Raw genomic sequence first — 41,761 nt, forward strand, 5'->3', positions numbered from 1 at the left:
CCTGTCGAGTCCGTTCGTTGTCGTTGTCGTTGTCGTAATCGACGATCGATCCGACAACGACAACGACAACGACAACGACAACGAACTCGAAGGGTCTCGATATCGTTCCTGTCCTGCGTGAGCAAGGCGTCAATCGCCGTCACGCTCCAGGGTGATGACCAGGTCGTCTTCCAGGTCCGGATCCATGGCAACTTGGACTACGATTGGTGCGCAGCAGACCTGGCAGTCTTCGATATAGGTCTGGGGAAGGACGCTGACGTCGATCGTCAGCTCGATCGGCGCGTCGCACCAGGGACAATGCGTGTCGCGGGTCTCAAGTGGATTCATCGGGAGTCGTAATCCGTCGCCAAAGGCGTCCGTCGTTCTTGAGCAGATCCCCCGCCGCGGCCGGGCCCCAGGTCCCGGCGGCATAGTTGGGAAAGTCGCGGGCGGGTAGGGCTGACCAGACGTCTTGGACCGATTGGACGATTTCCCAACCCTTCTCGACCGTGTCGGCGTGCTTAAAGAGTGTCGCGTCGCCGTTCATGCAGTCGTAGATGAGTGTCTCGTAACCCGTTGCCGGGGCATTGCCGAAGTAGTCGGCATAGCAGAAGTCCATGTTGACGGTGCCCACACGCATTCGCGGCCCGGGGATCTTCGCCCCGAAGCTGATTTGGATCCCTTCGTTCGGCTGGATGCGCAGCACCAGCATGTCCGGGTGCATCTGGGCGGTGTCGGCGTCCTTGAACATGATCTTGGGCGCCCGTTTGAACTGGATGACGACCTCCGTGTATTGCGCCGTCAGTCGCTTGCCGGTGCGCAGATAAAAGGGCACGCCGGCCCAACGCCAGTTGTCCATCGTCAGCTTGAGCGCGGCGAAGGTCTCGGTGCGCGAATTCGCATCGACCCCCGGCGATGACCGGTAGGCGGGCACCTTCTCGCCGTTCGGCATCACGCCCTCGCCGTATTGCCCCCGCACGGCGTTGGTGAGGACCTGCTCGGGCGTCAGGGGATGGACGGCGTCCAACACCTTGTTGATCTCGTCGCGGACGGCTTGAGAGTCGAACGAGTTGGGCGGCTCCATCCCGAGAAACCCGAGCAGAACCAAGAGGTGATTCGGGATCATGTCGCGCAAGGCACCGGCCGTGTCGTAGTAGGGTCCGCGATGCTCCACCCCGACCGATTCGGCCACCGTGATCTGGACATGATCGATGTGTTGACGATTCCAAAGCGGCTCGATGAAGCCGTTGGAAAACCGAAAGACCATGATGTTCTGGACGGTCTCTTTGCCCAGGTAATGGTCGATACGGTAGATCTGGTCCTCGTCCAGGGTCTCGTGGAGCATCCGGTTGAGCGCCTTGGCGCTGTCCAAATCGATGCCGAAGGGCTTTTCGATGATGACGCGCCGCCAGTCGTTCTCGCACTCGGCGGTCAGCCCGACGGCACCGAGCAGGCGTGTGATGTCGCCGAAGAGAGAAGGCGGAACAGCGAGATAGAAAAGATAGTTCCCGTCCGTTCCGCGCTCGGCGTCGATGCCGGACAGGCGCTCGCAGAGCTCGATATAGGTCGCCTGCTCAGTGATGTTGCCCGGCATGTAGTGAAGACGCTCGCACAAGCGCGCCCAAGTCTCCGCATCCCAAGCGCTTCCGACGTTGCGCTTCACTTCCTCGGCCATCATCGACTGAAAGGTGGCGTCGTCCATCTGCAGACGGTCCAGCCCGACGACCGCGAAGGTGTCCGGAAGCAGGTTGCCGTGGCACAGATGAAAGAGCGCCGGGATCAGCTTGCGCTTGGTCAGATCGCCCGCCGCGCCGAAGATGATCATGGCGTTCGGCGGGGCGGGCGGTGTGGTTTCGGCGCTCAAGCGCTGCGTGGGCAAGGGATCTCTCCTTTTGTGCTTCAAGTTGAACCGCGCCCGCTCCGGCGCTCGTCAAGTCTGCCGGGGCCGACCCTATCCAAAAACATCGCATACCCCGCCGGGCGCGGTTTAACCTTCGGGCTTCTCGTGATGGCCGCCGAATTGGTAGCGCATCGCCGAAAGGATCTGGTTGGCGAAATCCGCCTCGCCGCGCGAGCTGAAACGCTCGAAGAGTGCGGTGGTGAGCAAGGGCGCAGGGGTTCCGGTCTCGATCGCCGCGAGGCAGGTCCAGCGCCCCTCGCCCGAGTCCGAGACCCGGCCGCCGAAACCCTCGAGCTGTGGATCCGCGCGCAGCGCGGTGGCCGTCAGATCCAGGAGCCAGGAGGCGACCACGCTGCCGCGACGCCAGACCTCGGCAACCTCGCCGACGTCGATGCGGTATTGATAATGCTCCGGATTGGCCAGCGGCGCCGTCTCGGCATCCACGGCGTGCTCATTCAGCCCGACCCCCGCGTGCTTGAGGATGTTGAAGCCCTCGGCGTAGGCGGCCATCAGCGCATATTCGATGCCGTTGTGGACCATCTTGACGAAATGGCCCGCACCGTTGGGGCCGCAGTGCAGATAGCCTTGTTCGGAGCGACTGAAGTCGCCGTCGCGTCCGGCCGTGCGCTCGATCTCGCCGGGTCCGGGCGCGAGGGCGGCGAAGACGGGATCGAGCCGCTCGACCGCTTCGTCCTCCCCGCCGATCATCAGGCAGTAGCCCCGTTCCAGACCCCAGACGCCGCCGCTGGTCCCGCAGTCGACGAAGTGGATCCCCTTCGGTGCGAGGCGCTTCGCGTGGGCGATATCGTCGCGGTAGTTCGAGTTGCCGCCGTCGATGATGGTGTCGCCGGCAGCGAGATGGGGGATCAGGTCGTCGATGACGCGGTCCACGACGGCTGCCGGGACCATGATCCAGACGTTGCGAGGCGCTTCGAGCTTGGCGCAGAGATCGGCCATGTCCTGTGCACCGACGGCGCCTTCGGCGACCAGCGCCGCGACGGCGGCGGGATCTCGATCATAGACGACACACCGATGGCCGGCGCGCATGAGTCGGAGCACCATGTTGGCGCCCATTCGGCCGAGCCCGATCATTGCAAGTTGCATGAGGCGTTTCCCCTGTTGGCGGCTGAAGGGTCGGTGATTAAACCGCGCTCGGCGCGGTATGCGATGTTTTTGGATGGCATCGGCCCCGGCAAACTTGACGGCCGTTGGAGTCGGCGCGGTTTAAGAGGCGCGCCCTTCGAGCACCATCAGACTGCGCTGTGCGACCCGGACACGCGATCCGGGCGACAGGCTTGGATCGGGATGATCCATGATCGAGGGTTCGCGGTCGGTGTCGATCGCGACAGACCAGGACCATCCCGGGATCTGCGGAACCGCGAACTCCAACGCAGCCTTGCCCATGTTGAGCATGACGTGCAGGGGAGGCTGGTCGGCCGTGATCCCGGCGAGTGTGAAGGCCAAGGACTGGGCTGCGGGGTCGTCCCACTCCGGGGCATCGAGGCCCACTCCGTGCCATGCAATATCCGGCAACGTCTGGCCGTTCGCGGGCTTGCCGGTCAAAAAACGGCTGCGATGCAGGGTCGGGTGACGTTGACGAAAGGCGATCAGGCCCCGGACGAAGTCGTGCATCCCGCAGTTGTGGTCGAGCAGGGTCCAGTCGAACCAGGAGATGGCGTTGTTCTGGCAGTAGCTGTTGTTGTTGCCCTGTTTGCTCTGCAGCACCTCGTCGCCGCACCGCAACATGGGCACGCCTTGGCTCAGCATGAGAATGGCGATGAAGTTGCGGGCCTGGCGTCGACGCAGCGCGAGGATCGCCGGATCGTCCGTCGGGCCTTCGACACCGCAGTTCCAGCTCAGATTCTCGTTGTGGCCGTCGCGGTTGTCCTCGCCGTTGGCCTCGTTGTGCTTGAGGTTGTAGCTCACCAGATCCCAGAGGGTAAAGCCGTCGTGACAGGTGATGAAGTTGATGGAGTTGCTGGGGAGTCGACCACGGCTCTGATACAAGTCGCTCGACCCGGTCATCCGGGTCGCGACTTCGGCGACCATGCCGGAATCGCCTTTGACGAAGCTGCGCATCAGATCGCGATAGCGTCCGTTCCACTCCGCCCAACGAAAGCCGGGGAAGTCGCCGACCTGATACAGCCCGGCCGCGTCCCACGCCTCGGCGATGATGTGTGATCGACCCAGCGCGGGTGAAAGCTCGGTCGCCCAGAGGATGGGCGCGTGATACTGGGGATTGCCGTCTTCGCCGCGGGCCAAGGCGCTCGCCAGATCGAAGCGGAAGCCGTCCACATGCATCTGCCGGACCCAGTAGAGCAGGGCATCGACGAGAAAACGCGTGACGATCGGGTGGTTGCAGTTGACCGTATTGCCGCAGCCGGTGTAATCGCGGTAGAGGCGCCGATCGGAGAAATCCAGATGATAGAAGATCTCGTTGCCGATCCCTTTGAAACTGATCGTCGGTCCGTCGGCGCCGCCCTCGGCCGTGTGGTTGAAGACGACATCCAGGATCACGCCGATGCCGGCACGGTGCAGGGCCTTGACCAGATCGCGAAACTCGTCGCGCGCACGCGCCGGATCGAGCGCGAACCCGGGATGCGGCGCGAAAAAACTGTGGGTGCTGTAGCCCCAGTAGTTCTCCAGGCCCATGGCCGCGGTCTTCGGCGGGACGTCCTGGGGATCGAAGGCCATGATCGGCATCAGCTCGACATGGGTGACCCCCAGGTCCTTCAAATAGGGAATCTTCTCGATCACGGCCCCGAAGGTGCCGGGGTGCGCGACGCCGGACGAGGGATGGCGCGTAAAGCCGCCGGCGTGCATCTCGTAGATGATCGCGGCGTTGAGCGGGACATGCAGGGGCGTATCGCCCTCCCAGTCGTAGCGATCGCGCACAACCTGAGCGCGAATCGCGGTGGCGACGTTGTCGCCCGGACGCGCGGCGATCTCCCGATTCCACAGCCGATCGTCGATCGTGACGGCCCAGGGGTCGAGGAGTGCCTTCTCGCCGTCGATCCGACACCCGATCTCGCGGGTGTCGCAGGCCCCGTGGATGCGCCAGTTGTAGAAGACGCCCTCGCCCGGACCCTCGACGAAGATGTGCCAGAAGAAGAAGGTTCGATTGACCTGACGATCCAGCGCGATGATCTCGTAGGGCTCGGGGCTGGCCGCCGTTTCGAAGAGCAGCAGCTCGATCTGCTCGGCATAGCGCGAGAAGATGCAGAAGTTCACCCCCTCGTCCGTTGCCCTGGAACCGGAGTTGTCCCAGTTTCCCGGCTGAACCGAGTATCTCGCCTTCGCCATCGTCGTTCTCCTGACGTGGGGCTATCCGGATGTCGCCCGAAGGGGCGCCGATCGGTATGTAAACCGCGGCCTGAGCGAGATGCTCAAAATTCGAGTGAGCTCGACGTTTGGTGCATACATGACCCTTAGCAGGGATGCGGTTTAAAATGATATGTTTTTTAATCTCTTAAACCGCGCCGACTCCAACGTTCGTGAAGTCTGCCGGGGCCGATCCCATCCAAAGCCATCGCATAGCGTGCTGGGCGCGGTTTAACGCCGGTCGCCGCCGGGGATCATCTGCTGAATCACGCCCATCGGGTTGACCGCCGGGATCTGATCCCCGCCGCCGACGATGCCCGAGAGGCGCTCCATACCGACGCGCATCCGACCCATGTCCTCGGCGATCGCGGGCAGGGTGGCGACCTGTCCGCTCATGGCGGAGACGTCTCGGGCGAGCGAGCTCATGTCCTGACGCATCAGGCCCATGTCGGCCGACATGGTTGCCATCTCGCCCGCCATCAGGGCGACGTTTGCGGACATGTCGTGCATCAACTTCACCATGTACAGGAACGCGACACCAGCAACAAGTGCTGCGGCGAGGACCGCGAGGTGCGGTGTAGCGGGGCTCGAATCGCGTGTCATGGCATGCTCCGGTGACTCATCGACAGGCCTCGATGATGCCATGCTCGGGGACCTGTTTGCACGGATTGCACGAGATTGCACGGGAGGACGAGAGCGCCGCTCGCCCGCGCCGAGGGTGTATGCTCGGGCGTCGCAGTTGTAAACGTGAATTGACGGCCGGACTGTGGGATATTTCGAACAACGGTTGGCCGCTGTCAGGCTCGACCCGAGTCGACGTCGCGTACAAGAATAACCGACGGGTCGCGTCCGAGCCCTCCGTCATGCTCGGTGCGTCGGCTCCAGGCGCCAGCAACGGGCCGCCGAAACAAGCATCGAAGGGTGCTCCGACAGCACCGAAGGACCAGCACCGAGGAGTCTTGACGCATCCCTATGGATTTCAGACATCATCCGGCCGATTCGACCGATGTCCACGCGGCGTCCGACGAGGCGCGCGACTGGACGGTCGCCGATCTGATCGACTTCGAGTACTACCTGGATGCCGACGAGCGCGAGCTGCGCGAGCATCCGTCGGCACGCAAGACCCTCGCCGAGCGCGACCGCTCGCTCTACCTGGACGCGATCGCGCCCGAGATCGGCGATCAGCCGCCGCATACGCCGGCGCATCGGCGCTTCAGCTTGCGCCGCTGGCTCGCGGCTCGCCGCAATGCGGAGCGCCCGGAGATGCGCGGGGTTCTGCCGGGAGCGGCGTTCGCAAGCGCCGAGCGTTGGGTCACCATCCTGCTTGCGCTCGTCGGATTCATCGCCGGGATCGGGGTGGCCTCCGCGCTGCTCAGCTACGACGGAACCCGCCCGGTCAGCGTCTCCTGGTATCTGTTTCTCCTGGTCATCGTGCAGTTTCTACTCGTGGCTTCGATCGCGACGGCTTGGGCGCTGCGCAAGGCGCGCGGGCGCGGCGACGGAGCGGCGCCCGGCCTTTTGATGCATGTCGTGCGTCCGCTCGTGACCAAGGCCGCGAGCTGGCTTCAGCGCCAACGGATCGGTCACGCCGCAGCCGAGATCCAGGATCAGGCGCGTGCTCGGCAGGGGCTTTTCAAGTCGCAATACGTGGTCTACGGCCCGGTCTCCTATCTGCCGCTCATCATTCCGGCCCAGATTTTCGGGGTCGCCTTCAATGTCGGCGTCATCCTGACGACGCTGATGCTGGAATGGTTCACCGACCTCGCTTTCGGTTGGGGCTCGACGTTGAACGTCCATCCGCAGACGATCTTCGACATGACCCGATTGATCGCGCTGCCTTGGAGCTGGTTGCTCGGCGAGGGCATCGGCTACCCGAGTCTGGAGCAGGTGGCCGGCTCGCGCATCTTCCTCGAGCACTGGGCGAGCGTCACGCCGACCCTGAAGCCGGATCCGGCGCATCTGCGATCCTGGGGCTCGTTCCTGGTTCTCTCCGTCACGACCTACGGCCTCCTGCCCAGGTTGCTGTTGTGGGGCGGGTCCGTGGTGGCCCGCCGCCTGATTCTGGCGCGCCTGCCCTTTACCCACAGCCGCACCCAGGCGCTCTATGCCCGCATGCTCTCCCCGCGCCTGGAGACGACACCGAGCGGGGGGCGTCCGGGCGGCGAGAGGGGCACCGAGATGCCGATCCCGGCCGCATCGACCTCGCGCAAGCCGCGTTCCGAGGGGGCGGATAGTCCGGCCGAGTCGGCATCGACGACCTCGGCACGTCCATGGCGCAACGCCCTGGTTCGGCGTGTCGAGCCCGGCGACGAGGCACCGACCTCGGCTCCCCCGCCCCCGCCGGTGATCCCGCCTGTCGTCGCGCCGCCTGTCGATGCCCCGCAAGCGCCTCCTGCTCCGGAGCCCGTGCAACGGCCGGTGCTGCCGCGCGAGGTCGAGGCGCCTTCGACGGTTGTCGAGCAAGAACGACCGGAAGTCGCCGAGCGTGCAATCGAGACGCCCGAGTCGAGCAAAGCCGACCGCTCGGCGGCACCTTCGGTGCGTCAATTCGAAACCGAGCGTGTGCCGGAACCCGAGCCCGAGCCCGAGTCCGAGCCCGAGCCGCCATCGGCGCCGGAGCCCGCGCCTTCGGCAAGGGCCATCTCCGAGCCTGAACCAAGGCCCGAGCCAAAGCCCGAGCCAAAACCAGAGGAGGCCGCGCAAAGGCCTTCCGAGACGCAAGCCCGTCCCATCGAGCGGCCTGCGGCCGTCACGACGCCGGCAGGCGAGCCGAAGAAGGCGAAGGCAAAGCCGGCGGCGTCGACGGACTCGGGATTAAAGGTGCCGGAGAAACCGCCCGCGCAACCCTCGCCCCAGCCGCAGATCGCAGAGACACCGACGTCGCCCCCGGAGCCGGCTCCGGCTCCGAAACCGGCCGCCGCGGTTCCGACACCCCCCAAGTCGATCCCCGCGCAAGGCACCCGCTTTGCCCCCGACGCCTGCTTGCTTCTCCTGCACGTGGACATCGACGACATCCTCGAGGACGAGGATCGCCCGCGGCTCGAGCAGATGCTGATGCATCTGAGCGGATGGCGGGTTGCGGCGACGGCGACCGTCGGCGCCGGCAGCGCGATGACCGAGGAGGCGCTCGGCATCCTCGAGCGCGGCGACTGGCAGGCACCGCCGCCTCGGGTGGTCCTGATCGAGGACGGCTCGCAGCCGCCGATCACCGAGAGCCTGCGCTTCCTGCGCGAGCTGCGCGCTGCGGCCGGGACGCGTGCCCAGATCATGCTCGCCCTGGTGGGCGATCCGACCGACGATGACCGTCTGCCGCCGATGCGCCCGTTCGACTACACGGACTGGCAACGCAAGATCGATCAGATGGCCGACCCCTATCTGCGCTTGGAAATGCTTGCGCCGCCTCACGAGGATGGAGACGACTGATGTCCGGGAAGATTCCAAGACTGGCGATCATGGGGCACCCGAATGCCGGTAAGTCCTCGGTGGTCGCGACCCTGACCGAAAACGACCTGATTCAGATCGATAAACGCGCGGGTACCACGACCGAATCGAACGTCTACCCGGTCATCATCGACGGGCGGCCGGTGATCGAATTCATCGATACCCCGGGCTTTCAGAATCCCAACGCGATCCTGGAATGGTTTCAGGCCCAGAGCGGCAAGCGCGAGCTGGCGCGGGCGTTCGTGGCCGCGCATCGGACGGACCCGCTCTTTACGCACGACTGCGAGCTCCTCGAGCCGGTGGCCGAGGGTGCGGCCATCATCCTGGTGGTCGACGGCTCCAAGCGCATCAAGGAGAAGGATCGGGTCGAGATCGAGCTGTTGCGCCTGACCGCCCGCCCGCGCATGGCGATCCTCAACAACCTCACCAACAACACACGCTACATGACCCAGTGGCGGGATGCACTTTGCAAGGCGTTCAACTCGGTGCGCGACTTCAACGCCCATCGCGCCACCTACGGCGAGCGCGTGCGCTTGCTGCAGGCGCTCAAGAGCATCGATCAGCGCTGGGAGCCGCTCGTGGAGGAGGCCATCCATGCCTTCGAGCACGACTGGAATCGGCGCACCGATCAGGCCGTCACCACCATCCTGGACCTGCTCAAGGAGGCGCTGACCTACAAGGCGTCCAAGACCGTGAAGGAGAGCAAGCTGGTCTTCGAGAGCGGCCGCGAGCGTGTCAAGGAGGAGGTGATGAGGGCGTTCGAAGACGGGCTGCGCCAGCTCGAGACGAAGGCACAGGAGCAGATTCGCGCGAATTTTCGCCACCATGTCTGGCACATGCCCCCGGATTCGATCCTCGGCAAGGATCTGCTCTCGGAGGAGGTCAATCAGGCGCTCGGTCTGTCCAAACGCCAGCTTGCCCTGGTCGGAATGGCGGCGGGCGCGGCCTCGGGTGCGACCATCGACCTCTCCACCGCCGGGCACACCTTCGGAGCGGGCGCGTTGATCGGTGCGGCGACCGGCGGCGTCCTGGGGTTCATGGGGAGCAAGGCACTGGCCAAGCTGAACATCGAGCGCGCCTCGGGGACGCAGCGTTTCACGGTCGGACCAGTGCACAATCCGCGCTTCCCCTTCGTCCTACTGGATCGCATCATGCTCTACAGTGCGCGGGCCATGAACTGGTCCCACGGTCGCCAAGCCGCGGAGGAGGACGCACCCGACAAGGTCCCCGAGAAGGAGATCCGCCGGGCCGGATTCACGGAGGAGCTGCCCGCCGCGCAGCAGCGCGATCTGGCGCGGTTCTTCAACGCGGCCAGGAAGGGCAAGTCCGAGCGCGAGGAGGAGTGTCGCGCCATCATCAGAGATATCCTGCATGGACTGGCGGTGAGCGAGATCGACAGTCGTGCGGATCTGTAACCGCTTAAACCGCGCCCGGTGCGGTATGCGATGTTTTTGGATGAGATCGGCCCCGGCAGACGTGGCGACCGCTGGAGCTGGCGCGGTTTAAGACATTAAAAAATATATTATTTTAAACCGCGTCCCCGCTAAGGGCCGTGGATGCAGCAAGCGTCGAGCTTACTCGAAAACTTAGCATCTCGCTCTGGACGCGGTTTAAACAAACAATGAAAACGACACATGTCGCTCTGGACGCGGTTTAGGATGAAAGAAGACGAGCTGCTCGGGATCGACCGGGCCCACGCCTGGCATCCCTACACCTCCACGATCGATCGCGATCCGGTTTATGCCGTGCGCTCGGCGTCGGGTTGTCGGATCCGGCTCATGGACGGCCGCGAGCTGATCGACGGCATGTCCTCCTGGTGGTGCGCCATCCACGGCTACAACCATCCGGTCCTGAATCAGGCGGCGCGCGACCAGCTCGACGCCATGTCGCACATCATGTTCGGCGGGCTGACCCACGAGCCGGCGGTACGCCTGGTCGACACCTTGGTGAAGCTGACCCCGGAGCCGCTGCAGCAGGTCTTTCTCTGCGACTCGGGATCGGTGTCGGTCGAGGTTGGCATCAAGATGGCCATTCAGTACCAGCAGGCCGCCGGACGACCCGAACGGCACCGGCTGATGACGATTCGCTCGGGCTATCACGGGGACACCCAAGGAGCCATGTCGGTCTGCGATCCCGTGACCGGGATGCACCATCTGTTCAGTCGCGTGTTGCCCGAGCAGGTCTTTGCACCGGCGCCCGCGTGCCGATTCGGCGAGCCCTGCCGGCCCGAGCAGATTGCCGAGTTTGCGGCCTTGATCGAGCAGCATCACGCCGAGCTTGCCGCGGTCATCCTCGAGCCGATCGTGCAGGGCGCCGGGGGCATGCGCTTCTACAGTGCGGACTATCTCGCGCAAGTCCGGCGGCTCTGCGACCGCTTCGAAGTGCTCCTCATCGCCGACGAGATCGCGACCGGCTTCGGGCGTACCGGCGCGCTCTTCGCCTGCGAGCATGCCGGTATCTCACCGGACATCATGACGCTCGGCAAGGCCCTGACGGGCGGCTATCTGACGCTGGCGGCGACCCTCGCGACCGAGCGGGTCGCCCGGACCATCTCATCGGGCGACCCGGGCGTCTTCATGCACGGCCCGACCTTCATGGGCAACCCGCTGGCCTGCGCGATCGCCAATGCCAGTATCGGTCTTCTGCTGGCATCCGACTGGCAAGCCAACATCGCACGGATCGAACGCGGTCTGACCGCCGGACTGGCGGGCTGTCGGGACCTTCCGGGTGTAGCCGATGTGCGCGTACTCGGTGCGATCGGCGTGGTCGAGTTGCGCGTGCCGGTTTCCATGCGCGAGATCCAGCGCCGTTTCGTCGCGCGCGGGGTCTGGGTACGCCCGTTCGGCCGACTGCTGTATCTGATGCCGCCCTACATCATTGGCGACGAGGAGCTTGCGACACTCTGCGCATCGGTCGTCTCCGTCCTCGGCGAGATGGCGGTGGAGTCATCGGGATAGTGCAGCACCGCAGATGTGTCGAGACTATTCGTTGTCGTAATCGACCATCGATCCGATTACGACAACGACAACGACAACGAAAATGATCTCGAGCGGTCTCGGAATCTCTGCACCGCTCCAATAGACGCCCGGAGAATGGACGGCGTCTTGGTGCTTCGGCCTGCGTTGACGCACAAACGTCCCCACATGCAGGGCAGGGCGATGAAACCGTGCCCGATTCGACATGCTTCAGGAGCCGTGCCATGCAAGACCGCCCCGTCATCAAGACCGCCATCCCGAAACGCCGCTATCAGGTCGGCACCCACAGCGCCTCGCTGCTCGGCGAGATCGAGAGCGGGGATGGCCGTACCTATCGGTTCATCCTCGCCTTCGTGCCTTCCGGGCAACGCGAGCCCGTCTTCTATGTCTGTGTCGAGCCAAGCCCGCCTGCGGAGCGCGCGGACGGGGCCTACCGGCTCGGCATCGTCGGCGAGGTCATGTCGGAGGTGGTGGATACGGATGATCGCTGGGGCGATCTTGACACCTTCGCCGAGCAGGCACTCAAGCTGGGCCAGCAGGCGCTCGGGCTGCAACAGGCCTCCATCGCCCGGTTGATGTGATCCGCGCGCCCTGCGGACGGCGATTTACAGCGTTTCGACCTCGAAGCCGACCAAGGCGCGGCGCTCGCGACTGAATTCGATCCCGATCTGGTGGATCGGCTGACCCAGGGCGCGGTATTTGTCGGCGTAGCCGCGGTCCTTGATCTGTTGGAGCGCTCGCCCTTCCGGGGTCAGCTCGACGACCTTGAATTCAAACAGCCAGATGCAGTCGTTGAACTTCAGAGTCAGGTCGATACGGCCTTGGTTGCTCGTCTCCTCGGGGGTCAGGTCCAAGCCCAGTGCGGCCAGATGGCTGTAGAAGACGTTTGCATAGTAGCCCTCGAAGCGGGCAATCGAGTTGCCGGTGTGCCAGTGGTAGGGGATGGCCGAGAAGAGGCCTTCGACATGGGCGCGCAAGGCCGCGAAGTCGCCGGCGACGAGCACGTCGTAGAGCCGGCTGACGGCTCGATCGGCTTGCATGGGGTCGCCCATCAAGCCTTTCAGAAGGGCGTCGTTGAGCGCAATCTCGACTTCGAGGTTGGGATAGCCCAGTGCATATTCGAGCCGCGCGCCGAGGCGCCGGGAGCCGGTGAAGGTCAGATAGCCGCTTTGCCAGAGCAACGCCTCCGAGGACATGCTGTCCACGTCGAAGGTCGAGATCAATGCCTCCGAGGCATGCAGTCCGGCCAGATCGGGCGTAAAAAAGCCGCGCGCGGTGAGCAGATTCACCAGAAAGGTCGGCGTCCCTGTCTCGAACCACCAGGTGCGGAACTCGCGTGCATCGAACAACAAGAGGAGATCGAAGGGGTTGTAGACCGCTTCGCCGGTCCAGTTGTAGCCGTTGTACCAGAGCCGAATTTGCTCGCGTTCCAGGCCATCAAGCTCAGGGGCGAAGACGCCGTCCACATCGGCCTCGGTATAACCGCAGAGCGCCGAATAACGGGCGTCGACCGTAATGTCCTTCAGACTATTGAGTCCGGAAAAGATGCTGACCTTGCTGAACTTGCTCACGCCGACAAGAAAAGCAAAGCGGATGTGGGCGTCGTTGTCCTTGATGACCGAATAGAGATTCCGCAGTCCGTCGCGGAGCTCACGCGCGGTCTTCGCGTCGCTCAGGTTGTCGAGGATGGGCTTGTCGTATTCATCCACCAGCACCACGACGCGTTGGCCGGTTGCGGCATGAGCCAGTGCGAGCAACTCGGCAAAACAACCGACAACGTCCGTGGTGTCCCTACAGGCCACACCAAGGGCACGTTGGTTGCGGGACAAAAGATCCAGAATCCGCTGATCGAGCTCGATACGATCACGCACGACACCCCCGCCGAAGCTGATCCGAATCACCGGGTAAGGGGTCGTCCAGTCCCAATGCGGATGGATCGCGAGCCCTCGAAACAGGGGCTCGTTGCAGGCAAAGAGCTCCGCGAGGGTATCGATCAGCAGCGACTTGCCGAACCGACGCGGGCGCGACAGGAAGTACTGACTGCCCTCGTCGACCAACTGGCGGATTAAGCCGGTCTTGTCGACATAGTAAAAATCATCCTCCCGAATCTTGGCGAAGGTCTGGATCCCGATCGGCAGTTTACGGCGGTGCATGGCAGACCTCGACGGCGCGAAAGTGACTGGATTCTTGCCCGAACCCTTCGTCGACTAAGGTGATCTCCGAAACAGGAACGACCAGCCTGTAGGTGCGAATTTATTCGCACAGACCGGGCTGTAGCGTCGCCGAGCGCCTCGCGGATCAAACCGGCGTGTGTGCGAATAAATTCGCACCTACAGCCCTAAGAACCCGCTTCGGCCTCGGACTCCAGACCGAGGATGAACTCCCATTGTTCGGGCGTGACCGGCATGACGGAGAGCCGATTGCCGTTGCGCACGAGCGGGAAGCCGGCGAGGGCGCCGTCCGCGTGTGCCTTGAGCTCGGCAAGCGAGATGGTCCGGCTCAGATGTCGCACGTAGCGCACCTCGACGAGATACCACCGGGGTTTCTCCGGATCGCTCTTGGGATCGAAATATTTCGCTTCGGGATCGAAGGCGGTGCTGTCCGGATAGGCCTCGCTCGCCACCTCGGCGATCCCGACCACACCCGGCACGGCGCAATTGGAATGATAGAAGAGGATCTGGTCGCCCGGACGCATGTCGTCGCGCATCATGTTGCGGGCCTGGTAGTTGCGGACCCCGTCCCAGGGCTCGGTCCCGTCCGGTCGGGCGGCCAGGTCGTCGAGACCGAAGGCGTCCGGCTCGGATTTCATCAGCCAGTAGTTCATCCTGTCGTGTCCTGATTCGGCATCGCGTGACGGGGTTCAGATGCGTGACTGCTCCGCCTCCGCCAGCAGATGTTTGAAGTTGGCAAGCCGCTGCGCGGCGATCAGGCCCTCTGCGACGGCGCCGCGAATGGCGCAGTCGGGTTCTTGATCATGTCGGCAGTCGGCGAACCGGCAGTGTCCGATGTAGGGTCGCAGCTCGCGAAACCCTTGCTGCAGGGCATCGCGGTCGAGTGGGCCGGTGCGGAAGCTGCGCACGCCGGGCGAGTCGATCAAGGCGCCGTCCTCGGCCAACCGATAGCAGGTTGCCGCCGAGGTGGTATGGCGCCCCAGTCCGGTTGCCTTGGAGAGTCGACCGATCTGGATCTCGCGGTCCGGCAGCAGCGCTTTGACCAAGGATGATTTTCCGACGCCGGATTGGCCCACCAGGATGCTCGTTTGCCCGCCGAGATGACGGATCAGATCGACCAGGGTCTCCGGCTCGCGCAGACTGGTCCAGAGGAGTGAATAGCCGATGTCCGCGTAATAGGCGAAGCGGTCCTGAAACGCGGCACGCCCCGGCGCGTCGAGCAGGTCCATTTTGTTGGCCACGATGATGGCCTCGACTCCCATGATCTCGGCCGCAACCAGATACTGATCGATCAGATAGTCGCTCGGCTCGGGCCGCGGCGCGATCAGGATCACCAGGCGCGTCAGGTTGGCCGCCAAGGGCTTGTCGCGACCGCCGAAGTCGGGGCGACTCAGCAGCGTTTGCCGCGGCAGGATGGCCGTGACGACACCCTGATTGTCCGCGGTTCGTTGCCAGACCACACGATCCCCGCAGACCGGATGACCGATGTTCTGGCGCGACAGACAATGGGTGATTTCGCCCTCGGCATCCTCGACCGCCAGATTGGCGCCGTGACGGACGACGACTCGCCCCTCTAAGGGCAACGGCTCGCCTTCGATCTCCGAGAGGGCATTGTCGACGCGCGAGGCGAGGCGCTGGCGGCGGCGGTCCTGGATGGTTTGGATCCGCTCGATCTGGCGTCCGGACAGCCGCCGTTTCGTCACAGGCTCAGCGCTCGAAACTGTAGAAGTGATGATTCAGATAGCTGGCGACGTCTTTGATGTCTTCATCGAACCAACGCAGCCCGAGCGCGGTCTCGCAGCGTTGGACCTGACGCTCGAGGCCGTCGAGCGAGGTGACCATACGTCCCTCGCGTGTGTAGATCTCGCTGCCGTGGCAGCTCAGACAGTTGGTTTCGTAGAGCTCCTCGGCGTTTTCGGTGGGTTGCGCCTGTGCCGTAACCGACCCGAGGCCGAGAAGCGCGGCTGTGCCTGCCCCGAGGAGGATGGACTGGATCTTCATGGAAAGGTCTCCGAAGGATTGTTGGAATGCGCAAGGTCGCCAGCAGGCGAAAACGCCGCTACCCTAGCCGATCATGGTGTCGACTGCCGGGTAAGACCAGGTGGCCGGCTCATCCGTTTGCGGAATGCAGGAGAGCAGGTATTTGACCAAGAACGAGAATAATCTAATCTGGCTCGATCTCGAGATGACGGGGCTCGACCCCGCGACCGATCGTATCCTCGAGATCGCGACCATGATCACCGACAGCGATCTTCGCATCCTCGCCGAGGGTCCCGTCGTTGCGATCCATCAGCCCGAGGCCGTTCTCGAGGGCATGGACGACTGGAATCGCGACCATCACGGCCGCTCCGGCCTGCTCGATCGCGTACGCGCGAGCACGCAGAGCGCCTCGGATGCCGAATCGACGACACTGCGCTTCCTCGCGGATTTCGTCCCGGCCGGCGCCTCGCCCCTATGCGGAAACAGCATCTGTCAGGACCGACGCTTCCTCGCGCTCTGGATGCCGAAGCTCGAGGCCTACTGCCACTATCGAAATCTGGACGTGAGCACGCTGAAGATCCTCGCGCAGCGCTGGGCGCCCGATGTGGCGAGCGCCTTCAAGAAAGAGTCGCGACACTTGGCCTTGGACGACATCCGTGAGTCCATCGACGAGCTTAAACATTATCGCACGCATCTTTTGCGTGCGGTTTAACCGATCCGCCGGAGCGCCCAGCCCACATGCTCCCGAATCAGGGCGTCGGGATGGTCCGCACGGGCGTTCAGGGCTTGTTTGATCTCGGGTGAGGCGGGCGCGTTGCCGAGCGCGACGGCGATGTTTCGCAGCCAACGGCCGTGGCCGATGCGACGGATCGCGGAGCCTTGCGTGCGGTCGAGAAAGGTCGACTCGTCCCAGCCGAAGACCTCGACCAGCGAGGCCGTGTCCAACCCGAGGCGTGCCTGGAAATCCGGCTCGGCGGCAAGCCGTGCGAAGCGGTTCCAGGGGCAGACCAACTGACAGTCGTCGCAGCCGTAGATGCGGTTGCCCATCAGCGGGCGCAGCGGCTCCGGGATGCTGCCGGCATGCTCGATTGTCAGGTAGGAGATGCACAGGCGGGCATCCAGCACGTAGGGCGCGATGATCGCGCGTGTCGGACAGACCGCGATGCAGGCCCGACAGCGGCCGCAGTGATCGGCGATCGGGGTATCGATCGACAGCGCGAGATCGGTGTAGATCTCGCCGAGAAAGAACCAGGAGCCGGCCTTGGGGTGGATGAGGTTGGTATGCTTGCCGATCCAGCCGAGCCCGGCCTTCGCGGCTAGCGGTTTCTCCAGCACCGGCGCGGAGTCGACGAATACCCGGTAGCCGAAGGGGCCGATTTCGGCGAGGATATGGTCGGCGAGGCGTTGCAGGCGCCGTCTGAGCAGCTTGTGATAATCGCGGCCCAGTGCGTAGCGCGAGATGAAGGCGCGCGGCGGATCATCGAGCGCGGCCTGCATCGCTCGGTGCGACTCGGGCAAATAGTCCATCCGCACCGAGATCACCCGGACCGTGCCGGGCACCAACTCGGCCGGGCGCGAGCGCTTCAGCCCGTGACGGGCCATGTAGTCCATGGTGCCGTGACGGCCCTCGTCGAGCCAGCTCAGCAGGCGTGACTCGGCCGAGGCGAGGTCGGTGTCGGTGATCCCGACCTGCTGGAAGCCCAGCTCCAAACCCCGGCGCTTGATGCGGGCGACAAGCTCGTCGGGCGGTATCATTCCGGGTCGTCGTGCCTCGGCGATTGCGGATACCCGAAGGATAGACCGCATCCGAGGTCGACTCGAACGCTTTGTTCGGGGACGGCGCCCTCGAGTGCACCCATCGCCTCGACCCATCTAAACCGCGCCCGGCGCGGTACGAGATGTTTTTGGATGAGATCGGCCCCGGCAGACGTGACGACCGCTGGAGCAGGCGCGGTTTAAGATTCTAAAAAATATATTATTCTAAACCGCGTCCCCGCTAAGGGCAGTGGATGCAGCAAACGTCGAGCTCACTCGAAAATTTAGCATCTCGCTCTGGGCGCGGTTTAGTACATCGGGAACCATGAACGCCGAGCGCCTGACGATACCGATTAACCCGATGCCCGACCGTGATCGCCTGCCCCATGCGCTCTATCGCGCCGAGCAGGTGCGCAACCTCGACCGCTGCGCGATCGAGCAGCACGGCATCCCGGGGATCGAGCTGATGAACCGGGCCGGGGAGGTCGCCTATCGGATCCTGCGTGAACGCTGGCCGGATGCCCGCGATCTGACGGTGCTCGTCGGGATCGGCAACAACGGCGGCGACGGCTACGTGATCGCGCGCTTGGCACGGGCCGAGGGTCTCTCCGTGCGCCTGCTGCAGCTCGGGGATCCGCAGCGGGTGACCGGCGATGCGGCCCTCAGTCGCGACGCCTGGCGCGACGCGGGCGGGACGATCGAGCCCTATCGCGGACTGCCGCGACGCTCGGATGTCCTGGTCGATGCCCTTCTGGGAACCGGTCTGGAACGGCCGGTCGAGGGGCTCTGGGCCGAGGCGATCCGGGCGCTCGACAACCAGCGCGCGCCCGTGCTTGCCGTCGACATTCCCTCGGGTCTGCATGCAGACACCGGGCAGGTCATGGGCGTGGCGGCACGCGCGGATGTCACCGTCGGCTTCATCGGACTCAAACAAGGGCTCTTCATCGGGGCCGGACCCGAGTATTGCGGCGAGATCCGTTTCAGCGCGCTCTCCATCCCGGCCCGAGTCTATTCCACCGAGGTGGCGTCGGCGCGTCGGATCGACTGGGATCAGCAGTCGGTACGTTTCGGGCGACGTTCCCGCACCGCGCACAAGGGTACCTTCGGGCACCTGCTGGTGATCGGCGGAGCACCCGGCCTGTCCGGTGCCGTGCGGCTCGCCGGCGAGGCCGCGTTGCGGGCCGGTGCCGGATTGGTCACGATCGCCACGCATCCGGCGCATGCCGCTTGGCTGAATCTCGCGCGTCCCGAGCTGATGGTGTCGGCGGTCGAGACCTCGGCTGATCTGGCTCCCCTGATTGCGCGGGCCGATGTCGTCGCGATCGGCCCCGGGCTGGGCCGCGAGGCGTGGGGCCGCGATCTCTGGACCTACGCGCTTGGTCTCGACCTGCCGATGGTTGTCGATGCCGACGCCCTGAACCTCCTCGCCGAGGCCCCTCGATCGGGGCCGGATTGGGTGCTGACGCCGCATCCGGGGGAGGCGGCACGCCTGCTCGGGACCGACATCGCCGCGATCGAGCAGGATCGTCCGGCCGCTGTGCACGCGTTGCAGGGTCGCTACGGCGGTGTCGTCGTCCTGAAGGGCGCTGGGACGCTGATCGGGAGCGATCCTTTGCGCCCGCTTGCGGTCTGCAGCGACGGCAACCCCGGAATGGCGACCGCCGGCTCCGGGGACGTGCTCACCGGGGTCATCGGCGCCTTGCGCGCTCAGGGTCTTGACGCGGAGGAGGCCGCCTGTGCCGGCGTCTGTCTGCACGCGGCTGCAGGGGATCGGGCCGCGCGGATCGGCGAGCGCGGGCTGATCGCGAGCGATATCATCGACGCGCTTCGTCCGGTGGCCAACCGCGTGACCGCATTGCAGGAGGACGCATGATCGAGCATTGGCTGCCCGATCCCGAGGCGCAGCTCGCCTTCGGAGCGCGGCTCGCGGCGCTTTTGCCGCCGCGTCTCATTGTCTATCTCGAGGGCGACCTGGGGACCGGCAAGACAACCCTGACCCGAGGTGTTCTCGCGGGACTCGGTCATCGCGGTGCAGCGCGCAGCCCGACCTACACCCTGCTCGAACCTTACGAGCTGGCGGACAGACGCATCAATCATCTGGATCTCTATCGCCTCGGGGATCCGCAGGAGCTCGAGTATCTGGGCCTGCGCGATCTGCTCGCCGAGGATGCCGTCTGGATGGTGGAGTGGCCCGAGCGCGGTCTCGGGATGCTGCCGCTGCCCGACCTGGTGATTGCGATCGAGTACGCCGCGAACGGCCGGCATCTGCGTCTCTCTGCCCGGACGCCTGCGGGCGAGGCCGTGCTGGGTGTGCTGGCCGGGCTTGGCTCCGGGGACTCGGCGCGTTGCGCATCGCCTGAGAAGTCGGATGTAATCCAATGATGCAACTTGGAAAGCCGTTTCTCGGCATGCTATCTTTCAACCCACGATCGATTGGATCGGAAGCAACCGGAAGGCCCTGCTCGTGAATAGGCTGATCTCGCCGCTTCTTCTTCTCCTGCTTGCGGTTTCCGCGCAGTGCGTCTGCGCGGAGCAGGCATCGGTGCAAGGTACGCGGGTCTGGACCGATCCGGGAAAGACCCGGTTGGTCTTCGAGACCTCCTCGGCGATCACGCACCGGGTCTTCCCGCTCGACGAGCCCGATCGTCTCGTCATCGACCTCGACGATGCCGTCATGCAGAGCAATCTGCCGAAGGTCGACCTCGGCGACCCCGTCCTGGTCGGCTTGCGCGGCGGCGTGCGCGGCGGATCGCACCTGCGTATCGTCCTGGATCTCAAGCAACCGGTGCGCGCGAAGAGCTTTGCGCTGAGCCCGAACGAGCGCTACGGACATCGGCTTGTCATCGATTTGACACCGAGAGACGGTTCGAGCGTCCGGCGTGTCGCGCTTCCCTCGTTCCCGAATTCGGCCGTTCGCAAAGGGGGCAAGCGGGCCGGTCGCGGTCCTGCAGTCATTGTCGCCATCGACGCCGGTCACGGCGGCGAGGATCCAGGGGCGATCGGTTCCGGCGGGACCTTGGAGAAGGATGTCACCCTCGCGATCGCGCGCGAGCTCGCCAAGCTGGTCGACCGCGAGCCGGGCCTCGAGGCGTTGATGATCCGTGACGGGGATTACTATGTCGGACTCCAGGAACGCATTGCGATCGCGCGCGAGCGTCGTGCCGACCTCTTCGTGTCGATCCACGCCGATGCCTTCTCCAGCGCGAACGCCAAGGGCTCCTCGGTCTACACCCTGTCTTACGGCGGGGCGAGCAGCGAGGCGGCGAAGTGGCTGGCGAGTCGCGAGAACAGCGCGGATCTGATCGGCGGTGTGGATCTCTCGACCGGGGACGATCTTCTGGCCAACGTGCTCATGGACATGACGCAGAACGCGACCATCGAGCACAGTACCGAGGCCGCGGCCATGGTCCTGGCCAATCTCGGTCGATTGGGCGTGGTTCATCGCGGCGACGTCCAGCGTGCCGGGTTCGCCGTTCTCAAGGCGCCGGACGTGCCCTCGATCCTGGTCGAGACCGCCTTCATCAGCAACCCCGACGAAGAGAAGCGCCTGCGCGACCGGGGCCACCAGCGGGAGCTCGCCGATGCGATCTTGGCCGGCGTGCTGGGATACTTCCGCAAGTACCCGCCTCACGGGATGCTCGTCGATGCCTCCCCGCAGGGCGGCAGCGGAGGCGGGGGGGCGCGCGAATACGTCATCGGTCCGGGCGATACACTCTCCGGGATCGCCAAGCAGCACAGCGTGAGCATCTCAGCCCTGCGGGCCCGCAACGGCCTGAACGACGACATGATCCGGGTCGGGCAGGTGTTGGCGATTCCGGAGGATTCGTGAGGGGGCTATAGCCTTCAGCGATCAGCTGCCGGGTAGGGTGGACGAGCGAGAGCGCAGTCCACCCAACACCGCGCCGGCGCTGGTGGACTGCGCTCTCGCTTGTTCACCCTACTGCAGGAAGAGCCTAGCCCTTGCTCGCACCCCGCGCTTCTGTTCCCATCCGCGCATGTCCAGACCGATCCGCATCCTCTCCAGCCATCTCGTCAATCAGATCGCCGCGGGCGAGGTCGTCGAGCGCCCCGCATCTGTCGCCAAAGAGCTGATCGAGAACAGTCTCGACGCCGGGTGCACCCGTGTGGAGATCGACGTGGAGCGCGGCGGCATCAAGCGGTTGCGCGTGCGCGACGACGGGCGCGGCATTCCGCCGGACGAGGTGGTGCTGGCGCTTTCGCGTCATGCCACCAGCAAGGTCGCCGATCTGAGCGATCTGGAGGCGGTCTCGACCCTGGGGTTCCGCGGCGAGGCATTGCCGAGCATCGCCTCGGTGAGTCGGCTGCGTCTGATCTCGCGCAGCCGCGACGATCCGACGGCCCTCGAGGTCACGGTCGGCAGCGATGGGGTCTTGGAAGAGCCGCGTCCGGCGGCCCATCCGCCGGGGACCAGCGTGGATGTGCAGGATCTCTTCTACAACACCCCGGCACGCCGCAAGTTTTTGCGTACCGAGAAGACCGAGCTCGGCCATCTGGAGCAGGTCGTCCGGCGCATCGCCCTGGCACGGCCGGACATCGCCTTTCAGCTGCGCCACAACGGCAAAACGCTCTACGACCTCTCGGCTGCGGTCGACGCTGCGGGGCGGCGCGCCCGTCTGGAGATCTTGCTCGGAGGCGCGTTCGCCGAGCAAGCCTTGACCCTGGACGAGGAGGCCGTGGATCTTCGGCTGTGGGGTTGGGTGGTGCGCCCTGCGTTCTCCCGCAGTCAGGCCGATCAGCAGTTCTTCTACGTCAACGGCCGCATGGTGCGCGACAAGCTGGTGAGTCACGCGGTGCGTCAGGCCTTCAGCGATCTGCTCCATCACGGGCGGCATCCCGCCTATCTCTTGTTCCTGGAGCTGCCCGCCCGGACGGTTGACTGCAACGTCCATCCGTCCAAGCACGAGGTGCGTTTCCGGGAAGGTCGGCAGGTTCACGACTTCATCTTTCGGGTGCTTCAGCGGCGTCTCTCGGCTGGGTTGCTCGGCGAGCCGCAACCGGCGACCGAGCTCGCGAGCGCGTTTATGCCGGGTCGGGAGCCGTTTGCCGAGGACGAGACGGTGGTCCGTCTCGGAGGCGTTTCGGGGCCTACGCTGCATCTGCCGCTGGGCGTCGGCGACGCGCGCGGCGGTTACGCCGAGCGTCTGCGTGCCGATCTGGCGTTTCAGCAACCACCGCCTGCGGGGGGGCGGATCGACGGCGCGGCGGACGGCACAAGCCGCGAAGACGGCGAGGCGCACCCGCTCGGTTACGCCGTCGCACAGATCAACGGGGTCTATCTCCTGGCCCAAACCCCGGACGGCCTGATCATTGTCGATATCCACGCGGCCCACGAGCGGATCGGCTACGAGCGGCTGAAGAAGAGCTGGCGCTCGGGCGCCGTGATTCGCCAGCCGCTGCTGGTTCCGGTACCTGTCTCGGTGGCCCCGCGCGAGGCCGAGCTGATCGCATCCCGGGCCGATGACCTGGCCGCGCTGGGCCTGGTGATCGATCGCATCGACGCCGGCACCTTGGTGGTGCGCGAGGTCCCGGCCCTGCTGCGACAGGCCGATCACGAGGGTCTGGTACGCGATCTACTCTCGGATCTGGCCGTCCACGGCAGCAGCGCCCGACTCGACGAGGCCGTCAACGCGGTGCTTTCCACCATGGCCTGCCACGGCGCCGTGCGGGCCAATCGACGCCTGACCCTGGAGGAGATGAACGCATTGCTCCGCGACATGGAGCGTGTCGAGCGGATCGACCAATGCAATCACGGGCGTCCGACCTGGATCCGCGTGGGTTACGACGAGCTCGATCGTTGGTTCGCGCGTGGGCGCTGATCGAGTGACACCCGTTTGACCGACTCACCCGAAGGACCTGCCCCCGAAGCTGCTGCGGCGGAATCGAGCGACGCGTCCGGGCAGCGGCCTCTCGCCATCCTGCTCATGGGTCCCACCGCGTCCGGCAAGACCGACCTGGCCGTCGAGCTGGTGCAGCGGCTGCCGTGCGAGATCGTCAGTGTCGATTCGGCGATGGTGTATCGCGGCATGGACATCGGCACGGCCAAGCCGACACCCGCTGTGCTCGCCCGTGCGCCGCATCGCCTGATCGATATCCTGGAGCCCACCGAGGCCTACTCCACGGCGCGCTTTCGTGAAGATGCACTCGCGGCGATGGCGCAGATCAGCACGCAGGGCCGAATCCCGCTCCTGGTCGGCGGCACCATGCTCTATTTCAAGGCGCTGCAACAGGGTCTGGCGAGGCTGCCGAGCGCGGATCCGGTGCTCCGCCAAGCCTTGTCCGACGAGGCCGCCGTCATCGGCTGGTCCGCGATGCACGCGCGACTGGAGCGACTGGATCCGCAGGCGGCGGGCCGGATCCACCCCAACGATCCGCAGCGTATCCAGCGTGCGTTGGAGATTCATGCCCTGACGGGCCGCTCGATGAGCGCGCTGCTCGCGTCGGCAGGCGAGAGCGCCGATCTGCCGTATCGTCTCCTCAAGTTGGTGCGTGCCCCGGCGGATCGCGAAGTGCTGCGCGAGCGCATCGTCCGGCGCTTCCGCGCGATGCTGGAGCAGGGGTTGGTGGAGGAGGTCATGCGGTTGCGGGCGCGCGGCGATCTCGCCGCGGACCTGCCGTCGATGCGCTCGGTCGGGTATCGCCAGGTCTGGAGCTATCTCGAGGGCGCGCTCGATGCCGACGAGATGTGTCTGAAAGGCATCGTCGCCTCGAGACAACTCGCCAAGCGTCAGCTCACCTGGCTGCGTGCCGAGACGGCGACCCATTGGCTCGCCGACGACCCGGATCCGCTCGACGCGGCGCTGCGCCTGATCCGGAGGGCCCGGTCGACGACGCCTCACGCGTGCTGAGCCGCAACCCGGGCGAGTTGTCCCGGTACGATCGCATTGAGACCATTGAACGCATTGAACGCCCGGTCCGTTCAGGTGTGTCCTTGCCCGGCTGCGCGATTGCCCGACGATCTGGTATTCGCCTTAGATGCGTGGCACTCTATTTGCTGGCCTTTGCCTTCAGAGAAGTCCGTGTGTTGCGGCGATCACACCGATCCCCGTTGTTGTTTCGGCACCGATCGGACCGATGTGCCGTGCTATGGCGAAAACGCAGCGTTTCGACGACACTAAACCGCGTCTACGCCAAGGGTCGTGGATGCACCGAACGTCGAGTTCACTCGATAATGAGCATCTTGCTCCGGACGCGGTTTAAGCGAGGCTTTTTTCGGCGGGTATGCCTGTCCCGGCTGCTGTCCCGCCTGCTCCACCCCGGCTTGATTGGCAGCGATCACAGCCAGACCTTTTTGCCGGGCAACACTTGCCGACCACAACAATAAGGAGTCACTCCATGTCTAAAGGCCAAAGCCTCCAAGACCCTTTTTTGAACGCCCTGAGGAAGGAACGCGTCCCCGTCTCTATCTTTTTGGTCAACGGGATCAAATTGCAGGGCCAGATCGAGTCCTTCGATCAGTTCGTTGTGTTGTTGAAAAACAACGTCAGCCAGATGATTTACAAGCATGCGATATCGACCGTCGTGCCAGCGCGAAACGTCAAGCTCCCACCGGCGGAAGGGGCGCTGCCGGAGCCGGGCAACACATGAGCGGGAGACAGCCGTAATCGGCCCGCGCGCGGATCGTCGTCGCCGCGAAGGAGGCTGCCGTGTTTGAGCGTCCGAGCGCCGGCGAGCGCGCTGTTTTGGTGCACCTGGATATCGGCTCGACCGCGGAGCCCGACGAGCGCGAGGAGTTTCGGCGCCTGGCGGTTGCCGCGGGCGCGCAGATCGTCGGCACTTTGGGGGGCTCGCGCGCGTCACCCGATCCGAAGCTCTTTATCGGAACCGGCAAATGCGACGAGCTGATCGCGCTGGTCGCGGGCACGGGAGCGGAGTTGGTGATCTTCAATCATCCGCTCTCGCCCGGTCAGGAGCGCAATCTCGAGCGCCTGGTCAAATGCCGCGTCGTGGATCGCTCGGGCCTGATTCTCGACATCTTCGCGCAGCGTGCGCGCTCCTTCGAGGGCAAGCTGCAGGTCGAGCTTGCACAGCTCAAGCACATGTCGACCCGGCTGGTGCGCGGATGGACCCACTTGGAGCGCCAGAAGGGCGGCATCGGTCTACGCGGACCCGGTGAGACCCAGCTTGAGACCGACCGCCGACTGCTGTCCAAGCGGATGACCGTGCTCGATCGGCGCCTGGACCGCATCCAGGTGCAGCGTGCCCAGGGGCGCAAGGCACGCGACAAGGCCGAGCTGCCGGTGCTCTCGCTCGTGGGTTACACCAACGCGGGCAAGTCGACACTCTTCAACCGCTTGACCGAGGCGGGCGTCTTCCAGGCCGATCAGCTCTTCGCGACCCTAGATCCGACCTTGCGCCGCCTGACCCTTCCTGACGGCGGACGGGTGCTCGTGGCCGATACGGTCGGCTTCGTCGGCCGGCTCCCGCATGAGCTGGTGGCGGCATTCCGCTCGACCCTCGAAGAGACGCGCAGCGCCGCGCTGTTGCTGCACGTCGTGGAGGCATCGGCGCCGCATCGGGCGCGTCTCGCGGCCGACGTGGAGCAGGTGCTCGCCGAGATCGGCAGCGACGCGATCCCGCGCCTCGAGGTCTACAACAAGATCGATCTGCTCCCCGAGGAGTCGCCGCGCATCGAGCGGGATTCGGCCGGTTTGCCGAGCCGGGTGTGGATGTCCGCGCAGACAGGCGCCGGGGTCGATCTGCTCTTGCAGGCGATCTCCGAGTGGCTGGGACGCGATCGGATTCGCTGCTCGCTGGATCTCGAGCCGGACGAAGGGCGCCTGCGCGCTTGGCTGTTCGAGCATGCGCAGATCATCTCGGACGTGCCCAGACCGGCGGGTGGATGGTCGATGGATCTCATCATCGGGCGACCGGATCGGGAGCGTCTTGCGGCGAGGAACACGCGGTTTTCGGAGGACAAGGAGGGTGTTTGACAGAGGAATCGGCGCCGCCCGCGGCGTTCGTTTCGGCCTGCCCGATTGCCGTGAGCCGTTTGCCCTCGGCCGTCCCGTTCACCTAAAATCCAAGGCCTCGCCGATCGAGATCAACCTCGCCGGCTCCGACAGTCCTCGGAGCCGGCTCGGCGGAACCGCTCCAACACATGACGCAGACCGCACCGGGCGCGGTTTAGGTCGCATCTTTGCTTGATATCGTCGCGCTTCGTCGGCACTCTGGAGAGGTCATCCGAGGGCTCGAGCGTCAGGACCGCGCAGCGACCAGCGTGCGCACCCTTCTCGCAACCCGCACGGTTGGTGCGGGAGCGCCTCTCAACCCAACATAACAGTCGAATTCGACAGACGGAGAAGCTATGGCCTGGAACGAGCCAGGTGGCGGTAACAAAGACCCTTGGAGCGGCAAGGGCGGCGGCGAGCAGGGTCCTCCCGACCTCGATGAGGTCGTGCGAAAGCTCCAGGAGCGACTCGGCGGGCTGTTCGGGGGCAACAAGCCCTCCGGCGGCAGCGCATCCGGCGGTGGCGGCGGGTTTAATCTGCCGGGCGGGGATTTCAGCTCGCGCGCCATCGGAATCATCGTCGGGATCCTGCTGGTCATCTGGCTGGCGACCGGCATCTATATCGTCGAGCCCGCCGAACGGGGCGTCGTGACGCGCTTCGGTGCTTATGTCGACACCACCGGTCCGGGTCCTCACTGGCATGTTCCCTGGCCATTCGAGTCCGTCGTCAAGGTCAACGTCGACGAGATCTCCACCTTCAGCCACTCGGCCTCCATGCTGACGCAGGACGAGAACATCGTCGATGTCGAGCTCACCGTGCAATCACGCATCCAAGACGCGGGCGATTACCTATTCCAGGTGGCCGATCCGGATCAGACCTTGCGCGATGCGACCGTGACGGTCGTGCGCGTCACCGTCGGCGGAAGCAAGCTCGACTTCGTGATGACGGAAGGGCGCGGCGCGGTTGCCGTGACCATTCAAGAGCGGATTCAGGCCCTGATGGATCAATATCAGAGCGGCCTTCTAGTCACCTCCGTGAACATGCAGCCGGCCAAGCCGCCGGAGCAGGTCAAAGCGGCCTTCGACGACGCCATCAAGGCGCGCGAGGACAAGGAGCGGCTCGAGAATCAGGCCGAGGCCTACGCCAACGAGGTCCTTCCGCAGGCACGCGGCGAGGCCGCTCGGATCATCGCCGATGCTCGCGCCTATCGTGATCAGGTCATCGCCAGATCCGAAGGTGAAACGGCACGCTTCACAGCGATCCTGACCGAGTATCTGATGGCCCCGGAGGTCACGCGGCAGCGCCTTTACTTGGAAACGATGGAGCAGGTCTTGGGTGATACCAACAAGGTCATCATCGATGTGGAAGACGGCGGCGACAGTCTCCTCTACCTCCCGATCGACCAACTCATGAAGCAGCGGCCGGACACGTCGGCCCTCGTCAAGCCCGAGCCGTCGGCCCCCGCCGTTGCATCCGAATCGGTGGATCGCCCGCAGCGCTCGGTCGATCGTGATCGGAGGGTGCGCTAATGAACAAGCTGAAAACCTTCCTGCCGCTGGGCTTGGCCGGTCTCGTGATCGCGATTTACGCCTTCACGTTCGTCGTGCAGCAGTACGAGGTTGCGATCAAGCTGCGACTCGGTCAGATCGTCGGCGACGATTATCGTCCCGGCCTTCACTTCAAGGTCCCGGTCCTCAACAACATCAAGGTGTTCGATCGGAGAATCCAGACCTTGGATTCGCGTCCGGAACGCTTCCTGACGATCGAGAAGAAGGACGTGATCGTCGACTCCTACACCAAGTGGCGCATCTCCAACGCGGCGCAGTTCTTCCGCTCGACGGGCGGCAACATCGCGCGGACCTCCCGACTGCTGTCAGAACGGGTGAATACGAGCCTGCGCAACGAGTTCGGCAAACGTACGATCCAGGAGGTCGTCTCGGACGATCGTCTCGCCCTGATGGCCTTGTTGACCAAAGAGGTGAACGAGAACGCTCAGGATCTCGGGATCGAGGTCGTCGATGTCCGTGTGAAGCAGATCGACCTGCCGCCCGAGGTCAGCGAATCCGTCTACTCGCGGATGCGGGCCGAGCGTGAGCGAGTCGCCAGGGATCTTCGGGCGCAGGGTGGCGAAGCCGCCGAGCGGATCCGCGCCGATGCGGACCGTCAGAGGACCGTCATCGTCGCCGAAGCCTTTCGCGAGTCCGAAGAGACGCGAGGCGAGGGCGACGCGCGAGCATCGCAGATCTTCGCGAACGCCTTCAACCAGGATCGCGAGTTCTACGCCTTCTTCCGCAGTTTGAGCGCGTATCGATCGTCTCTCGGGCAGGAGCGGGACGTGATGGTGTTGGAGCCGGATTCGGATTTCTTCCGATTCTTCCGCGATCCGGCCGGGCAATGATCCCGGCCTCTCGGGTCTGACCGAACGTCTCGGCCTAACCAAACGCCTCGGTTTTCCGAGGCGTTTTCGTGTGGTCACCCGCAAAGGTTCGTGCGTACTCGCACGATGTCGATAGGAGCCCGGGCATCCGACAAGCGTTGGACAAATGCGGCGTCGTCTGAAAAGATGCCCGCCTTTGACCGATGCGCACGTCCGGGGTCCACTCGGATCCGAATCGGGTGTTTCGGAGTCACGTGTTGCTGCAAGATGTCTTGGTCGCGGTTGCGCTGGTGCTGGTCATCGAAGGCATTTGGCCTTTTCTGAGTCCGGACGGGTTTCGACGTGTTCTCCTGCTGATTGCCGCCGAGGACAAAGGCGCACTGCGGATTGCCGGCTTGGTCAGCATGCTGTCCGGCGTCGGCCTGCTGTATCTGGTCAACTAATGCCTCTTGCCCGAGGCGCATCGATCGCGACTGAATAACCGGGGCTACTGAACGCATGAACGAGGAACGCTGGCTGTTGCCGGCCGGGATCGACGAGGTGCTGCCTGCTCAGGCGCGGGTCATGGAGACGCTGCGCCGCGAGCTGTTGGATCTCTACGCGAGCTGGGGTTACGAGCTCGTCATCCCGCCTTTCATCGACTATCTGGAATCCCTTCTGACCGGCACCGGTCAAGATCTCGACCTTCAGACCTTCAAGCTGACCGACCAGCTCAGCGGGCGCCTGCTCGGGGTGCGTGCCGACATGACCCCGCAGGTCGCCCGGATCGATGCACACCATCTCAGACGCGACGCTCCGACGCGGCTGTGCTATCTCGGGACCGTTCTGCATACCCGCAGCGATGGTTTTGCAGGTACGCGCAGTCCGTTGCAGATCGGCGCCGAGATCTACGGACACTCCGGGATCGAGAGCGATACCGAGATCCTGCGGCTGATCATGTTGACCTTGCGGGCCGCCGGGATTCGGGAGAGTTATCTGGATCTGGGGCATGTCGGCATCTATCGAGGACTCGCCCGGCAGGCCGGTTTGTCGGCGGCCGGCGAGCACGCCCTGTTCGATGCGCTGCAGCGCAAGGCCGTGCCGGAGATCGAGGCACTGATCGCGGAGCTCGGCCTCGGCGGCGCACCGGCGCGCATGTTGTCCGCCTTGGCGGAGCTCAACGGGACCGATGCACTCGCGCGTGCCGAGACGCTGCTGCGCGAGGCCGACCGCCCGGTACGCGAGGCGGTCGACTACCTGCGCCGACTCGCCGACGAGCTCGGTCGCTGGCTCCCGGACGTTTCCATCCATTACGATCTGGCGGAGCTGCGCGGTTACCGGTATAAGACGGGTGCGGTTTTTGCCGCCTTCGTTCCCGGCTGGGGGCTGGAGATCGCGCGCGGCGGCCGTTACGACGACATCGGGCGGGTTTTCGGTCGCGCACGTCCCGCGGTCGGATTCAGTACGGATTTGAAAGAGCTGCTGCGCCACGGGCGAAGGTCCGATACGAGCGACGCGGCGATCTACGCGCCCTGGTCGAGCGCGCCGGCGTTGCAGGAGGCCGTCGATCGGCTCCGTGCCTCGGGACGGCGCGTGATCCATGCGCTCCCCGGGCTTGAGCAGGATCTGCGCGATCCGGGCTGCCGGCAGGTGCTGGTCGAACGTGACGGGCGTTGGGAACTAGACGATATCCTCGCGGAGTAGATGACTAAAGATGGGCAACAACGTCGTTGTAATCGGCACCCAATGGGGTGATGAAGGCAAAGGTAAGGTGGTGGACCTGCTGACCGACCGGGCTTCGGTCGTCGTGCGGTTTCAAGGGGGCCACAATGCCGGGCACACCTTGGTCATCGACGGTGTGAAGACCGTTCTGCATCTGGTCCCGTCCGGCGTGCTGCGCGACGGCGTGCGTTGCCTGATCGGCAACGGCGTGGTGCTCTCGCCCTCGGCGCTGCAGGAAGAGCTCGCCATGCTCGAAGCCTCCGGCGTGCCGGCGCGCGAGCGGCTGGGCATCAGTGCGGCCTGTCCGCTGATCCTGCCTTACCACATCGCGCTCGATCAGGCGCGCGAGCTTGCGCGCGGCGTGAAGGCGATCGGGACGACCGGCCGAGGCATCGGCCCTGCGTATGAAGACAAGACGGCGCGTCGCGGTATCCGCCTCGGCGAGCTTCTCGACATCGAGCATTTCAAGGAGCGCCTGCGCGAGGTCATGGAGTACCACAACTTCATGCTCGAGCATTACTTCAAGGTCACGCCGGTCGATTATGCCGCGGTCCTCGACGAGTACCTCGGTCATGCCGAGGTGCTGCGTCCCTTGGTGATGGATGTCCCGGGATATCTGCACAGCTGCCGTGCCGAAGGCAAAGACATCCTGTTCGAAGGCGCCCAAGGGGCCTTGCTCGACATCGACCACGGTACCTACCCCTACGTGACCTCGTCCACGACGACTGCCGGCGGGGCGTCGAGCGGCAGCGGCGTCGGACCGCGCGACCTGGATTACATCCTCGGGATCGTGAAGGCCTACACCACTCGGGTGGGCGCCGGTCCATTTCCGACCGAGCTGTTCGACGCGATCGGCGACCATCTCGGCAAGCGGGGCAACGAGTTCGGCGCGACCACCGGGCGCAAGCGCCGCTGCGGTTGGCTCGACATGGTCGCGCTCAAACGATCGCTCGCCATCAACAGCGTCACCGGCATCTGTATCACCAAGCTCGACGTGCTCGACGGTCTGGAGACCATCAAGATCTGTACGAGCTATGTCGTCGACGGCGAGGAGATCGAGACCCCGCCGGTCGGATCCGATGCGCTCGAGCGGTGCGAGCCGCGCTATATCGAGCTGCCGGGCTGGTCGGAGTCCACGGTCGGCACGACCTCGTACGATGCCCTGCCTGCGGCGGCGCGTGCCTATCTCGAGACCATCGAGCAGCTGGGCGGAGTCCCGATCGACCTCGTCTCCACGGGCCCGGACCGGATCGAGACCCTCGTCCGTCGCCACCCGTTCGACGTCTGAGGCCTGTCCGACGCGATGGATACTGCCGGAACAGCGCTTGTTGTCGAGGGGCTTTGGCTGATGGTCATCGGGATGTCCATCGTCTTTTCCTTTCTCGTGATGCTGGTCGGGGCCCTCACCCTGATGTCGAAGGCGGTCGCCCGCTGGGCCCCCGATGAACCGCTCCCGGCGGCGACGGCCGGCGGTCATGCGCTCGCGCGACCGCAGGATGACAAGCGTTTGATCGCGGTCATCGGCGCCGGGATCCAGGCACATCGCCGACGCCATCGCCCTTGACGTGCCGACCGAGCCGGGTCGTGCCGCAATCGCATCATTTCGCTCGTCTTTCGTATCGCGTCGACCTGTTGCCGGCCCGCCCGAGCGCGTTTTGCCTCGTGGTCGTGCCGGCAGCGAGCCGAGGCCGCATTCGGCGCACGCTCCGCCGACCGAGCATCACCCAAACCCGAGATCGAGTCCCGCATGAAGCCATCCAACCGACTTGCGATCACCGATGTCGTCCTGCGCGATGCCCACCAGTCGCTGCTCGCGACCCGTCTGCGTATCGAGGACATGCTCCCCATCGCGCCGAAGCTCGACGAGGTCGGCTATTGGTCGATCGAGAGCTGGGGCGGGGCGACCTTCGATGCCTGCATCCGTTATCTCGGCGAGGACCCCTGGGAGCGGCTGCGTCTTATCAAGGCCGCGATGCCGAAGACGCCGCAGCAGATGCTGCTGCGCGGGCAAAACCTGCTGGGCTACCGGCACTATGCCGACGACCTGGTCGAGACCTTCGTGGAGCGCGCCGCACTCAACGGGATCGATGTCTTCCGCATCTTCGATGCCATGAACGACGTGCGCAACCTCGAGACCTCGGTGAAGGCCGCCTTGGCGACCGGCAAGCACGCCCAAGGCACCATGTCCTATACGGTCAGCCCGGTACACGATCTGGACTACTGGGTCGATATGGGTCGCCGCCTCGAAGACATGGGTTGCCATTCGATCTGCATCAAGGACATGGCGGGTCTGCTCAAGCCCTATGTCGCCGAGACCCTGGTGACGCGGCTGAAGGAGACCTGCAGCGTCCCGATCGCCATGCAGAGCCATGCGACGACCGGAATGAGCACGAGCACCATCCTCAAGGCTGCGGAGGCGGGGATCGATATGGTCGATACCGCCATCTCATCGATGAGCATGACCTACGGTCATTCGCCGACCGAGTCGGTCGTCGCCATCCTCGAGGATACGGATCGCTCGACCGGATTGAATCTCTTCCTGCTCGAAGAGATCGCGGCCTATTTTCGCGAGGTCCGTAAGAAATATGCCAAGTTCGAGGGTGCGCTCAAGGGTGTGGACTCCCGCATCCTGGTGGCTCAGGTGCCCGGCGGCATGCTCACCAACATGGAGAGTCAACTGCGCGAGCAAGGGGCCACCGACCGGTTCGACGCGGTGCTTGCCGAGATCCCGCGCGTTCGCGAGGACCTCGGATTCCTGCCCTTGGTGACGCCGACATCACAGATCGTCGGCAGCCAGGCCGTGCTCAACGTCCTGATGGGCGAGCGCTACAAGAGCATCACCAACGAGACCGCCGGCGTCCTCAAGGGCGAGTACGGTGCGACCCCGGCCCCGGTCAACGTCGAGCTTCAACAGCGCGTCTTGGCCGCGGGCGAGGCGCCGATCACCTGTCGTCCGGCCGACAATCTGACGCCCGAGCTCGATGCGCTCGCCGCGGAGTTGCAACGCCTGGCCGAGGAGCGCTCCATCAGGTTAGCCTCGGATGTCGTGGATGATGTCCTGACCTATGCCTTGTTTCCCCAGGTCGGGCTCAAGTTCCTGGCGCATCGGGGGGATCCGAGTGTCTTCGAGCCACCGCCGTGGACCGAGTCGGTCGGTCAGACCGTCGTCGAGACCGCCCCGTCGGCGGTTGCGGTCACCGCCGTCGCCGAGCGCTATCGGGTGGAGGTCGACGGCCACAGCTACCACGTCGTGGTCTCCCCGGAGGGCGTGATCGAGCAGGTCGCCGGCGTGCCGAGCGTCGCTTTGCCGTCTCCCGTCGCCGGCCGGGGCGTGCCGGCCCCGCTTGCCGGGACCGTGGTGGCGGTCAAGGTCAAACCGGGGCAGGTCATCGCCTCCGGTGAGCTGATCATGCTGCTCGAGGCGATGAAGATGGAGACCGAGGTCCGCTCTCCGGAAGCCGGCACCGTGCTCGCCGTGTCGGTCAAGGAAGGCGACAGCCTCCAAGTCGGCCAGATTCTCCTGACCCTGGGCTGAGCGGCATGGAGGCGCTTCTCACCCTCTGGCAGTCCACGGGCATCGCCAACGTCACCTGGCGCGAGCTGCTCATGCTCCTGGTCGGGGTTGGACTCATTTATCTGGCGATCGCCAAGCGCTTCGAGCCGCTCCTGCTGCTGCCCATCGGCTTCGGCGCGATCCTCTCGAACATTCCGGTCGCCGGCATGGCCGGGCCGGACGGGATGATCGGGATGATCTATCACGTCGGGGTCGAGACCGGGATATTCCCCCTGCTCATCTTCCTCGGTGTCGGCGCCCTGACCGATTTCAGCGCACTCATCGCCAGGCCCTCGACGCTGCTCCTCGGCGCGGCTGCGCAGTTCGGGATCTTTGCGACCCTCATCGGTGCGCTCGCGCTGAACCTGCTGCCCGGATTCAACTTCAGTCTGGCCGATGCCGCCGCCATCGGCATCATCGGTGGGGCGGACGGGCCGACTGCCATCTTCCTGGCCTCGCGCCTCGCGCCGGATCTCCTCGGTGCGATCGCGGTCGCCGCCTATTCCTACATGGCGCTGGTCCCGATCATTCAGCCCCCGATCATGCGTGCCCTGACGACCAAGGCAGAGCGCGGTGTCGTCATGGAGCAGCTGCGCCCCGTCTCGCGTTTGGAGCGTATCCTCTTCCCCCTCGTCGTGCTCTTTCTCTGTGCCCTGTTGTTGCCCTCGGCAGCGCCGCTGATCGGGATGCTCACCTTGGGGAACCTCCTGCGTGAAAGCGGCGTCGTGGAGCGTCTCAGTCGGGCGGCTCAGAACGAGATCATCAACGTCGTCACCATCCTGCTGGGTTTGGCGATCGGCTCCAAACTCTCGGGCGAGCTCTTTCTCACGACGCAGACGCTTGGGATTCTGGTCCTCGGCGCCATTGCTTTCAGCATCGGGACAGCCGCAGGGGTCATCATGGGCAAGATCATGTGTCGTCTCAGCGGGGGAAAGGTGAACCCGTTGATCGGTGCGGCGGGTGTCTCGGCGGTTCCCATGGCTGCGCGGGTCGTGAACAAGGTCGGCCTTGCCGAGAATCATCACAATTTCCTGCTGATGCACGCCATGGGTCCGAACGTTGCGGGCGTCATCGGCTCGGCGGTCGCCGCCGGCGTCTTGCTCGCCCTCGTGGGCCCGTAGCGCTCGATTCGGCAGCCGGTCTTCCGCCTGTCGGGTCTGCGATCAGCGATGGCGCGTCAATGCCGGATCGCGCTCGGCACGCGGTTTAGGTTGACGCTGCGATCCGATATGCGCTACTTTTGCGCGCTTATGTCGGGCGCACCTCTTGATCTGATCGACCCCTGGCGTGCATGTCGCCGTGAGCAGACCTTCAACGGCGAGCTGTCGTTGAACGCGATGCCGCGGCTTGCCGCCGCCATGGACGGTCTCGAGCGCGCTACGCCGGAGTCCGGTTCGGCACTTGAGGGCACCGCGACCGTCGACGAGGCTAGCACCGTCGACGAGGCGAGCTACGAGCTTCTGTTCGCGCGCGATCGAAAGGGTCGGTGCGTCGTCACCGGGCGCGTGCGTGCGACCCTAAGGTTACGCTGCCAGCGCTGCCTCGACGAGGTCGAGGTTCCGGTCGATGCTCCGATTGCGCTGGCACTGATCCGCCGGGATGAAGACGCGCTCGACCTGCCCGAGGATCTCGATCCTTGGATGGTCGTCGATGAGCGGCTCAATCCGATGGATCTCGTCGAGGACGAGCTGCTGTTGGCGCTTCCCGCGATCCCGCGCCATCCTCTCGGGGGCTGCGCGGCGGGGCCGATCGAGGCTGGCGATGCGGTATCGACGGGAGAGGAGGCGGAGGGGTCGGATACGAAACGCCGGCCCTTCGAGGTTCTGGCGGCACTCAAACGACCGCCGCAGACCTGAGGCCCAAGCGTCCATTGGCATGGCCCAAAGGAATGCAAGGCTCGCACCGTGCGCGGATAACGGGTGCGGTGCCCGACACGATTGATGGATTGGACAACAGATTGCGCTCCCGCTCAAACGGCGGCCGAGCTTTATTCGGAGATCAAAGATGGCCGTTCAACAAAATCGAAAAACCCCGTCCAAGCGCGGCATGCGTCGCTCCCATGACGCACTGAGCAAGCCGACCTTGTCGGTGGACCCCACCAGCGGCGAGACACATCTTCGCCACCATGTGACGCCGGACGGGTTCTATCGCGGCCGTAAGGTTCTGGATCGCTCTGAGTGACCGCACGCGGTCGCCTTGGAGCTTTCAATCCAGCGCCGATCCGCAGCTCGAACGTTCTCGGGATGGGATCGCCCTCGACAATCGCGCTCGACGCCATGGGCGGTGACCATGGTCCGGGTGTCGTGGTGGCGGCCGCGCTGCGTTTTCTCGCGGCCTCCGAGCGGGTCGATCTGATCCTCGTCGGCGACGAGGCCAAGATCGCCGAGCATCTCGGCAACGCCGATCGGTCTCGACTGAAGATTCGCCCGACGACGCAAGAGGTCGGGATGGACGAGGCGCCTTCCAAGGCGTTGAGAGGGAAGAAGGATTCCTCGATGCGCGTGGCCATCGACCTGGTGAAGAGCGGCGACGCCGACGCCTGCGTCAGCGCCGGCAACACCGGTGCCTTGATGGCGACCGCGCGTTTCGTCCTCAAGACACTACCGAGTGTCGATCGCCCGGCGATCATCACCGCCGTGCCCTCCCTGCACGGGCATACCCACATGCTCGACCTGGGCGCGAACGTGGATTGCACGGCCGAGCATCTCTTTCAGTTCGCGGTGATGGGCAGTGAGTTGGTGACGGCCGTCGAAGGCGTCGCCGCGCCGCGCGTGGCGCTCCTGAACATCGGACAGGAAGAGATCAAGGGCAACGAGCAGGTCAAGCAGGCCAACGAGCTGCTGCTGCGCAGCGGCTTGAACTATGTCGGCTACATCGAGGGTGACGGGATCTTCCTCGACGACATCGACGTGGTCGTGGCCGACGGATTCGTCGGCAACGTGGCCCTTAAATGCAGCGAAGGGGTGGCCAAGTTCGTCCGGCATTCCTTGAGCACGCAGTTTAAGCGGACCTGGTTCAGTCGCCTGGCCGGGCTTGCCGCGATGCCGATTCTCAAGCAGTTTCGCCGCACGATGGACCCGCGCCGCTACAACGGTGCCAGTCTTCTCGGCCTGCGCGGGATCGTGATCAAGAGCCACGGCGGGGCGGACGAGATGGCGTTCGAGAACGCGATCCACATCGCCCTGAAAGAGATTCACGCGAACATCCCCAAGCGGATCGGCGAGCAAGTCGGCCGGCATCTCGACAGCGGACAATACAAGGCGATCGCCTGATGATTTACTCGCGCATCCTGGGGACCGGGAGCCACCTCCCGGCCCGGACGGTGACGAATGCCGATCTCGAGGCGATCGTCGATACCACGGCGACCTGGATCTTCGAGCGTACCGGCATCGAGAAGCGCCATGTGGTGTCCGAGGGCGAGACCTGTTGCGATCTCGCCGAGGTAGCCGCCCGCAGAGCACTCGATGCGGCCGGTCTCCAACCGTCCGACATCGATCTGATCATTGTCGCCACGACCACCCCGGATCAGTTCTTTCCGAGCACCGCCTGTCTTCTGCAGCAGCGTCTCGGCGTGCACGGTTGCCCGGCCTTCGATCTTCAGGCGGTCTGCACGGGTTTTGTCTACGCCGTCGGGGTTGCCGACAAGTTCATCCGAACCGGCTCCGCCAAACGGGCGCTGGTCGTCGGGGCAGAGACGCTGTCGCGCATTCTCAACTGGGAGGACCGCGGGACCTGCGTGCTCTTCGGAGACGGCGCAGGGGCGGTGGTCTTGGAGGCGTCGGACGAGCCGGGCATCATCTCCACGCATCTGCATGCCGACGGTGCCTACAAGGACCTGCTTCAGGTCCCGGGCGGCCTCGGCAACGGACACCCCGATGACCGTTTCATGGAGATGAAGGGCAACGAGGTCTTCCGCGTCGCCGTGACCACGCTCGGTCGCATCGTCGACGAGACCCTCGAGGCCGCCGGTCTGGCCAAGTCGGACATCGACTGGTTGATCCCGCACCAGGCGAATATCCGGATCATCCAGGCGACCGCGCGTAAGCTGGATCTGCCGATGGAGCGTGTCGTGGTCACGGTTGCCGAGCACGGCAACACCTCTGCCGCATCCATTCCGCTGGCCTTCGATCAAGCGGTGCGCGACGGGCGTATTCAGCGTGGCGAGCTCCTCCTGATGGAAGCCTTCGGCGGCGGTTTCACCTGGGGTTCCGTCTTGGTTCGTTACTGATTTGCTTTGTTGCTGATTGGTTCGTTGCCGGGTCCCTGTCGATACGGATGACACACATGATTGCCGCTTTTTTCCCCGGTCAAGGCTCCCAGTCGATCGGGATGCTCGACGCACTCGCCGAGTCCTATCCGGATGTGCGCAGGACCTTCGATGAAGCATCGGACGCCTTGGGTTTCGACCTTTGGCGTTTGGTCCACGAGGGTCCGAAAGAGGATCTCGATCTCACCCGGAACACCCAACCCGTCATGCTGAGCGCCGGTATTGCGGTCTGGCGCGCCTGGATGCAGGCCGGTGGGCCGCCCGCGAGCATGATGGCCGGTCACAGCCTGGGCGAGTATTCGGCCTTGGTGGCCGCCGGCGCGCTGAGCTTTGCCGACGGCGTGCGTTTGGCTGCCGAACGTGCGCGCTTTATGCAGGAGGCGGTTCCGGCCGGAGAGGGTGCGATGGCGGCCGTGCTGGGTCTGGGCGACGCCGAGGTCATTGCACTCTGCGCCGAGCAGGCGCAAGGCGCCGTGCTCGAGGCCGTCAATTTCAACTCGCCCGGCCAGGTTGTGATCGCAGGCGAGGCCGCTGCGGTGGACCGTGCGATCGGCGCGGCCAAGGGCGCCGGTGCGAGGCGAGCCCTGACCTTGCCGGTCAGCGTCCCCTCGCATTGTGCCCTGATGCGCCCCGCGGCGGATCGCCTCGCCGAGCGGTTGGCCACGATCGAGATCCGGGTCCCCGAGGTCGCGGTCCTGCACAACGCCAGTGTGCAGCGCGCGGCCGACAGCGCCGTGCTGCGCGATCAACTGGTCCGGCAGCTCTATCGCCCGGTGCGTTGGGTGGAGACGGTGCGTGCTGTCGCCGCCGAAGGCATTCGGATCGCGATCGAGTGTGGCCCGGGCAAGGTGCTGACCGGTCTGAACAAACGCATCGACGACAATCTGACGACACTGCCGGTCTTTGACCCGAAGTCACTCGAGACGGCAATGGAGGCGATAGACAATGCTGAAAGATGAAATCGCGCTCGTCTCGGGTGCCTCGAGGGGAATCGGTCGGGCCATCGCCATGGCGCTGGCCGAGCAGGGCGCCGCGGTTGCCGGTACGGCCACGACGGCGGCCGGTGCGCGCTCGATCGAGGAGGCGCTCAACGAGGCAGGTTACCGGGGCATCGGGATCGTGCTCGACGTCGCCGATCAAGCCTCTGTCGAGGCCGCCGTCGGAGAGATCACCGAGCGCCTCGGTGCGCCGGGGATTCTCGTGAACAACGCCGGAATTACACGCGACAACCTCCTGATGCGGATGAAGGACGAGGAGTGGGACTCGGTCATCGAGACCAATCTCAGCTCGCTCTACCGTGTCACCAAGGCCTGTCTGCGTTCGATGACGAAGGCGCGTAAAGGCCGGATCATCAACATCGCTTCGGTCGTCGGTTCCATGGGCAACGCCGGTCAGACCAACTATGCGGCTGCCAAGGCAGGCATGATGGGCTTCACTAAGGCGTTGGCACGCGAGGTCGGGTCCCGCGCGATCACGGTCAACTGCGTGGCCCCCGGGTTCATCGATACCGACATGACGCGCGCCTTGCCCGATGCGCAGCGCCAGGCGTTGATCGGAGGCATCCCGCTGGGCAGGCTTGGGCAGCCCGAGGAGATCGCCGGCGCCGTGGTCTTTTTGGCGTCTCCTGCAGCGGCCTACATCACCGGCGAGACCCTACACGTGAACGGCGGCATGCACATGGCATGAAAGTCGTTGTCGTCGATATGATTAAGATCAGCTAAATCAGATCCTTGTGCTTTTTCCCGAGAGCTGATGCAGCTTTCATCGGCCGTCGATTGTCACTAGAATACCGCCTGGTCCAGCGAGGGCCACCTTTATTCATCCGGAGGAATCAGTCCCATGAGCAGCGTTGAAGATCGAGTCCGCAAAATCGTTGTCGAGCAACTTGGCGTCAAGGAAGAGGAAGTGACCTCGGAGGCGTCCTTCGTCGACGATCTGGGCGCGGACTCACTCGACACGGTTGAGTTGGTCATGGCCCTCGAAGAAGAGTTCGAAACCGAGATCCCGGACGAGGATGCGGAGAAGATCACCACCGTCCAACAGGCCATCAACTACATCAACCAGCACCAAGCCTAGGCAGGTGTCCGGCACCCGGGTCGGGTGCTCCGAGGCTCGAGGGCCGTCGGCCGCAGCTGGATGCCGGTGCGGCGGCGAGCGTCGAATAGCGCGTTTCGAACGAAAGGGGTAGGCAATGTCAGGCAGAAGGGTCGTGGTCACCGGTTTGGGCCTCGTGGCGCCGGTTGGTTTGGACGTCAAGTCCTCCTGGGACAACATCCTCGCCGGCAAAAGCGGGATCAAACCCATCACCCATTTCGATATCGAGCCATTCAGCACTCGCTTCGGCGGCCCGATCTACGGCTTCGAGATCAGCGACTACATCTCTGAGAAAGAAGCCAAAAAGATGGATAAGTTTATCCATTACGGCATGGCTGCCGGATGTCAGGCGATCGCCGACGCCGGGCTCGAGATCGATGACTCCAACTGTCGCCGCATCGGCGTGGCGATCGGGTCGGGGATCGGCGGGATCACGGGCATCGAGAACAACTACGAGGCCTACCGGACCAAGGGGCCGCGTCGGATCTCGCCCTTCTTCGTGCCCGCCAATATCATCAACATGGTTGCCGGCAACCTCTCGATCAAGTTCGGGCTAAAAGGGCCGAACTACTCCATCGTCTCCGCCTGCAGCACGGCGACCCACAACATCGGCGAGGCGGCGATCATGATCCGCCACGGCTATGTGGACGTGATGATCGCGGGCGGCGCCGAGATGGCGACCTCGCCGGTCGGCCTAGGCGGCTTTGCCGCGGCCCGTGCGCTCTCCACCCGCAACGATGCACCGGAGGCGGCGAGTCGTCCCTTTGATCGCGATCGTGACGGCTTCGTCCTCAGCGACGGTGCGGGTGTCGTCGTGCTCGAGGAGTACGAGCGCGCCAAGGCGCGCGGTGCGACCATCTATGCCGAGCTGGTCGGTGTGGGCATGAACTCCGATGCCTATCACATGACCGCCCCGTCGGAGAACGGCGAAGGCGCCTGCGACTGCATGCTGCTCGCACTCGCGGATGCCGGTCTCGACAAGGAGCAGGTGCACTACATCAACGCGCACGGCACCTCGACGCCCGCCGGCGATGCGGCCGAGACCATGGCGATCAAACGCGCGTTCGGTCAACGCGCCTACGAGATCCCGGTGAGCTCGACCAAATCCATGACCGGCCACATGCTGGGCGCTGCCGGCGGGGCGGAGGCGATCTTCACCATCCTCGCCCTCCGCGATCAGACCGCACCGCCGACCATCAATTACGAGACGCCGGATCCGGACTGCGATCTCGATTACGTCCCCAATACCGCTCGAGAGATGCGCATCGATGTCGCACT

Annotated in this window: 38 protein-coding genes; 28 read left to right on the forward strand and 10 right to left on the reverse strand. The window is 64.8% G+C overall.

The window, feature by feature from the left end; genetic code table 11:
• Positions 1-129: 129 nt before the first annotated feature.
• The 5 genes from VLR48_RS05835 to VLR48_RS05855 all read right to left on the reverse strand — a co-directional run bounded on the left by VLR48_RS05835 (position 130) and on the right by VLR48_RS05855 (position 5,803).
• Entirely contained in the window at positions 130-327 is a 198-nt protein-coding gene (locus VLR48_RS05835; protein WP_325290875.1) for a CPXCG motif-containing cysteine-rich protein, read from the reverse strand.
• Entirely contained in the window at positions 314-1,804 is a 1,491-nt protein-coding gene (gene zwf, locus VLR48_RS05840; RefSeq protein ID WP_414718583.1) for a glucose-6-phosphate dehydrogenase, read from the reverse strand. The genes VLR48_RS05835 and zwf overlap by 14 nt, the downstream gene beginning before the upstream one ends.
• A gap of 162 nt (positions 1,805-1,966) precedes the next feature.
• Positions 1,967-2,983: a phosphogluconate dehydrogenase (NAD(+)-dependent, decarboxylating) gene (gnd, locus tag VLR48_RS05845; protein ID WP_325290877.1), complete on the reverse strand. Its 1,017-nt coding sequence runs from the start codon at positions 2,981-2,983 to the stop codon at positions 1,967-1,969.
• 120 nt (positions 2,984-3,103) lie between these two features.
• Positions 3,104-5,182: a glycogen debranching protein GlgX gene (glgX, locus tag VLR48_RS05850; RefSeq protein WP_325290878.1), complete on the reverse strand. Its 2,079-nt coding sequence runs from the start codon at positions 5,180-5,182 to the stop codon at positions 3,104-3,106.
• A 249-nt stretch (positions 5,183-5,431) separates the two neighbouring features.
• The gene (locus VLR48_RS05855) at positions 5,432-5,803 is read right to left on the reverse strand and encodes a hypothetical protein (RefSeq protein WP_325290879.1); all 372 of its coding nucleotides are present in this window, start codon (positions 5,801-5,803) and stop codon (positions 5,432-5,434) included.
• Positions 5,804-6,172: 369 nt separating this feature from the next.
• Between VLR48_RS05855 and VLR48_RS05860 the strand changes: the two genes are divergently transcribed.
• The 4 genes from VLR48_RS05860 to VLR48_RS05875 all read left to right on the forward strand — a co-directional run bounded on the left by VLR48_RS05860 (position 6,173) and on the right by VLR48_RS05875 (position 12,197).
• Positions 6,173-8,623 (forward strand): DUF2868 domain-containing protein, encoded by a 2,451-nt coding sequence (locus tag VLR48_RS05860; RefSeq protein ID WP_325290880.1) that lies wholly within the window; start codon positions 6,173-6,175, stop codon positions 8,621-8,623.
• On the forward strand, positions 8,623-10,056 hold the full coding sequence (locus VLR48_RS05865; RefSeq protein WP_325290881.1) for a GTPase/DUF3482 domain-containing protein: 1,434 nt from the start codon (positions 8,623-8,625) through the stop codon (positions 10,054-10,056). Before VLR48_RS05860 ends, VLR48_RS05865 begins: the two co-directional genes overlap by 1 nt.
• Before the next feature lie 243 nt (positions 10,057-10,299).
• Positions 10,300-11,598 (forward strand): adenosylmethionine--8-amino-7-oxononanoate transaminase, encoded by a 1,299-nt coding sequence (gene bioA, locus VLR48_RS05870; RefSeq protein WP_325290882.1) that lies wholly within the window; start codon positions 10,300-10,302, stop codon positions 11,596-11,598.
• Positions 11,599-11,840: 242 nt separating this feature from the next.
• Positions 11,841-12,197 carry a hypothetical protein gene (locus tag VLR48_RS05875; RefSeq protein ID WP_325290883.1) on the forward strand — a complete coding sequence of 119 codons (357 nt, stop codon included), beginning with the start codon at positions 11,841-11,843 and terminating at the stop codon, positions 12,195-12,197.
• A gap of 24 nt (positions 12,198-12,221) precedes the next feature.
• On the opposite strand, the gene VLR48_RS05880 is transcribed toward VLR48_RS05875, so the two are convergent.
• The 4 genes from VLR48_RS05880 to VLR48_RS05895 all read right to left on the reverse strand — a co-directional run bounded on the left by VLR48_RS05880 (position 12,222) and on the right by VLR48_RS05895 (position 15,788).
• Entirely contained in the window at positions 12,222-13,769 is a 1,548-nt protein-coding gene (locus tag VLR48_RS05880) for an ATP-binding protein (protein WP_325290884.1), read from the reverse strand.
• A 185-nt stretch (positions 13,770-13,954) separates the two neighbouring features.
• Positions 13,955-14,440, reverse strand: coding sequence for an EVE domain-containing protein (locus tag VLR48_RS05885; RefSeq protein WP_325290885.1), 486 nt, complete (start codon positions 14,438-14,440; stop codon positions 13,955-13,957).
• A 36-nt stretch (positions 14,441-14,476) separates the two neighbouring features.
• A complete protein-coding gene (gene rsgA / locus VLR48_RS05890; RefSeq protein ID WP_325290886.1) occupies positions 14,477-15,490 on the reverse strand; it encodes a ribosome small subunit-dependent GTPase A in 1,014 nt (337 codons plus the stop codon).
• Positions 15,491-15,494: 4 nt separating this feature from the next.
• Positions 15,495-15,788, reverse strand: coding sequence for a cytochrome c (locus tag VLR48_RS05895; protein ID WP_325290887.1), 294 nt, complete (start codon positions 15,786-15,788; stop codon positions 15,495-15,497).
• 142 nt (positions 15,789-15,930) lie between these two features.
• Here VLR48_RS05895 and orn point away from each other — a divergent pair, with 142 nt between their 5' ends.
• Positions 15,931-16,479, forward strand: coding sequence for an oligoribonuclease (gene orn / locus VLR48_RS05900; RefSeq protein WP_325290888.1), 549 nt, complete (start codon positions 15,931-15,933; stop codon positions 16,477-16,479).
• Here orn and queG read toward each other — a convergent pair.
• Positions 16,476-17,522 (reverse strand): tRNA epoxyqueuosine(34) reductase QueG, encoded by a 1,047-nt coding sequence (queG, locus tag VLR48_RS05905; RefSeq protein ID WP_325290889.1) that lies wholly within the window; start codon positions 17,520-17,522, stop codon positions 16,476-16,478. The genes orn and queG overlap by 4 nt on opposite strands.
• A gap of 361 nt (positions 17,523-17,883) precedes the next feature.
• On the opposite strand from queG, the gene VLR48_RS05910 reads away from it, so the two are divergent.
• The 23 genes from VLR48_RS05910 to fabF all read left to right on the forward strand — a co-directional run.
• Complete coding sequence (locus VLR48_RS05910; protein ID WP_325290890.1) at positions 17,884-19,395, forward strand: NAD(P)H-hydrate dehydratase; 1,512 nt, start codon at positions 17,884-17,886, stop codon at positions 19,393-19,395.
• Positions 19,392-19,904 carry a tRNA (adenosine(37)-N6)-threonylcarbamoyltransferase complex ATPase subunit type 1 TsaE gene (gene tsaE / locus VLR48_RS05915; RefSeq protein ID WP_325290891.1) on the forward strand — a complete coding sequence of 171 codons (513 nt, stop codon included), beginning with the start codon at positions 19,392-19,394 and terminating at the stop codon, positions 19,902-19,904. The genes VLR48_RS05910 and tsaE overlap by 4 nt, the downstream gene beginning before the upstream one ends.
• An 82-nt stretch (positions 19,905-19,986) precedes the next feature.
• On the forward strand, positions 19,987-21,351 hold the full coding sequence (locus VLR48_RS05920; protein WP_414718582.1) for an N-acetylmuramoyl-L-alanine amidase: 1,365 nt from the start codon (positions 19,987-19,989) through the stop codon (positions 21,349-21,351).
• Between the two features lie 166 nt (positions 21,352-21,517).
• Positions 21,518-23,359 (forward strand): DNA mismatch repair endonuclease MutL, encoded by a 1,842-nt coding sequence (mutL, locus tag VLR48_RS05925; protein WP_325290892.1) that lies wholly within the window; start codon positions 21,518-21,520, stop codon positions 23,357-23,359.
• A gap of 105 nt (positions 23,360-23,464) precedes the next feature.
• A complete protein-coding gene (miaA, locus tag VLR48_RS05930) occupies positions 23,465-24,388 on the forward strand; it encodes a tRNA (adenosine(37)-N6)-dimethylallyltransferase MiaA (protein WP_325290908.1) in 924 nt (307 codons plus the stop codon).
• 487 nt (positions 24,389-24,875) lie between these two features.
• Positions 24,876-25,127: an RNA chaperone Hfq gene (gene hfq, locus VLR48_RS05935; RefSeq protein ID WP_007194652.1), complete on the forward strand. Its 252-nt coding sequence runs from the start codon at positions 24,876-24,878 to the stop codon at positions 25,125-25,127.
• A gap of 59 nt (positions 25,128-25,186) precedes the next feature.
• Positions 25,187-26,473 carry a ribosome rescue GTPase HflX gene (gene hflX, locus VLR48_RS05940; protein WP_325290893.1) on the forward strand — a complete coding sequence of 429 codons (1,287 nt, stop codon included), beginning with the start codon at positions 25,187-25,189 and terminating at the stop codon, positions 26,471-26,473.
• A 374-nt stretch (positions 26,474-26,847) separates the two neighbouring features.
• Entirely contained in the window at positions 26,848-28,020 is a 1,173-nt protein-coding gene (hflK, locus tag VLR48_RS05945) for an FtsH protease activity modulator HflK (RefSeq protein ID WP_325290894.1), read from the forward strand.
• Positions 28,020-28,889 carry a protease modulator HflC gene (gene hflC, locus VLR48_RS05950; RefSeq protein ID WP_325290895.1) on the forward strand — a complete coding sequence of 290 codons (870 nt, stop codon included), beginning with the start codon at positions 28,020-28,022 and terminating at the stop codon, positions 28,887-28,889. Before hflK ends, hflC begins: the two co-directional genes overlap by 1 nt.
• A gap of 239 nt (positions 28,890-29,128) precedes the next feature.
• The gene (locus VLR48_RS05955) at positions 29,129-29,311 is read left to right on the forward strand and encodes a DUF2065 domain-containing protein (protein WP_325290909.1); all 183 of its coding nucleotides are present in this window, start codon (positions 29,129-29,131) and stop codon (positions 29,309-29,311) included.
• A gap of 55 nt (positions 29,312-29,366) precedes the next feature.
• Complete coding sequence (locus tag VLR48_RS05960) at positions 29,367-30,551, forward strand: ATP phosphoribosyltransferase regulatory subunit (protein ID WP_325290896.1); 1,185 nt, start codon at positions 29,367-29,369, stop codon at positions 30,549-30,551.
• A 10-nt stretch (positions 30,552-30,561) separates the two neighbouring features.
• Entirely contained in the window at positions 30,562-31,857 is a 1,296-nt protein-coding gene (locus VLR48_RS05965) for an adenylosuccinate synthase (RefSeq protein WP_325290897.1), read from the forward strand.
• 15 nt (positions 31,858-31,872) lie between these two features.
• Entirely contained in the window at positions 31,873-32,133 is a 261-nt protein-coding gene (locus VLR48_RS05970; protein ID WP_325290898.1) for an OadG family protein, read from the forward strand.
• A gap of 183 nt (positions 32,134-32,316) precedes the next feature.
• The gene (gene oadA / locus VLR48_RS05975) at positions 32,317-34,104 is read left to right on the forward strand and encodes a sodium-extruding oxaloacetate decarboxylase subunit alpha (protein WP_325290899.1); all 1,788 of its coding nucleotides are present in this window, start codon (positions 32,317-32,319) and stop codon (positions 34,102-34,104) included.
• Positions 34,105-34,109: 5 nt separating this feature from the next.
• The gene (locus tag VLR48_RS05980) at positions 34,110-35,243 is read left to right on the forward strand and encodes a sodium ion-translocating decarboxylase subunit beta (RefSeq protein WP_325290900.1); all 1,134 of its coding nucleotides are present in this window, start codon (positions 34,110-34,112) and stop codon (positions 35,241-35,243) included.
• Positions 35,244-35,372: 129 nt separating this feature from the next.
• Positions 35,373-35,978, forward strand: a complete 606-nt coding sequence (locus VLR48_RS05985; RefSeq protein WP_325290901.1) for a YceD family protein — start codon at positions 35,373-35,375, stop codon at positions 35,976-35,978.
• A gap of 148 nt (positions 35,979-36,126) precedes the next feature.
• Positions 36,127-36,303, forward strand: a complete 177-nt coding sequence (gene rpmF, locus VLR48_RS05990; protein ID WP_007194663.1) for a 50S ribosomal protein L32 — start codon at positions 36,127-36,129, stop codon at positions 36,301-36,303.
• A 62-nt stretch (positions 36,304-36,365) separates the two neighbouring features.
• On the forward strand, positions 36,366-37,394 hold the full coding sequence (plsX, locus tag VLR48_RS05995; RefSeq protein WP_325290902.1) for a phosphate acyltransferase PlsX: 1,029 nt from the start codon (positions 36,366-36,368) through the stop codon (positions 37,392-37,394).
• Positions 37,394-38,350 (forward strand): beta-ketoacyl-ACP synthase III, encoded by a 957-nt coding sequence (locus tag VLR48_RS06000; RefSeq protein WP_325290903.1) that lies wholly within the window; start codon positions 37,394-37,396, stop codon positions 38,348-38,350. The genes plsX and VLR48_RS06000 overlap by 1 nt, the downstream gene beginning before the upstream one ends.
• Before the next feature lie 47 nt (positions 38,351-38,397).
• Entirely contained in the window at positions 38,398-39,348 is a 951-nt protein-coding gene (gene fabD / locus VLR48_RS06005) for an ACP S-malonyltransferase (protein ID WP_325290904.1), read from the forward strand.
• On the forward strand, positions 39,335-40,075 hold the full coding sequence (gene fabG, locus VLR48_RS06010) for a 3-oxoacyl-ACP reductase FabG (protein WP_325290905.1): 741 nt from the start codon (positions 39,335-39,337) through the stop codon (positions 40,073-40,075). Before fabD ends, fabG begins: the two co-directional genes overlap by 14 nt.
• Before the next feature lie 153 nt (positions 40,076-40,228).
• A complete protein-coding gene (gene acpP, locus VLR48_RS06015) occupies positions 40,229-40,465 on the forward strand; it encodes an acyl carrier protein (RefSeq protein ID WP_007194668.1) in 237 nt (78 codons plus the stop codon).
• Between the two features lie 115 nt (positions 40,466-40,580).
• Positions 40,581-41,761: beta-ketoacyl-ACP synthase II (gene fabF / locus VLR48_RS06020; RefSeq protein ID WP_325290906.1), on the forward strand; the 1,181-nt coding region annotated here is incomplete at its 3' end.

Source organism: Thiocapsa sp. (assembly GCF_035467215.1).
Classification (GTDB): Bacteria; Pseudomonadota; Gammaproteobacteria; order Chromatiales; family Chromatiaceae; genus Thiocapsa.

Coding starts and splice junctions, on each gene's coding strand:
- VLR48_RS05880 (WP_325290884.1), bottom strand. CDS start 13,769: ATGCACCGCCGTAAACTGCCGATCGGGATCCAGACCTTCGCCAAGATT.
- miaA (WP_325290908.1), top strand. CDS start 23,465: ATGGGTCCCACCGCGTCCGGCAAGACCGACCTGGCCGTCGAGCTGGTG.
- mutL (WP_325290892.1), top strand. CDS start 21,518: ATGTCCAGACCGATCCGCATCCTCTCCAGCCATCTCGTCAATCAGATC.
- VLR48_RS05985 (WP_325290901.1), top strand. CDS start 35,373: ATGTCGGGCGCACCTCTTGATCTGATCGACCCCTGGCGTGCATGTCGC.
- hflC (WP_325290895.1), top strand. CDS start 28,020: ATGAACAAGCTGAAAACCTTCCTGCCGCTGGGCTTGGCCGGTCTCGTG.
- hflK (WP_325290894.1), top strand. CDS start 26,848: ATGGCCTGGAACGAGCCAGGTGGCGGTAACAAAGACCCTTGGAGCGGC.
- tsaE (WP_325290891.1), top strand. CDS start 19,392: ATGATCGAGCATTGGCTGCCCGATCCCGAGGCGCAGCTCGCCTTCGGA.
- VLR48_RS05860 (WP_325290880.1), top strand. CDS start 6,173: ATGGATTTCAGACATCATCCGGCCGATTCGACCGATGTCCACGCGGCG.
- hfq (WP_007194652.1), top strand. CDS start 24,876: ATGTCTAAAGGCCAAAGCCTCCAAGACCCTTTTTTGAACGCCCTGAGG.
- queG (WP_325290889.1), bottom strand. CDS start 17,522: ATGATACCGCCCGACGAGCTTGTCGCCCGCATCAAGCGCCGGGGTTTG.
- VLR48_RS05865 (WP_325290881.1), top strand. CDS start 8,623: ATGTCCGGGAAGATTCCAAGACTGGCGATCATGGGGCACCCGAATGCC.
- VLR48_RS05980 (WP_325290900.1), top strand. CDS start 34,110: ATGGAGGCGCTTCTCACCCTCTGGCAGTCCACGGGCATCGCCAACGTC.
- VLR48_RS05835 (WP_325290875.1), bottom strand. CDS start 327: ATGAATCCACTTGAGACCCGCGACACGCATTGTCCCTGGTGCGACGCG.
- rpmF (WP_007194663.1), top strand. CDS start 36,127: ATGGCCGTTCAACAAAATCGAAAAACCCCGTCCAAGCGCGGCATGCGT.
- bioA (WP_325290882.1), top strand. CDS start 10,300: ATGAAAGAAGACGAGCTGCTCGGGATCGACCGGGCCCACGCCTGGCAT.
- VLR48_RS05965 (WP_325290897.1), top strand. CDS start 30,562: ATGGGCAACAACGTCGTTGTAATCGGCACCCAATGGGGTGATGAAGGC.
- plsX (WP_325290902.1), top strand. CDS start 36,366: ATGGGATCGCCCTCGACAATCGCGCTCGACGCCATGGGCGGTGACCAT.
- VLR48_RS05970 (WP_325290898.1), top strand. CDS start 31,873: ATGGATACTGCCGGAACAGCGCTTGTTGTCGAGGGGCTTTGGCTGATG.
- zwf (WP_414718583.1), bottom strand. CDS start 1,804: ATGATCATCTTCGGCGCGGCGGGCGATCTGACCAAGCGCAAGCTGATC.
- oadA (WP_325290899.1), top strand. CDS start 32,317: ATGAAGCCATCCAACCGACTTGCGATCACCGATGTCGTCCTGCGCGAT.
- acpP (WP_007194668.1), top strand. CDS start 40,229: ATGAGCAGCGTTGAAGATCGAGTCCGCAAAATCGTTGTCGAGCAACTT.
- VLR48_RS05885 (WP_325290885.1), bottom strand. CDS start 14,440: ATGAACTACTGGCTGATGAAATCCGAGCCGGACGCCTTCGGTCTCGAC.
- VLR48_RS05910 (WP_325290890.1), top strand. CDS start 17,884: ATGCCCGACCGTGATCGCCTGCCCCATGCGCTCTATCGCGCCGAGCAG.
- VLR48_RS05960 (WP_325290896.1), top strand. CDS start 29,367: ATGAACGAGGAACGCTGGCTGTTGCCGGCCGGGATCGACGAGGTGCTG.
- gnd (WP_325290877.1), bottom strand. CDS start 2,983: ATGCAACTTGCAATGATCGGGCTCGGCCGAATGGGCGCCAACATGGTG.
- fabG (WP_325290905.1), top strand. CDS start 39,335: ATGCTGAAAGATGAAATCGCGCTCGTCTCGGGTGCCTCGAGGGGAATC.
- VLR48_RS05895 (WP_325290887.1), bottom strand. CDS start 15,788: ATGAAGATCCAGTCCATCCTCCTCGGGGCAGGCACAGCCGCGCTTCTC.
- VLR48_RS05875 (WP_325290883.1), top strand. CDS start 11,841: ATGCAAGACCGCCCCGTCATCAAGACCGCCATCCCGAAACGCCGCTAT.
- VLR48_RS06000 (WP_325290903.1), top strand. CDS start 37,394: ATGATTTACTCGCGCATCCTGGGGACCGGGAGCCACCTCCCGGCCCGG.
- VLR48_RS05855 (WP_325290879.1), bottom strand. CDS start 5,803: ATGACACGCGATTCGAGCCCCGCTACACCGCACCTCGCGGTCCTCGCC.
- fabD (WP_325290904.1), top strand. CDS start 38,398: ATGACACACATGATTGCCGCTTTTTTCCCCGGTCAAGGCTCCCAGTCG.
- glgX (WP_325290878.1), bottom strand. CDS start 5,182: ATGGCGAAGGCGAGATACTCGGTTCAGCCGGGAAACTGGGACAACTCC.